The 55,284-nt window shown below is 61.6% G+C and carries 62 protein-coding genes and 1 pseudogene (1 of these 63 only partly in view); 34 read left to right on the top strand and 29 right to left on the bottom strand.

Going from position 1 to position 55,284, the window contains the following annotated elements:
• The 6 genes in view from EWH10_RS17510 to bphC are tightly spaced (at most 50 nt apart) and all read right to left on the bottom strand, a layout consistent with a single transcriptional unit that may run on beyond the window.
• On the bottom strand, positions 1–1,756 hold the 5' portion of the coding sequence (locus tag EWH10_RS17510; protein ID WP_130030107.1) for a TonB-dependent receptor. 416 nt of this gene lie to the left of the window's left edge; 1,756 of the gene's 2,172 nt are visible here — the first part of the coding sequence; the start codon lies at positions 1,754–1,756; its stop codon lies beyond the left edge, outside the window.
• Positions 1,757–1,793: 37 nt separating this feature from the next.
• Entirely contained in the window at positions 1,794–2,387 is a 594-nt protein-coding gene (locus EWH10_RS17505; RefSeq protein WP_025548163.1) for a 2-hydroxychromene-2-carboxylate isomerase, read from the bottom strand.
• Positions 2,384–3,646, bottom strand: a complete 1,263-nt coding sequence (locus tag EWH10_RS17500; RefSeq protein WP_025548165.1) for an aromatic ring-hydroxylating dioxygenase subunit alpha — start codon at positions 3,644–3,646, stop codon at positions 2,384–2,386. The genes EWH10_RS17505 and EWH10_RS17500 overlap by 4 nt, the downstream gene beginning before the upstream one ends.
• A 21-nt stretch (positions 3,647–3,667) precedes the next feature.
• A complete protein-coding gene (locus tag EWH10_RS17495; RefSeq protein ID WP_025548168.1) occupies positions 3,668–4,156 on the bottom strand; it encodes an aromatic-ring-hydroxylating dioxygenase subunit beta in 489 nt (162 codons plus the stop codon).
• Positions 4,157–4,483, bottom strand: a complete 327-nt coding sequence (locus EWH10_RS17490) for a non-heme iron oxygenase ferredoxin subunit (protein ID WP_025548169.1) — start codon at positions 4,481–4,483, stop codon at positions 4,157–4,159. It abuts the gene before it with no gap.
• Positions 4,484–4,533: 50 nt separating this feature from the next.
• A complete protein-coding gene (bphC, locus tag EWH10_RS17485) occupies positions 4,534–5,433 on the bottom strand; it encodes a biphenyl-2,3-diol 1,2-dioxygenase (RefSeq protein WP_130030106.1) in 900 nt (299 codons plus the stop codon).
• Between the two features lie 289 nt (positions 5,434–5,722).
• Here bphC and EWH10_RS17480 point away from each other — a divergent pair, with 289 nt between their 5' ends.
• The 19 genes from EWH10_RS17480 (at position 5,723) to EWH10_RS17390 (ending at position 21,876) form a co-directional block, all read left to right on the top strand.
• Positions 5,723–7,135, top strand: a complete 1,413-nt coding sequence (locus EWH10_RS17480) for an SRPBCC family protein (protein ID WP_130030105.1) — start codon at positions 5,723–5,725, stop codon at positions 7,133–7,135.
• Positions 7,132–7,626: an aromatic-ring-hydroxylating dioxygenase subunit beta gene (locus EWH10_RS17475; protein WP_130030104.1), complete on the top strand. Its 495-nt coding sequence runs from the start codon at positions 7,132–7,134 to the stop codon at positions 7,624–7,626. The genes EWH10_RS17480 and EWH10_RS17475 overlap by 4 nt, the downstream gene beginning before the upstream one ends.
• A 7-nt stretch (positions 7,627–7,633) precedes the next feature.
• Positions 7,634–8,626, top strand: a complete 993-nt coding sequence (locus EWH10_RS17470; RefSeq protein WP_229742709.1) for a PdxA family dehydrogenase — start codon at positions 7,634–7,636, stop codon at positions 8,624–8,626.
• The gene (locus EWH10_RS17465) at positions 8,623–9,897 is read left to right on the top strand and encodes an aromatic ring-hydroxylating dioxygenase subunit alpha (protein ID WP_130030102.1); all 1,275 of its coding nucleotides are present in this window, start codon (positions 8,623–8,625) and stop codon (positions 9,895–9,897) included. The genes EWH10_RS17470 and EWH10_RS17465 overlap by 4 nt, the downstream gene beginning before the upstream one ends.
• Entirely contained in the window at positions 9,894–10,373 is a 480-nt protein-coding gene (locus EWH10_RS17460; protein WP_130030101.1) for an aromatic-ring-hydroxylating dioxygenase subunit beta, read from the top strand. The genes EWH10_RS17465 and EWH10_RS17460 overlap by 4 nt, the downstream gene beginning before the upstream one ends.
• 48 nt (positions 10,374–10,421) lie before the next feature.
• On the top strand, positions 10,422–11,027 hold the full coding sequence (gene gstA / locus EWH10_RS17455) for a glutathione transferase GstA (protein WP_130030100.1): 606 nt from the start codon (positions 10,422–10,424) through the stop codon (positions 11,025–11,027).
• 181 nt (positions 11,028–11,208) lie between these two features.
• The gene (locus tag EWH10_RS17450) at positions 11,209–12,060 is read left to right on the top strand and encodes an alpha/beta fold hydrolase (protein WP_130030099.1); all 852 of its coding nucleotides are present in this window, start codon (positions 11,209–11,211) and stop codon (positions 12,058–12,060) included.
• A gap of 19 nt (positions 12,061–12,079) precedes the next feature.
• Positions 12,080–13,003, top strand: a complete 924-nt coding sequence (locus EWH10_RS17445; RefSeq protein WP_025548184.1) for a catechol 2,3-dioxygenase — start codon at positions 12,080–12,082, stop codon at positions 13,001–13,003.
• A 2-nt stretch (positions 13,004–13,005) separates the two neighbouring features.
• The gene (locus EWH10_RS17440; protein WP_025548185.1) at positions 13,006–13,437 is read left to right on the top strand and encodes a GlcG/HbpS family heme-binding protein; all 432 of its coding nucleotides are present in this window, start codon (positions 13,006–13,008) and stop codon (positions 13,435–13,437) included.
• A gap of 53 nt (positions 13,438–13,490) precedes the next feature.
• Complete coding sequence (locus EWH10_RS17435; protein ID WP_025548187.1) at positions 13,491–14,975, top strand: 2-hydroxymuconic semialdehyde dehydrogenase; 1,485 nt, start codon at positions 13,491–13,493, stop codon at positions 14,973–14,975.
• A gap of 4 nt (positions 14,976–14,979) precedes the next feature.
• Positions 14,980–15,792 carry a 2-keto-4-pentenoate hydratase gene (locus tag EWH10_RS17430; protein ID WP_025548189.1) on the top strand — a complete coding sequence of 271 codons (813 nt, stop codon included), beginning with the start codon at positions 14,980–14,982 and terminating at the stop codon, positions 15,790–15,792.
• Between the two features lie 25 nt (positions 15,793–15,817).
• Positions 15,818–16,756, top strand: a complete 939-nt coding sequence (locus tag EWH10_RS17425) for an acetaldehyde dehydrogenase (acetylating) (RefSeq protein ID WP_040261278.1) — start codon at positions 15,818–15,820, stop codon at positions 16,754–16,756.
• A complete protein-coding gene (gene dmpG, locus EWH10_RS17420; protein WP_025548191.1) occupies positions 16,753–17,784 on the top strand; it encodes a 4-hydroxy-2-oxovalerate aldolase in 1,032 nt (343 codons plus the stop codon). Before EWH10_RS17425 ends, dmpG begins: the two co-directional genes overlap by 4 nt.
• A 9-nt stretch (positions 17,785–17,793) precedes the next feature.
• Positions 17,794–18,564 (top strand): 2-keto-4-pentenoate hydratase, encoded by a 771-nt coding sequence (locus EWH10_RS17415; protein WP_025548193.1) that lies wholly within the window; start codon positions 17,794–17,796, stop codon positions 18,562–18,564.
• The gene (locus EWH10_RS17410) at positions 18,565–18,777 is read left to right on the top strand and encodes a 2-hydroxymuconate tautomerase (RefSeq protein ID WP_025548194.1); all 213 of its coding nucleotides are present in this window, start codon (positions 18,565–18,567) and stop codon (positions 18,775–18,777) included.
• Between the two features lie 4 nt (positions 18,778–18,781).
• Entirely contained in the window at positions 18,782–19,060 is a 279-nt protein-coding gene (locus EWH10_RS17405; protein ID WP_025548196.1) for a 2Fe-2S iron-sulfur cluster-binding protein, read from the top strand.
• A gap of 19 nt (positions 19,061–19,079) precedes the next feature.
• A complete protein-coding gene (locus tag EWH10_RS17400) occupies positions 19,080–20,579 on the top strand; it encodes an aldehyde dehydrogenase family protein (RefSeq protein WP_025548198.1) in 1,500 nt (499 codons plus the stop codon).
• 43 nt (positions 20,580–20,622) lie between these two features.
• Positions 20,623–21,423, top strand: a complete 801-nt coding sequence (gene hcaB, locus EWH10_RS17395) for a 3-(cis-5,6-dihydroxycyclohexa-1,3-dien-1-yl)propanoate dehydrogenase (protein ID WP_025548200.1) — start codon at positions 20,623–20,625, stop codon at positions 21,421–21,423.
• A gap of 72 nt (positions 21,424–21,495) precedes the next feature.
• A complete protein-coding gene (locus tag EWH10_RS17390; protein ID WP_025548202.1) occupies positions 21,496–21,876 on the top strand; it encodes a hypothetical protein in 381 nt (126 codons plus the stop codon).
• Between the two features lie 100 nt (positions 21,877–21,976).
• On the opposite strand, the gene EWH10_RS17385 is transcribed toward EWH10_RS17390, so the two are convergent.
• From EWH10_RS17385 to EWH10_RS17360, 6 genes are all read right to left on the bottom strand, one after another.
• The gene (locus EWH10_RS17385; protein ID WP_025548204.1) at positions 21,977–23,017 is read right to left on the bottom strand and encodes a 2Fe-2S iron-sulfur cluster-binding protein; all 1,041 of its coding nucleotides are present in this window, start codon (positions 23,015–23,017) and stop codon (positions 21,977–21,979) included.
• 125 nt (positions 23,018–23,142) lie between these two features.
• Positions 23,143–24,246: an alkane 1-monooxygenase gene (locus tag EWH10_RS17380; protein WP_025548206.1), complete on the bottom strand. Its 1,104-nt coding sequence runs from the start codon at positions 24,244–24,246 to the stop codon at positions 23,143–23,145.
• 108 nt (positions 24,247–24,354) lie between these two features.
• The gene (locus EWH10_RS17375; RefSeq protein WP_025548207.1) at positions 24,355–24,906 is read right to left on the bottom strand and encodes a 3-phenylpropionate/cinnamic acid dioxygenase subunit beta; all 552 of its coding nucleotides are present in this window, start codon (positions 24,904–24,906) and stop codon (positions 24,355–24,357) included.
• Positions 24,907–24,920: 14 nt separating this feature from the next.
• Positions 24,921–26,294 (bottom strand): aromatic ring-hydroxylating oxygenase subunit alpha, encoded by a 1,374-nt coding sequence (locus EWH10_RS17370; protein ID WP_229742714.1) that lies wholly within the window; start codon positions 26,292–26,294, stop codon positions 24,921–24,923.
• Positions 26,295–26,313: 19 nt separating this feature from the next.
• Positions 26,314–26,841: an aromatic-ring-hydroxylating dioxygenase subunit beta gene (locus EWH10_RS17365; RefSeq protein WP_025548211.1), complete on the bottom strand. Its 528-nt coding sequence runs from the start codon at positions 26,839–26,841 to the stop codon at positions 26,314–26,316.
• Positions 26,834–28,180, bottom strand: coding sequence for an aromatic ring-hydroxylating dioxygenase subunit alpha (locus tag EWH10_RS17360; protein ID WP_025548213.1), 1,347 nt, complete (start codon positions 28,178–28,180; stop codon positions 26,834–26,836). The genes EWH10_RS17365 and EWH10_RS17360 overlap by 8 nt, the downstream gene beginning before the upstream one ends.
• Before the next feature lie 217 nt (positions 28,181–28,397).
• Here EWH10_RS17360 and EWH10_RS17355 point away from each other — a divergent pair, with 217 nt between their 5' ends.
• Both EWH10_RS17355 and EWH10_RS17350 read left to right on the top strand, forming a co-directional pair.
• Positions 28,398–30,032: a sigma-54-dependent Fis family transcriptional regulator gene (locus EWH10_RS17355; protein WP_025548215.1), complete on the top strand. Its 1,635-nt coding sequence runs from the start codon at positions 28,398–28,400 to the stop codon at positions 30,030–30,032.
• A 111-nt stretch (positions 30,033–30,143) separates the two neighbouring features.
• The gene (locus EWH10_RS17350; protein ID WP_025548216.1) at positions 30,144–31,370 is read left to right on the top strand and encodes an NAD(P)/FAD-dependent oxidoreductase; all 1,227 of its coding nucleotides are present in this window, start codon (positions 30,144–30,146) and stop codon (positions 31,368–31,370) included.
• Positions 31,371–31,386: 16 nt separating this feature from the next.
• Here EWH10_RS17350 and EWH10_RS17345 read toward each other — a convergent pair whose 3' ends face one another.
• Positions 31,387–32,172: a 1,6-dihydroxycyclohexa-2,4-diene-1-carboxylate dehydrogenase gene (locus tag EWH10_RS17345; protein WP_188453295.1), complete on the bottom strand. Its 786-nt coding sequence runs from the start codon at positions 32,170–32,172 to the stop codon at positions 31,387–31,389.
• A 175-nt stretch (positions 32,173–32,347) separates the two neighbouring features.
• On the opposite strand from EWH10_RS17345, the gene EWH10_RS17340 reads away from it, so the two are divergent.
• From EWH10_RS17340 to EWH10_RS17300, 9 genes are all read left to right on the top strand, one after another.
• Positions 32,348–33,349: a dihydrodipicolinate synthase family protein gene (locus EWH10_RS17340; protein ID WP_025548219.1), complete on the top strand. Its 1,002-nt coding sequence runs from the start codon at positions 32,348–32,350 to the stop codon at positions 33,347–33,349.
• A 10-nt stretch (positions 33,350–33,359) separates the two neighbouring features.
• Positions 33,360–34,535, top strand: coding sequence for an aromatic ring-hydroxylating oxygenase subunit alpha (locus EWH10_RS17335; RefSeq protein ID WP_025548221.1), 1,176 nt, complete (start codon positions 33,360–33,362; stop codon positions 34,533–34,535).
• Positions 34,532–35,029 (top strand): aromatic-ring-hydroxylating dioxygenase subunit beta, encoded by a 498-nt coding sequence (locus EWH10_RS17330; RefSeq protein WP_025548222.1) that lies wholly within the window; start codon positions 34,532–34,534, stop codon positions 35,027–35,029. The genes EWH10_RS17335 and EWH10_RS17330 overlap by 4 nt, the downstream gene beginning before the upstream one ends.
• A gap of 66 nt (positions 35,030–35,095) precedes the next feature.
• On the top strand, positions 35,096–36,106 hold the full coding sequence (locus tag EWH10_RS17325) for an amidohydrolase family protein (protein ID WP_130030098.1): 1,011 nt from the start codon (positions 35,096–35,098) through the stop codon (positions 36,104–36,106).
• Between the two features lie 75 nt (positions 36,107–36,181).
• Entirely contained in the window at positions 36,182–36,577 is a 396-nt protein-coding gene (locus EWH10_RS17320) for a RidA family protein (protein WP_130030097.1), read from the top strand.
• Complete coding sequence (locus tag EWH10_RS17315; RefSeq protein WP_130030096.1) at positions 36,570–37,247, top strand: RraA family protein; 678 nt, start codon at positions 36,570–36,572, stop codon at positions 37,245–37,247. The genes EWH10_RS17320 and EWH10_RS17315 overlap by 8 nt, the downstream gene beginning before the upstream one ends.
• A gap of 12 nt (positions 37,248–37,259) precedes the next feature.
• Positions 37,260–37,916 carry an RraA family protein gene (locus tag EWH10_RS17310; RefSeq protein WP_130030095.1) on the top strand — a complete coding sequence of 219 codons (657 nt, stop codon included), beginning with the start codon at positions 37,260–37,262 and terminating at the stop codon, positions 37,914–37,916.
• Between the two features lie 205 nt (positions 37,917–38,121).
• Positions 38,122–39,045, top strand: coding sequence for a fatty acid desaturase (locus EWH10_RS17305; RefSeq protein WP_025550823.1), 924 nt, complete (start codon positions 38,122–38,124; stop codon positions 39,043–39,045).
• Between the two features lie 244 nt (positions 39,046–39,289).
• Positions 39,290–39,595 (top strand): transposase, encoded by a 306-nt coding sequence (locus tag EWH10_RS17300; RefSeq protein WP_306303105.1) that lies wholly within the window; start codon positions 39,290–39,292, stop codon positions 39,593–39,595.
• Here the strand turns inward: EWH10_RS17300 and EWH10_RS17295 are convergent.
• Positions 39,550–39,927, bottom strand: a pseudogene (locus EWH10_RS17295) (replication initiator protein A); the annotation flags it as partial. The gene EWH10_RS17300 and the pseudogene EWH10_RS17295 overlap by 46 nt on opposite strands.
• A 317-nt stretch (positions 39,928–40,244) precedes the next feature.
• On the opposite strand from EWH10_RS17295, the gene EWH10_RS17290 reads away from it, so the two are divergent.
• Positions 40,245–40,835 carry a recombinase family protein gene (locus EWH10_RS17290; protein WP_025550819.1) on the top strand — a complete coding sequence of 197 codons (591 nt, stop codon included), beginning with the start codon at positions 40,245–40,247 and terminating at the stop codon, positions 40,833–40,835.
• Between the two features lie 63 nt (positions 40,836–40,898).
• Here the strand turns inward: EWH10_RS17290 and EWH10_RS17285 are convergent, their stop codons facing one another.
• From EWH10_RS17285 to EWH10_RS17235, 12 genes are all read right to left on the bottom strand, one after another.
• Positions 40,899–41,177, bottom strand: coding sequence for a hypothetical protein (locus EWH10_RS17285; RefSeq protein ID WP_128830838.1), 279 nt, complete (start codon positions 41,175–41,177; stop codon positions 40,899–40,901).
• 90 nt (positions 41,178–41,267) lie between these two features.
• A complete protein-coding gene (gene tnpC / locus EWH10_RS17280; protein WP_130030155.1) occupies positions 41,268–42,782 on the bottom strand; it encodes an IS66 family transposase in 1,515 nt (504 codons plus the stop codon).
• 154 nt (positions 42,783–42,936) lie between these two features.
• A complete protein-coding gene (gene tnpB, locus EWH10_RS17275; RefSeq protein WP_130030094.1) occupies positions 42,937–43,290 on the bottom strand; it encodes an IS66 family insertion sequence element accessory protein TnpB in 354 nt (117 codons plus the stop codon).
• Complete coding sequence (gene tnpA, locus EWH10_RS17270) at positions 43,287–43,706, bottom strand: IS66-like element accessory protein TnpA (RefSeq protein WP_025550813.1); 420 nt, start codon at positions 43,704–43,706, stop codon at positions 43,287–43,289. Before tnpA ends, tnpB begins: the two co-directional genes overlap by 4 nt.
• Before the next feature lie 73 nt (positions 43,707–43,779).
• Positions 43,780–43,956, bottom strand: a complete 177-nt coding sequence (locus tag EWH10_RS21810) for a hypothetical protein (protein WP_037483596.1) — start codon at positions 43,954–43,956, stop codon at positions 43,780–43,782.
• A 34-nt stretch (positions 43,957–43,990) separates the two neighbouring features.
• Positions 43,991–44,476: a MarR family winged helix-turn-helix transcriptional regulator gene (locus tag EWH10_RS17265; protein ID WP_037483575.1), complete on the bottom strand. Its 486-nt coding sequence runs from the start codon at positions 44,474–44,476 to the stop codon at positions 43,991–43,993.
• Entirely contained in the window at positions 44,473–44,898 is a 426-nt protein-coding gene (locus EWH10_RS17260) for an organic hydroperoxide resistance protein (RefSeq protein ID WP_025550809.1), read from the bottom strand. The genes EWH10_RS17265 and EWH10_RS17260 overlap by 4 nt, the downstream gene beginning before the upstream one ends.
• Positions 44,899–45,026: 128 nt before the next feature.
• On the bottom strand, positions 45,027–46,460 hold the full coding sequence (locus EWH10_RS17255; RefSeq protein WP_025550808.1) for an efflux transporter outer membrane subunit: 1,434 nt from the start codon (positions 46,458–46,460) through the stop codon (positions 45,027–45,029).
• Positions 46,460–47,986, bottom strand: a complete 1,527-nt coding sequence (locus tag EWH10_RS17250; RefSeq protein WP_025550807.1) for an MDR family MFS transporter — start codon at positions 47,984–47,986, stop codon at positions 46,460–46,462. The genes EWH10_RS17255 and EWH10_RS17250 overlap by 1 nt, the downstream gene beginning before the upstream one ends.
• Positions 47,983–49,209 (bottom strand): HlyD family secretion protein, encoded by a 1,227-nt coding sequence (locus EWH10_RS17245; RefSeq protein WP_130030093.1) that lies wholly within the window; start codon positions 49,207–49,209, stop codon positions 47,983–47,985. The genes EWH10_RS17250 and EWH10_RS17245 overlap by 4 nt, the downstream gene beginning before the upstream one ends.
• A gap of 386 nt (positions 49,210–49,595) precedes the next feature.
• Positions 49,596–50,006, bottom strand: coding sequence for a PaaI family thioesterase (locus tag EWH10_RS17240; protein ID WP_025550803.1), 411 nt, complete (start codon positions 50,004–50,006; stop codon positions 49,596–49,598).
• A complete protein-coding gene (locus EWH10_RS17235; protein WP_025550801.1) occupies positions 50,003–50,413 on the bottom strand; it encodes a PaaI family thioesterase in 411 nt (136 codons plus the stop codon). Before EWH10_RS17235 ends, EWH10_RS17240 begins: the two co-directional genes overlap by 4 nt.
• Before the next feature lie 117 nt (positions 50,414–50,530).
• On the opposite strand from EWH10_RS17235, the gene EWH10_RS17230 reads away from it, so the two are divergent.
• The 3 genes from EWH10_RS17230 (at position 50,531) to EWH10_RS17220 (ending at position 53,933) form a co-directional block, all read left to right on the top strand.
• Entirely contained in the window at positions 50,531–51,490 is a 960-nt protein-coding gene (locus EWH10_RS17230) for an MlaD family protein (protein WP_025550799.1), read from the top strand.
• 110 nt (positions 51,491–51,600) lie between these two features.
• Positions 51,601–52,356, top strand: a complete 756-nt coding sequence (locus EWH10_RS17225; protein WP_229742716.1) for a TetR/AcrR family transcriptional regulator — start codon at positions 51,601–51,603, stop codon at positions 52,354–52,356.
• On the top strand, positions 52,353–53,933 hold the full coding sequence (locus EWH10_RS17220) for an ABC1 kinase family protein (RefSeq protein WP_025550796.1): 1,581 nt from the start codon (positions 52,353–52,355) through the stop codon (positions 53,931–53,933). Before EWH10_RS17225 ends, EWH10_RS17220 begins: the two co-directional genes overlap by 4 nt.
• Before the next feature lie 100 nt (positions 53,934–54,033).
• Here the strand turns inward: EWH10_RS17220 and EWH10_RS22155 are convergent, their stop codons facing one another.
• The 3 genes from EWH10_RS22155 to EWH10_RS17210 all read right to left on the bottom strand — a co-directional run.
• Positions 54,034–54,186, bottom strand: coding sequence for a DUF305 domain-containing protein (locus EWH10_RS22155; protein ID WP_229742718.1), 153 nt, complete (start codon positions 54,184–54,186; stop codon positions 54,034–54,036).
• 25 nt (positions 54,187–54,211) lie between these two features.
• Positions 54,212–54,607 carry a DUF4142 domain-containing protein gene (locus EWH10_RS22150; protein ID WP_254657271.1) on the bottom strand — a complete coding sequence of 132 codons (396 nt, stop codon included), beginning with the start codon at positions 54,605–54,607 and terminating at the stop codon, positions 54,212–54,214.
• Between the two features lie 107 nt (positions 54,608–54,714).
• A partial coding sequence (locus EWH10_RS17210; protein WP_130030092.1) for an IS5 family transposase occupies positions 54,715–55,284 on the bottom strand: 570 nt, incomplete at its 5' end.

Below are 55,284 nucleotides of genomic sequence, written 5' to 3'. Positions count from 1 at the left end.
GTGCGTGAGTATAGGCGAGCGCCGCCCGCAGTTTCAGGCCAGCGGTTGGGACGATCGTCGTCTCGAGTTCGCCGCCATAGATTTCGGCATTTGCTGCGTTCTGCAGAATATAGCCAGACCCGGCCGAATCCTTAGACTGCAGTTGCAGGTTGGTGTAGTCATAATAATATATCGCGAGATTGGCTCGGAACCAGTCGAAAGGATCTGATTTTAACCCAAATTCAGCAGCCTTGATTTCTTCGGGTTCGACAGGGATGTTACGTGTGCTAGCCATATTGAAGACGCCGCTTTTGAAAGCGGTGCTCCAGCTAGCGTAGACATTTGTTTTGTCGTCGATTTCGTAACGTACGCCGATCTTGTAGTTGAACTTATTGAAGGACCTGTGAACGTTGTTAACCACCAGACTGCCGTTTAGTGTCTGTGAAAATTCCCGTTTTTCGGTCGTGTAACGCCCGCCGAGGTTGACGAACAGGCCCGGTACCGCCTCGTACGTGATATCCGCGAAGCCGGCAAAGGACCGGCCGCCCAGATCAGGTTCGAGCGTCGGTCCGGACAAACCTGCCGTGGGACTAGGGGCTGTCCAGGGCTGAAGAAAAGCACTTCCACCAAATTGGTAGAAATATCCACCCACCAGCCACTGGAGCGGGCCGGGGTTGGCGGAACTGAGCTTGATTTCCTGACTGCCCGACTCGGAACGGAAGATCGCCGGAAAATTCCCTAGCCGCAGGTTAGAAGCGTCTGAATCGGTGATCTGATTCCAGCGGAGGTTCATGAAGCCGCTGGTGGTCTCGATGTTGAAATCATCGAGTTCGAGCTTGGTGTGCAAGGCGAAAGTCCAGCGCCGCAAGTCGAGGCGAGGAACATCGGTGAGCGACGCTTGCCAGGCTCCGGTAGGCAAGATGGCTCCGGGGAAGCGCCGCGCGACAGTGTTGCCATCGACCGGTTGCGGCGAATTGCTAGTGCTTTTTTGGTCGAAGAATTCGCCGGTCAGGACAACCTTGAAATTGTCCGCCGGCTTGAACAGAAACTTGCTGCGCAAATCGATGACCCGCTGGTCGCCCAGCGTTCCACCACGCACCAGATCATCGATATAGCCATCGTTCTTGCGGAAAAGGCCGGAAAGATCGATCGCGGCCTTTTCGCTGATAGGGCCGGTCACATAGAGCCGCGCGTCATAGTCGCCCGCTTCGCGCCGCATCCGGCCGACCCGTAAGGAAGCCTTGCCCCGGAAATCGAAGCTGGGGTCCGGCGTGATCACATTGATCAGCCCGCCCGTCGCATTGCGACCAAAAGTGGTGCCTTGCGGACCGCGCAGCACCTCAACCCGCTCGACCTCGACGAGATCGATCCAGTTTGCGGCAGATTCGGGCTGATAGACACCGTCGATGTAGGTGGCGATATTGGGTTCGTCGCCAATCGAGATGCCGGTTGAGCCGACACCGCGAACCACGGGCTGGAAGACACCCATGTTGCGGCTGCCTACAAAGCCAGGCACCAGCTGGGTCAGCGTCCTTACTGTTGAGACGTCGGCCGATTGCAGGGCATCTGCGCCCAGCGCTGTGACGGCCACGGGCACCTGCTGCAATCTTGCTTCGCGGCGGGTCGCAGTGACAACGATATCTTCGATACCGGTCGACGCCTGCTCATCTTTGGGCTGCTCGGCTGTTGTATCCTGAGCGAGCGCGACACTAGGAACAAGCGATTGCGCAAGGACGGCAGCCGCAGTTACAAACAAGTTAATCTGAAGTTCTTTCATTTCCTCTCCCCTCGCCGCATATTTTTAATTCTAAGAATTACTTCTGTTGAGATAGATACTCCTGCAGAAAGTCGAGACGATCATTGCCCCAGAATATTTGATCGTCGACAAACATTAACGGCGCGCCGAAGACTCCCCGCTGATAGGCTAGGCTGCGAGCCTTGCGATATTCATTCTGGCCAAGTGAAGAGTCCACGAAGGCTGTCAACGCCTCTGGATCGAGTCCAGCTTCTGTTGCACAGGCGCGCAGTTCTCCGCGGTCGCTTGGGTCGATTCCCTGTCCCCAGATCAGATTGTAAGCGGCAGCGACGTATGCTTCCGCTTTGCCCTGCTCGCGCGCGTAGAGCGTGGCGCAGTTCCAGTCCTTGCAGGCAAAGCTGGCCGGAAAACGCAAGGGAGCGTCATATTTGTGGGCCCACCGGTTGAGGTCCGCCATCATCACCTTGATTTTCGGAACCACCTCGCGATTGGACGGGCCGTAGTTCCCCGCCGCGATCTTCGCCTCGGGGATATCGATCGGCCAATATTCGAGTTCGCAACCGGCCTTGCGGGCTATTTCCGGGAGCTTCAGCTGCGCGAGGTAACTGAAGGGACTGATGAAGTCGAAATAGAAGTCGATCTTGCGGCTCATCGTGCGGTCCCGAAGCCGACGAGCTTCTCGTAACTGTCCCAGAAGCCGACAATGGCGCCTTCGGTGACAAGGTGGTCGGCATCCTCGGCGCGGCCACCGCCCATCGCGATGAACGAGGTTGCCTGCTGTTCGCCGACAATGGCGTTCTGGACGATTTCCACCGCTTCGCCGTCTTCCATCGAGATCAGGCCGGCCGGACCGATCAGGTTGGTCTGCTTGCGCCGGATTGCCTGCATTTCTGCATCGTCGTCGGCGTAACCGAAGTGGGTCCAGACCAGCTCGAACGCTTCCTGTCCCTTTGGCACGATTTGCCGCACGGCGAGCGTGTTCTGAATCTGCTGGAGGACCAGGTTCGGGAAAACCGCGAGGATAACCAGGGTGATGCCGTCATCGAATTCCTGGCGGCCCTTGAGCAGCGACATGTCCTGAAGCTTGAACTCGGTATCGAACGTCCTGGAATCGCCATAGGCCTGTTTGTCGGCGGCATCGTCGTTGCTGGCGGCGATGGAATAAAGCAGCGAATGCCGCTTCTCGCTGTCCATCAGTGCCTTGCCGGTCTGGGTCGACCGGTAGAGCCCGAATGTGTTGTGGAACAGGTGCAGAAGGCTGGCGTGATAGGGATCGCGGGTATTCTCCGCATAAAGCTTCCAGTTGCCGTGAACATATTGCCGCTGATCGCCCAGCACCTTGATCGGTTTGTGCATGATCCGTTCGATATGCTCGACAACCAACGGGCCGAGGAAATCGTTCAGTGGCACCACGCTTTGAGAAAAGCTGGCGAAGACAAGCCCGCCGACGATCCCGACGCGCAACTGCTTGAGGCCATGCTGTTTCATGTCGAAATCGCCGGGCATTCCGCCCTGGCCCTTGAGACCGCGGCGGAACGGCACCCCGATCAGATTGCCGGCGAGGTCATAGGCCCATTGGTGGTAAACACATTCGAGATTGGGGCGATTGCCGCGCAGTTCGCGGCATACCAGTGCCCCGCGATGAGCGCAGCGATTGACCACGACATGAACGGCGCCATCAGCGGCCCTGGTGACGATGACCGGGGTTTCTCCGATGAAGGTTGATTTGAAATCGCCAGCCTCGGGCACTTCTGCCTCGAGCGCGACGAAGGACCAGGCCTCGCCCTGGAAGATCTTTTCCTGCTCGCGCGCGTGATACTCCGGATCGGTGAAAACCCGGTAGGGAATCCGGCGACCAGTTCCGTTTGCGGTTCTCGAGGTATTTTCGTCTGGCAGAGCTGTGTCGGTCATGATCAAAATCCTGGTCGCGAACTAAATCGGGCGAACCATCATCGTGTCGATGAGGTTGGTATCGAAAACGGCGATCTTCGAACGAAACAAGGGGCGCTCGCCCGACAAGTCGATCTCGTCTATATACTTGCCCGAATTGTAGATTGTTGTGTGTCCGTCGGTACGGGTCATAAGGACCGCATAATTGGTTTGCGTCTTTGCAAGTGCTCCCGTTGTGGAAACCATCCGGGTCGGACCGAGAATATGACGGTAGGCATGCACCGGGAAGATATTGGCTTTGCGCAGTGAAACAATGCGATCCACAAGCATTCCGCGGCTGTCGCAATAGATCGCCGCTGAATCCATGTTTCGCTCGAAGTTCTCGCGCGAGATCACGGTATAAACGCAGTCCGAAACAAAGAGTTCGGGCCACTCTTCCAAGCGATCATCGTCAATGAGTTCGGCGTAGAGCGCGTTGAGCTCGGAAGTGAGCTGCTGCAGCTCATAGCGGGAAGGGGTGTCGAGGAGCATTCAGGCGCTCTCTTTCGGTTGATCGATGCACACCCAGCCGTCTTCGATCGTGACGGGGTATGTCTTGATGGGGATCTGGCAGGGAAAGGCCTTGGCAGCTCCGGTGGCGATGTCGAACGAACCACCGTGAAACGGGCACTCGATAATTGTGCCGTCCTGGTAGCCATCGGTCAGCATGGCATTGCCATGGGTGCAAAGATTGTCGGTGACGAACACTTCGCCATCGACGTTGTAGACTGCAAGCGCAGGCATTTTTTCCTGGTAGACCGCGACCGGTTCACCGTCCTTGACGGACGCTACTTGGCAAAGGCGCAATTTGTTCGACATGGCGTCTGGCAATTCCAATCTAGGTTATGGACCGGCGATCAAATGGATGATCAGCCGAGGGGAATATCCATTCCGTAGCCCGCGGCTTCGTTGCCGTGACCGAATATATCGCGGGTGTAGTATTCCTGCTGGCTTGGGGCCTTGCGGGCACCCCAGCCGAACTCCCACAGCCAGCCCGACGGGTTGGCGCAGTAGAAGGTCAGCGCCTGGTCGTTTGCATGCTTGCCGAGCTGGAGCGCGACGTCGATCTTGCGCGCCCGCACAATGTCGTGCGCGAGGCCGAGATCGTCGAGGTCGGTATATTCGAACATCAGGTGGTTGATGCGCTTTTCCATCGGGCCAAGCCCGAAAGCGACCGAATGCTGCCGCTCGTTGCAGTGCATGAAGTACGGCTGCGCCACCATCCCGTTGGGCAGCTGCAGGTGATACTCGACCGACCCGCGCAGCCCCAGCAGTCCGTAGAACGCCGCCGCCGCGGGAACATCGTCCTGACGCAGGATGCAATGCCCGATTCCTTCCGATCCGGTCACGAATTTTCCGTACATGGGGCGCCCAGGATGGAAAGGCTTGTGGGTGTCGACTTGCGGCCCGTAAAAAATTTCGGTGGGGTTCCCACCCGGATCAGCCAGCTTGGCAAGACCGAGCACGCGCCGCTCCCGAGCTTCGGCCTCGCTTGCCACCGTCAAGGAGATTCCGGCGGCGGTCAGCTTTGCCACCATGGCGTCGAATTCCACCGGATCGGCAACGCGCCAGCCCAGATAGGCAAGATCGTCGGAGTCGGAGGCGTGCAACACGATGCGATGATGCCACTGGTCCATGCGCAGGTAGAGGCGGTCGCCTTCGCCCTCGTCGACAATCTCCATGCCGGCCACTTCGGCAGCATAACTGCGCCATGCATCGAGATTTGTTACGGTCAACCCGAGGTAACCGAGTTCCGTGACTGCTGCCATTTGCTTTCTCTCCCAGAGGACGCGGCTCGCATCTCGCGGGACCGTCATCGCCGATTGTCTTGCCGCCGGTCTTGCCGGCCGAGTCGAGGCGATAGCCGATAGTTCTCCATAGTGCAATACGTTGCACCGGGTAATTTGTTGGTGTAGGAATAGCGCAACAGAACGTCGATCCAGCGATTCGCCCGTGATGGGCGGGCGGCGCGGGACCGGATTCGGGAACACCGCCAAGGTGTCCAGTCATTCAGCGGAAGCCGTCCGACCGGCTGCCGCAAAGTGGGAGTGGAGCGTTATGGAAGCCGCAGAAAAGCGTGTCGGACGGATTGCCGATTTGCAAGCGATCAAACAGCGCCTGAAATCGTGGCTCGTGAAAGATCAGGCGAGGGGTATCTACCAGATCGACCGCGCCGCTTTCACTGATGCCGAGCTGTTCGATATCGAGATGAAGTATATTTTCGAGCGCAACTGGATATTCCTCGCTCACGAAAGCCAGGTCGCCAAACCCCACGATTTCCTTACCGCCAAGATGGGGCGAATCCCCGTGATCATCACCCGGGACCGGTCTGGGACTGTCCGCGGGCTGGTCAACGCCTGCGCCCACCGCGGCGCCAAGGTCTGCCGCGAAAAGGCCGGCAACAGGAAGAATTTCATGTGCCCCTTCCACGGCTGGACCTACTCGTCTGCAGGGGACCTTCTCGACGTCACCGAAGAAGGGGCGGGGGGTTATGCGCCTGGCTTCGACCGCGCCGATTTCGGACTTCCCAGGATCGCCCGTCTGGAAATTTACCGCGGCTTCATCTTCGGCAGCCTGTCTCCCGATGTCTTGCCACTCGAGGAATATCTGGCCGGCTCGAAGGCGTTCATCGATCTGTTGGTCGACCAGTCTCAGCAAGGCGAAATGGAGGTGCTGCCGGGCGCTACGCGGTACCGCTATCGCGGCAACTGGAAGATGCAGGTGGAAAACGGTCTGGACGGGTATCACGTCGGAACGGTCCACGCCAATTACTTCATGACGGTGATGCGTCGAGTCGAGGGGGCCTCCAAGAACGACACCAAGGCGATCGACTTTTCAAATTTCAACCGGCAGGACGGCGGATCTTTTTCCTTCCATAACGGGCATTCAGTGCTCTGGGCCGACTACGCCAATTTCCGGGATCGGCCGAATTTCGAGGCCCTCGACTGGATCGAGGAAACCCATGGCGAGGAGAAGGCGCTGTGGATGAACAAACGCATCCGGAATCTTCAGCTGTTCCCCAACGTCTTCCTGATGGATCAGACCAGCACCCAGATCAGGATCATCCAGCCGATCTCCGTCGACGAGACCGAAGTCACGACCTATTGCATCGCTCCGGTGGGTGAAAGCGCCTCGGCACGGGCCCTGAGGATCCGGCAATACGAGGACTTCTTCAATGCCAGCGGCATGGCGACGCCGGACGATCTGACCGAATTCAACAACTGCCAGGCCGGGTATGGCGCAGGCGAAGGTCGGATGAACGACATGTCGCGCGGCTCGACGCGCTGGGAACAAAACGCCGGGCGTTTCGGCGCCGGCCTTTCGGTGGATGCGGTGATGAGCAGTCCGTCAGTGGCCGACGAGGGACTCTATGTAGCTATCCACGACGAGTGGATCAGCCGGATGAACTCCGCTATCGACCAGGAGACCGCAGAATTTCTTGCCAAGGGCGACTTGGAGCTGGCGCAATGACGGCAACCGATGCGCATTGGCTTGCCGTTTACCGCTTTCTCGGACGCGAGGCGGTAGCGCTCGACGACAAGGACTGGGACGCCTGGCTGTCGCTCTATGCCGAAGACGCGGAATACTGGGCTCCGGCCTGGGATGACCGCGAGCGCCTTACCGTTGATCCGCAGCGCGAAATCTCGCTGATCTATTATCACAATCGCGGCGGCCTGGAGGATCGGGTTTTCCGTATTCGCACCGGGCGGTCCTCGGCAAGCACGCCCGGGCCGCGCACTTCGCACGTGTTCACGTTGCTTTCGACGGAAGAAGGCGATGGCCTGGTACGGGCGCGCACATCGTGGACGGTAACATCCGTGCTCGATGGGGCGGTAACCGTCTACAGCGGATCGGCCTTCTATGATCTCGAGCCTGCCGGCGGGAGTTTTGTGATCAAGCGCAAGAAGACCGTGATCATCAACGACCTCGCGCAGACCATGCTCGATGTCTACAGCATCTGACCGACCCATGGCAGCACCAGCAGCGCGTCCCGTCGTCGGGACCATGATCGGCGATCCTGCGGGGATCGGACCCGAAGTGACGGTCAAGGCCTTGGCGGACGGTTCGGTACACGAGGTATCGATACCGGTGCTACTTGGCTCGGCAGCGGCGGTGGAGCGTGCGCTCGACATGACCGGGGTCAGGGCCCGGGTGCGCCGGATGCGTTCGTTCGAACAGCCCAGTGACGATGTCGGGGTGATCGACGTGATCGACACTGGAGCCTTGCCGGACGGCGTTTTGCCACTGGGTGTGGATACCGAAGTGGCCGGCCATGCCACCGCGCAATGGCTGGACGAGCTCGACGCGCTGGCCCGGGATGGCTCCTTCGCCGCGACGGTCATGGGACCGATCAGCAGCGGTTCGCTCAAGATGGCCGGAAAACTCGACAAGGTGATCAGCCCCACGCCGGGCGAAAGCTATCTGGTGTTGCTGACCGGTCCTTTGCGGGTGGCGCATCTCACCGATCACATGTCGCTGCGCCAGGTGATCGACGTGATAACCGCCGATCTCGTCGCCAAGGCAATCAGGCAAGTTAATGATGCCATGCGGTCGTGGGGAATCGCTCGTCCGCGGATCGCCGTGGCGGGGCTCAACCCGCACGCCATGGGTGACGAGGATCGGCTCGCGATTGCCCCCGGGGTCGAACGGGCCCGGGCAGCCGGCGTTGCCGTGGAAGGCCCGATTGCGCCCGATTCGGTCTTCCGCCAGTGCATCGAGGGGCGCTTCGACATGGTGCTCGCGATGTTCCACGATCAGGGGCACATTGCCGTAAAGACCTGGGGCTTTTCGGGCAATTGCGTGATCATAATGGGTCCGCCCTATCTGCACATGTCGGTCGCCCACGGCACCGCCTACGATATTGTCGGCACGGGCAAGGCGGACGCCGCGATGATGCTCAGCGCGATGCGCATTTGCGGTCAGCTCGCATCTGGACAGGGATTTACAGGAGAAGCACAATGAATGCCATGGCCCCAGTGGGAGCGCCCTCGCTCCCGACAGCGGTGGACTATAGAGTCTACCACGATACGCAGATTTTCGCCGCCGAGCAGCGCAATATCTTCAAGGGGCGCACCTGGTGCTACCTTGGGCTTGAGGCCGAGATTCCCAACGCGGGCGACTTTCGCGCAACCCATCTCGGCGAAACGCCGGTGGTGCTCGTGCGCGGACAGGAAGGCAAGCTTCATGCCTGGGTAAACCGGTGCGCGCACAAGGGCGCGACGGTGTGCCGTTCGTTGCGCGGCAACCAGGCCGACGGCGCGTTCGTCTGCGTCTACCATCAGTGGGCTTACGATTCGGAAGGCACGCTGGTCGGCGTACCCTTCCGGCGCGGGATGAAGGGCGTTGGAGGGTACGAAAAGGATTTCGATCTGGCCAGTCACTCGCTCGAGAAGCTCCGGGTAGAAAGCTACAAGGGCATGGTGTTCGGCACTTTTTCAGCCGACATCGAGTCGCTTGACGATTTTCTCGGCCCGGTGATGCGCAAGTATATCGACCGCGTTTTCCAGCGCCCGATCAAGGTCCTGGGTTACTCCCGGCAATATATGGCGGGCAATTGGAAGCTCTATTCCGAAAACAGCCGCGACAGCTACCACGGCGGCTTGCTGCACCTGTTCTACCCGACTTTCGGAATCTACCGACAAAGTCAGGACAGCGCGGGTGAGCTGGCCGAGCAGGGCTTTCACAATGTCTTTACCGTCTCCAAGCCCAAGGGTGACATCGATTACGGATCGTTCGGCGATGAGGCCAATCGCGAAATGCAAGGGTCCGCCAAACTGCAGGACGAACGCCTGTTGCAATTCCGGCCCGAGATCGAGGACGATGTGGGCTTGCACATCCAGTCGCTGTTTCCGTCGGTCGTGCTGCAGCAGATCCAGAACACGCTGGCGACACGCCAGATTGTGACTCACGGTGTCGACAAGACCGAGCTGGTATGGACTTATTTCGGCTATGCCGACGATGATGAGGAAACGACCCGTCACCGGCTGCGCAACCTGAACCTCGTCGGTCCTTCCGGACTGATTTCGATGGAGGACGGTGAAGCGGTCGAGCTTTGCCAGCAGGGCACGGTCGGGGCCGAAGGCAAGCACAGTTTCATCGAAATGGGCGGCGACGACGTGCGGGGCTATTACGCGCCGATGGGCATGGACGAGAACGCTGTGCGCGGCTTCTGGAAAGGCTATCTGAGCCTGATGGGCGATGCTCTTGCCGTCAGCGCCGAGGCATCGGCATGAGCTTGGTCGAGCCTGTTTTGCAGGGTCTCGTCGATTCCCTGAACGCCGCTTACGGACTGTGTCTGGATGACGACCGGCTTGAGGAGTGGCCCGAGTTTTTCGTCGACGATTGCCTTTATCAGGTGATCGCCCGCGAAAATGTCGACAACGGGCTGCCGGCCGCGGTGATGTATTGCGACAGCAAGGGCATGCTCGTCGATCGGGTGGTGGCGCTGCGCCGCGCCAACGTTTTCCCGGAGCATTTCAGTCGTCACCTGATTTCGCGAGCGGTCTTGACCGGGATCGACGGGGATACCGTGTCGGCCGAAGCAAGCTATGCCTTGCTGCAGACGCGCAACGACGGTGAGACCCGCATCTACAACGCCGGGAAATATGTCGACCGTCTGCTAATCAAGGACGGCGTAGCCAAGCTGGTGAGCCGAATGTGCGTCTATGACACCCACAGAATCGCGACGCTGCTGGCGACCCCAATCTGACTGCCGAACATCGTCTGGCGTCGAAAAGAAATCTAGAGGAGAAATACCATGAAACTGTTCATCAGCCCCGGCGCATGTTCCCTCGCCCCGCACATTGCCCTGCGCGAAACCGGTGCCGATTTCGAAGCCGTCAAGGTCGATCTGGCCGTGCGCAAGACCGAGGCGGGCGAGGATTTCCTCACCGTCAACCCGTCCGGCAAGGTCCCGGCCCTCACCCTGGACAGCGGCGAGACCCTGACCGAGAACCCCGCCATCCTGCTGTACATAGCCGACCAGAACCCCGCGTCTGGCCTGGCGCCGGCCGAAGGCAGCCTCGATCGTTACCGACTGCTGAGCCGTCTCAGCTTCCTCGGTTCCGAATTCCACAAGGCATTCGTGCCGTTGTTCGCCCCCGGCACTTCCGACGAAGCGAAGGCGGCGGCCGCGGAATCGGTCAAGAACCACCTCGCCGCGCTCGATAAGGAATTGGCCGGGCGGGACCACTATGCTGGCAATGCTTTCAGTGTTGCCGACATCTACCTGTTCGTGATGCTGGGTTGGCCAGCCTACGTCGGTATCGACATGGCCGCCTACCCCTCGCTCGGCGCCTATGTCGGCAAGATCGCGCAGCGTCCCGCCGTGGGTGCCGCGCTCAAGGCCGAAGGCTTGGCGTGAGCCGGACAGTCCGACTTCCCGCATTATGCGATGGAGTTCAACCATTCTCCATTTGCAAATGCGTTCTATTTAGTGCAATAGTAACGAGAAATCGGATGGACGCGAAAGCTGTGTGCATGACCTCGCGCGAACACAGGCAATGCTAGCGTCAAAAAACAGTTGAATATCGATTGGGAGAGCCATGACTGCCGTAGCCAACGACATCGCACGCCCGGAGATTGGCAAGTCCATCACGGTTGATGGCAGCGTCACGAATTATCACGATTTGGGCGATGGCGCACCGGTCCTGCTGATCCACGGATCGGGACCCGGGGTGACTGCCTGGGCCAATTGGCGGCTCAACATGCCCGAGCTAGCGAAGCGCTTCAGGGTCATCGCGCCCGACATGTTCGGGTTTGGCTATTCGGCTTCGAAGGGCCGGATCGAAGATAAGCGGGTGTGGGTCGATCAGGTCGCATCGCTGCTCGATAGCCTCGGGATCGACAAGGTCTCGATGGTCGGCAATTCCTTCGGCGGCGGCATAACCCTGGCGTTCATGATCGCGCATCCCGATCGGGTCGAAAGGGCGGTGCTGATGGGGCCGGCAGGGCTCGATTTCCCGATCACGCCTGCGCTCGACCTGGTCTGGGGCTACCAGCCTTCGCTGGAGGAAATGCGCACCTCGCTCAAGTACCTCGCCTGGGATCACAGCCGGCTGACCGAAGACCTGGTCCAGTCGCGCTATGAAGCGAGTGCGCGTCCCGAAGCGCATGAGCCGTATCACGCGACGTTCGGCGGGGCTGACCGGCAGCGCAACATCGCGATGCTGGCAAGCCGCGAGGAAGACGTGGCGGCGCTAAAGCACGAAACGCTCATCCTGCATGGCCTGTTCGACCAGGTGATTCCGCTGGAATCGACCGTTCGCCTGGCCAGCCTGTTGCCGCGCGCCGACCTGCACGTGTTCGCGGAATGCGGCCACTGGGTTCAGATCGAACGGATGACGAGCTTCAACCGCATGGTGGCCGAATTTTTCGAGAACGGCCTCAAGGCCTGAAGGGACAAGGAGAACTGAAATGGCGCTGACCGGTGTACTTCGCCCTGGCTATGTCCAGTTGCGCGTCCTCGATCTGGATGAGGCAATCCAGCACTATCGTGACCGTATCGGCCTCAACCTGGTGAGCGTCGAGGGAGGCAGGGCTTTCTTCCAGGCCTTCGACGAGTTCGATCGCCACAGCATCATTCTGCGCGAAGCCGATTCTGCCGGGCTCGACCGGATGGCCTTCAAGGTCGCCAGGGATGCCGATCTCGACCACTTTGCCGAACGCCTGCTCGACATCGGGGTTCATGTCGACGTGATTGCGGCCGGAGAGGATCCTGGTGTTGGCCGCAAGATCCGCTTCAATACGCCAACCTCCCACGTGTTCGATCTCTATGCCGAGATGGAGCTGTCCGAGACCGGTCCGGCCGTGCGCAATCCGGACGTCTGGATCGCCGAACCGCGCGGTATGCGCGCGACCAGGTTCGATCACTGCGCCCTCAATGGTGTCGATATTTCGGCGAGCGCGAAGATTTTTGTCGAGGCTCTCGATTTTTCGGTGGCCGAGGAATTGGTGGACGAAGGGTCCGGCACTCGGCTGGGCATCTTCCTGTCATGCAGCAACAAGGCGCATGACGTGGCGTTTCTGGGCTATCCCGAGGACGGACGGATCCATCACACATCGTTCAACCTCGAATCCTGGCACGATGTCGGTCATGCGGCGGACATCATCAGCCGCTACGACATTTCGCTCGATATCGGCCCGACCCGCCATGGGATCACACGCGGGCAGACGATCTACTTCTTCGACCCCTCGGGCAACCGCAACGAGACGTTCAGCGGCGGCTACACCTATTATCCCGATAATCCGCGCCGGATGTGGCAGGCCGAGAATGCCGGCAAGGCGATCTTCTATTACGAGAAGGCGCTCAACGACCGCTTCATGACGGTGAACACCTGAGCATGAATGGAGTGGCGACAATCCGGTCGGTGGGACACGATCTTGCCGCCAAGGCGGTGCAGGTCGCGGTGGCGAAAGGCGGCGAGGCGGGCTGTCCCCTCGTCGCCGCAGTGGTTGGCGCCACCGGGGAACTGGTCGCCCTGTTGCGCGCCACCGGGGCCCCGTTTCCCTCCTCTCAGATCGCGCAGGACAAGGCCTATACCGCTGCCAGCTTCAAGGTTCCGTCGCCGGACGTCTACAAGATGGTCGCAGGCAATCCCGCGCTAAGCGGAGGTATCGCCGCGAAGCCCGGAATCGCCATGTTCGGCGGCGGGCTGCCGATCGCGATCGCCGGCGAAATCGTCGGCGCGATCGGAGTGTCGGGCGGAACCGAAGAACTGGATACGCAGTGCGCAAACGCAGCCCTCATCTCGATCGGGGCGACGGAATATTGAGCGTCCGGCCATCGCCGCACTGAAACAAGACGCTACGGAGAATTGAAGAGCCCATGGCAAATGAGATTACCCCGGCCGTTACCGACACCATCCTGAATTTCATCGGGGGCGCATATCGCCGTGGAAGCACCGGCAAGACCTTCGACAATTTCGCTCCTGCGACCGGCCTTCGGATCGGTACTGTCCACGAGGCGAGCGAGGCCGACGTGGCCGATGCGGTTGCCGCGGCCAAGGCGGCGCTCAACGGCCCCTGGGGCAAGATGACCACGGCGGAACGGGTCAAGCTCATCTCCGCGGTCGCCACCGAGATCGAGCGCCGCGCGGACGATTTCCTCGCAGCCGAAGTGGCGGATACCGGCAAGCCGCGCCATGTCGCCTCGCATATCGACATTCCGCGCGGTGCTGCGAACTTCCGGATGTTTGCCGACGTCATTTCGACGACCCCGACCGAATCCTTTGCAACGGCAACGCCCGATGGCGGGCAGGCGCTCAACTACGCGGTGCGCAAGCCCAAGGGTGTGATCGCGGTGATCTGCCCGTGGAACTTTCCCCTGCTGCTGATGACCTGGAAGGTTGGACCTGCCCTGGCTTGCGGCAACACGGTTGTGGTCAAGCCATCCGAAGAGACGCCGCGGACCGCGGCGCTGCTCGGTGAGGTCATGAACGCGGTCGGGATGCCCGAAGGGGTCTACAACGTGGTGCACGGTTTCGGGGCGGGTTCGGCCGGTGAATTCCTGACCTCGAACCCCGACATCGATGCAATCACATTCACCGGCGAAACCGGCACCGGCCAGGCGATCATGCAGAAGGCCGCGGTCGGGGTGCGCGACATTTCGTTCGAGCTGGGCGGTAAGAATCCGGCCGTCGTGTTTGCCGACGCCGATCTCGACAAGGTGGTCGAAGGATTGTCGCGTTCGGTATTTCTGAACACCGGGCAGGTCTGCCTCGGGACCGAGCGGGTCTATGTCGAACGGCCGGTTTTCGACGAATTCGTGAAGCGGATGACGGTGGCGGCCAAGGCGTTCAAACCAGGAGCGACCGGCGATCCAGCCTATCTTGGTCCGCTGATCAGTGCCGAGCATCAGGAAAAGGTGCTGGGATACTATGCGCGCGCGGTGGCCGAAGGCGCCACTGTCGTCACCGGGGGCGGGGTTCCCGCGATTTCTGGGGATGAAGCGGGCGGCTTTTATGTCGAGCCAACGTTGTGGACAGGCCTGGCGCACGACAGTTCGGTGATGCGCGAAGAAATCTTCGGCCCGTGCTGCGGGGTCATTCCCTTCGATGCCGAAGACGAGGTGATCGGCCTGGCCAACGACACCGACTACGGATTGTGCGCGACGATCTGGACCGAAAACCTCTCGCGGGCGCACCGGGTCGCCGCCTCGATGCAGGTTGGCGTCTGCTGGGTCAATTGCTGGTTCCTGCGGGATCTGCGCACCGCATTCGGCGGTTCGGGACATTCCGGGATCGGCCGCGAAGGCGGCGTGCACAGCCTCGAATTCTACACGGAAACCGAAAACATCTGCGTGAAGCTTTGAGACCATGACGACTGAAACCACTATCGATCCCACTGCCATCCAACAGGCGGCCGAGCAATTGCGGGGCGCGGCTGCCAGCGGCAAGCCGGTGGCGCCGATTCGCGATCTCATTTCGGCCGGCGGCGTGGATGCCGCCTACGCCGTGCAGGAAATCAACACTCGGCACGCCCTTGACAGCGGACGGCGCCTGGTCGGCCGCAAGATCGGCCTGACCTCGCTGGCGGTCCAGCGCCAGCTTGGCGTCGACCAGCCCGATTACGGCATGCTGTTTTCGGACATGGACGTGCCCGAGGGGATTCCGATCTCGCTCGATCAGGTCATCCAGCCCAAGGTCGAGGCCGAAATCGCGATCGTGGTCGGCCGGGATCTGCCCTATCCCGATCTCACCACCGCCGAGATGATCCGCGCGGTCGAATATGTCGTACCCGCGATCGAGATCGTCGATAGCCGCGTTGCCAACTGGGACATCCGCATCTGGGACACCGTCGCCGACAACGCCTCGAGCGGGCTGTTCGTGCTGGGTGCGGTGCCGCGCAAGCTCGAAGCGCTCGACCTGCGCGAATGCGGCATGGTGATGGAGGTAAAGGGCGAGCCGATCTCGGTGGGGGCGGGGATTGCCTGCCTCGGCAGCCCGATCACCGCATCGCTGTGGCTGGCGCGGGTGATGGCCCGGGTCGGACGCCCGCTGCTTGAAGGCGACGTGATCCTGTCCGGCGCGCTCGGGCCCATGGCCGGGATCGCGCGCGGCGATGTCGTGGAAGCGAGAATCAATGGCGTCGGAACGGTGCGGGCGGCTTTCGCTGCCGAGGCCGGCTGACGCAGATGAACGGAGAGATCGAAGAATGACCAAGATGAAATGCGCCATCATCGGCTCCGGAAATATTGGTACCGATTTGATGATCAAGCTGCTCAAGGGGTCCGATACCCTTGAACTGGCGGCGGTGGTCGGGATCGACCCGGCCTCGGAAGGCCTCGCCATGGCCCGCGAACGCGGCGTGGCGACAACCCATGAGGGTATTGAAGGGCTGCGTAAGCTGCCGGCCTATCCCGAGATTGGCATCGCATTCGATGCGACTTCGGCCTACGCCCACAAGGAACACGATGCGGCCCTGCAAGCCGACGGCAAGCTGGTTGTCGATCTGACCCCTGCCGCGATCGGGCCGTTTTTTGTCCCGCCGGTCGGCGGAGTGCTCGACAGCGAAATCCGCAATGTCAACATGGTCACCTGCGGCGGTCAGGCGACCATTCCCATTGTCGCCGCGGTTTCTCGGGTGACCCCGGTTCATTACGCTGAAATCGTCGCGTCGGTGTCCTCGCGTTCTGCCGGGCCCGGCACCCGCGCGAACATCGACGAATTCACCCGGACCACCGCGAAGGCGATCGAGATAGTGGGCGGTGCCGGCCGCGGCCGGGCGATCATCATCCTCAATCCCGCCGAACCGCCGATGATCATGCGTGACACGATCTTCACGCTGACCGATCAGGTGGACGAGGACGCCATCCGCGCCTCGGTCAAGGAAATGGTCGAAACCGTGCAAGCCTATGTGCCCGGCTATCGCCTCAAGCAGGAAGTGCAGTTCGAACGGTTCGGCTCGAACCGGCCGCTGAAGATCCCCGGATACGGCGAATTCGTCGGCCTGAAGACCAGCGTGTTCCTCGAGGTCGAGGGCGCTGGCGACTATCTTCCGAAGTATTCCGGCAACCTCGACATCATGACCGCCGCCGCCAAGGCAGCGGGTGAGCGTCTGGCCCAACAACGCCTTGAAAAGGTGGCAGCATGACCTTCAATCCCGAAACCGGAAAGCTCTACATCCAGGACGTCACCCTGCGTGACGGCATGCATGCCATTCTTCACATGTACGGCACCGAAAGTGTCCGCACCATTGCCAAGGCGCTGGACGATGCCGGCGTCGATGCGATCGAGGTGTCGCACGGCGATGGCCTCAACGGCACGTCGTTCAACTACGGGTTCGGTGCGCATACCGACTGGGAGTGGATCGAGGCCGCCGCCGACGTGATCAAGAACGCCGTGCTGACCACATTGCTGGTGCCGGGTATCGGCACGGTCGAGGAACTCCGCCGCGCCTATGCGCTCGGCGTGCGCTCGGTGCGGGTGGCGACCCATTGCACCGAGGCCGACGTCGCCAAGCAGCACATCGGCATTGCCCGCGACCTCGGCATGGATGTCTCGGGCTTCCTGATGATGAGCCACATGATCGATGCCGAGGCGCTGGCGCAGCAGGCCCTGCTGATGGAAAGCTATGGGGCGCATTGCGTCTATGTGACCGACAGCGGCGGCGCGCTCGACATGGACGGGGTGCGCGATCGCCTGCGGGCCTATGACCGCGTCCTCAAGCCGGAAACCCAGCGCGGCATCCACGCCCACCATAACCTTTCGCTCGGTGTGGCCAATTCTATCGTCGCGGCTCAGGAAGGCGCGGTGCGGATCGATGCGAGCCTTGCCGGAATGGGGGCAGGGGCCGGCAATGCGCCGCTCGAGGTGTTCGTCGCCGCCGCTGATCGCAAGGGCTGGAACCATGGCTGCGATGTCATGTCGCTGATGGACGCGGCGGAGGACATCATCCGTCCGTTGCAGGATCGCCCGGTGCGGGTGGATCGCGAAACGCTGAGCCTGGGCTATGCCGGGGTCTATTCGAGCTTCCTGCGTCACGCGGAAAAGGCCGCCGAACAGTATGGGCTGGATACGCGCGAAATCCTGATCGAACTGGGCAAGCGCCGGATGGTCGGGGGGCAGGAAGACATGATCGTCGATGTCGCGCTCGATCTTGTTTCCGCACGTGCAGCATAGGCCAAGGCAATGGACAAACTTGAGCGATACGCCGAAATCCTCGACAGCGCCGCTTTGCACGCGCGTGCCACACCGCAGCTCACCCATACCGATCCCGACCTGAGCGTCGCGGATGCCTACCGGGTCCAGCAGCTGTCGGTCGATCGGCGGCTGGCGCGGGGCGAACGCCGCATCGGGGTCAAGATGGGGCTGACGAGCCGCGCCAAGATGCTGCAGGTCGGGGTCGACGAGGTCGCCTGGGGGCGATTGACCGATGCCATGCTGATCGAGGAGGGCACGGCCATGTCGCGGGCGCGTTTTGTCCATCCGCGGGTCGAGCCTGAAGTCGCCTTCCTGATGAAGGCGACGCTGGCCGGCAAAGTGACGGCGGCGGCCGCGCTGGCGGCGGTCGAGGCGATTGCCCCAGCCATGGAAATCATCGACAGCCGCTATGAGAACTTCAAGTTCGCGTTGTCCGATGTCATCGCCGACAATACCTCGTCGTCCGGGCTGGTGATCGGTTCCTGGAACGATCCCGCGATGGATTTCTCGAACCTCGGCGTTTACCTCGAAATCGACGGGGAAGTGAAGCAAATCGGCTCGACCGCCGCGATTCTCGGCCACCCCCTGCGCTCGCTGGTCGCGGCAGCCAGGCTTGTTTCCGAAGCTGGTGAGGAGATTTCGGCCGGAGACATCGTGATGGCGGGCGGGATTACCGCCGCGCCCAATCTGGCACCTGGTCAAACGGTGCGCACGACCGTCCAGGGGCTGGGTTCGGTCATGTTCCAGGTGGAGGCCTGAATGCCGATCATCGAGGTCAACTTGCTCGAAGGGAGGACTTCCGACGACAAGGAGCGGTTGATCCAGGCTTTGACCGCTGCCGCCATCGAAGCGATCGGTGCGCCGCGCGAATCGGTTCGCATCATCCTGCGCGAGATGCCGCCGGGCCATTTCGCGGTGGGTGGAGAGACCTTCGCTGCCAAAGCGGCCGCGAAGGCGGCTCGACAAGGCTAGGACCGTGACCGGCCTCTATCAAATCCGCGTGGTCGGCGGCGGCGAGTTCACCTGCGGCGGGGACGAGCGGGTCCTCCTCGCAATGGAACGTTGTGGTGCCGGCGATATCGGGGTTGGTTGCCGGGGCGGCGGATGCGGAATTTGCCGGGTGAGGGTAGTCGAAGGCGATTACCGGACCGGCAAGATGAGTGCGGCGAAGGTGTCGGATAGCGATCGCCAGGCAGGTTATGCCTTGGCTTGCCGTCTGTTCCCGGCCGAAGATCTGGTCATTGCAGTGGAATAAGATTGGAAGGAGTTTTAAGATGGCTACTCAACTGAAAAGCGCGGAAAACGAATACGGCATCAAGCCGGAATACGGCCACTTCATTGGCGGTGAATGGGTTTCGGGTGACAGCGGCAAGACGATCGACCTGATCAATCCGGCGACCGGGGCGGTGCTCACCAAGATCCAGGCGGGCAACGCCAAGGACATTCAGCGCGCGGTCGCGGCGGCCAAGGCCGCCTTCCCGAAGTGGTCGGAAAGCTCGCCCGCCGAGCGCCAGGAAATCCTGATCGAGGTCGCCCGTCGGCTCAAGGCGCGCCACCAACATTACGCAACGCTCGAAACTCTGAACAACGGCAAGCCGATCCGCGAATCGATGTACTTTGACATGCCGCAGGCTATAAGCCAATTCGAAGTGTTCGCCGGCGCAGCCTATGGCCTACACGGCCAGACGCTGGACTATCCCGATGCGATCGGCATCGTCCACCGCGAGCCGCTGGGCGTTTGCGCGCAGATCATTCCATGGAACGTCCCGATCCTGATGATGGCCTGCAAGATCGCGCCAGCCCTGGCTTCAGGCAACACGGTGGTGCTCAAGCCCGCGGAAACCGTCTGCCTTTCGGTTATCGAATTCTTCGTCGAAATGGCCGACCTTCTGCCCCCGGGCGTAATCAACGTCGTGACCGGTTACGGCGCCGACGTCGGTGAAGCGCTGGTGACCCACGAGGATGTCCGCAAGGTCGCGTTCACCGGTTCGGTGGCGACGGCTCGCCGGATCATCCAGTATGCTTCCTCGAACATCATTCCCCAGACTCTGGAATTGGGCGGCAAGTCGGCGCACATCGTTTGCGCGGATGCCGATATCGATGCGGCAGTGGAGAGCGCCACGATGTCGACGGTGCTGAACAAGGGTGAGGTCTGCCTGGCCGGTTCGCGGCTGTTCCTGCACCAATCGATCCAGGACGAGTTCCTCGCCAAGTTCAAGGTGGCCCTCGAAGGCATCCGCCAGGGCGATCCTCTGGACTTTGCCACCCAGCTTGGTGCGCAGGCTTCGCAGATGCAGATGGACAAGGTCCAGAGCTATCTTCAGCTGGCTACCGAGGAAGGTGCCACGGTCCTCACCGGAGGCAGTCGCAACGAAAGCCTCGCCGACGGGCATTTCATCAAGCCAACGGTCTTCACCAACGTCAGCAACTCGATGCGTATCGCCCGCGAGGAAATCTTCGGCCCGGTCACCAGCGTGCTGACCTGGAACGACGAAGACGATATGATGGCGCTGGCGAATGATACGACCTATGGCCTGGCCGGTGGCGTCTGGACCAGGGACATCTCCCGCGCGCACCGGATTGCCCGCAAGCTCGAAACCGGAACCGTGTGGGTCAACCGTTACTACAACCTCAAGCCCAACATGCCGCTGGGCGGATACAAGCAGAGCGGTTTCGGCCGTGAATTCAGCCATGAGGTGCTGCACCACTATACGCAGACGAAGTCGGTGGTCATCAATCTGCAGGAAGGTCGCGTGGGGATGTTCGACCAGTAAGGCCGAGCAACCCCGCACAACCGGCTTGAAGAGGAGAGTGGCATTGTCTGCAAGGCTTGAAGGACAGGTTGCGCTGCTGACTGGCGGCGCAACCGGAATTGGTGCGGCGGTGGTCGCCCGCTATATTGAAGAAGGGGCCAGGGTTGGTGTGCTCGTCCGAGACGACGAGCAGGCCCAGCTGGTGCGTTCGCGCCACGGTGACAAGGTCGCCGTGGTCGCGGGCGACGTCCGTTCCTTTGCAGACAATGCCCGGGCCGTCGCCGAGACAGTCGGGGCATTCGGCAAGCTGGATGTCTTTGTCGGCAATGTCGGGATCTGGGATTTCATGGTGCCCCTTGAGCAGCAGGATCCCGAGCTTCTGGAAAAGACATTCGACGAAATCTTTGACGTCAACCTGAAGGGGTATTTCTTCGGTGCGCGCGCCGCGATTCCCGAACTGAGGAAAACCAAAGGCAGCATCGTCTTTACCGCCTCGACGTCGAGCTACTACACTGGCGGCGGCGGGACACTGTATGTCGCATCGAAGCACGCGGTGCTTGGCCTGATCCGGCAGCTGGCCTGGGAACTGACACCCGATATCAGGGTCAATGGCGTCGCGCCGGGCGGCACCCGAACTCCGCTCAGCGGCACCAAGACTGGCGGGTTTTCCGAAACCAAGATGGAGGAGATGCCTGGCCTGGACGGAATGATCGCGGGCATGACGCCACTGGCGCGGATCGCCGAGCCGGACGATCATGCAGGTCTCTACGCGCTTTTGGCTTCGCGTCGCGATTCCGCATACATGACCGGAACGGTTCTGCTCAGCGACGGCGGCGTCGGCATCGGCAAGCGTCCCGACGCCTGATCCGCTGGTTCGGCCAGACGGCAAACACCGCAGGAACGACACCCTGTATCCGAATGTGGAGGATCGAGAACCATGGCCGAGAAATTCGAGTTCAAGGAACTGCTGAACGTGGCGGGTGTGATCGGCGCCGCGCGGTGGAAGCCAACCCATGTGGGACCAACGATTGCTCCGCCGGAACTGGTCGAATTCGGCGGCGATATCACTCGGGATCGGGCCGAACGCATGATGGGGCATGCCGAAGCAGGCGGGCTTGCGATCTATGGCATCGGCCAGCTCAGCTACCAGCGGGCGCCGGTCGACAAGACAGTCGTCTACCCGATCGATGCCTATTACGCGCATGGCCAGTACACCTCGGTGATCGCGACCCTCAACCGGGTTGCTGTGCTGCTGGACAACAAGGCAAAAGTGGATGTTCAGGACATGGTGCGAAAGATGGTTCTGGTCGACAACTGAGCACTGCGCGCCCGGGCCGGCCTCGGTCCGGTTCCGGCGTATCGGACCGAGGCCAGGAACGGATCCGTTCAATCTTCGAACCGCATCCGAAGTCCGGGGTTCAGCGCATCGTGCTCTTGTCGAGAAAGCGATCCGCGGCGATCATTTCCGGCAACACGCCGTGTTGTATAAGCTGGGCTTCGGCGGCGTCGATCATGGCTGGAGGTCCGCACAAATAAGCCTCGGTGCGGGTCAGGCCGGGAAGCCGTGCGATCGGCTCGGTGACCAACCCTCGGCCCCCGGTCCAGTCGCTGCCCGCATCCTCTTCCGAAAGTACCGGAACAAATTCGAAGGGCGCATCCCAGGCCGCGCTAAGCGCTTCGATCTCGTCCAGACAATAGAGGTGTTGGCGGGTCCGGGCCCCGTAGAGCAGGGTTACCGGACGGTTCGCACCCATGGACTGGGCTTGCTGCAAGATCGCCATGATCGGGGCAAGGCCGCTGCCGCCTGCCAGGCACAGCATCGGCGCTGAGCTGTCATTGAGGCGAAATTGACCAAAGGGACCTGAGAGATCAAGCGTCTGGCCAATGCGATCTTCACCGAACAGCCAATCGGTGAAGAGGCCGCCGGGGACGTGCCGGACATGGAATTCGAGCCGCTGTGCCTCTCCTCGTTCGGGGGCGAATGCGAAGGAATAGCTGCGCGGTTCGGCCATGCCCGGTCCCGTGAGGTCGGCATATTGGCCCGGCGAGAACTGCATCGGGCGATCGATTTCGACGACAAGATTGATGATGTCCGGGCAAAGCCGGGACGTGGCAACGATGGTTGCAGTGAAACTTTCCACAGCCTGCTGGCGGGATAAAGGGGCATCAAGTGCGATGACCAGGTCCGAGCGCGGCATCGCCTGGCATGCCAGGCGGTACCCTTGTGAAAGCGCATCGCGTTCGAGAACCAGGGCCGAAGGACTCAGTTCCCCGATCTTGCCGTCCATCAGTTTGAACCGGCAAGTGCCGCATGAACCGACCTTGCAGTCGTGCGGCATGGCCAGCCCCTCTGCCAGCATCGCTTCAAGCAGCGTTTTGCCTCGTGGGATCTCCAGGATTGCCGGTTCTCCGGCAATACTGACCTTGCTTGATCGCTGCTTCTTGAGAATTGAGAACATTGCATGGGTCGCCTTGCATGGACATGAAGAAATTGTGAAAAAGAAGCGGGATCCCCGTTAAAGGGATCCCGCCAAAGGTTACATGGGGGCAATCGGAGAGGAAAACCCCTATGCGGGTGGAACCGTCAGTCGGTGGTGGCCCAGGCGGGCCAACCAGCCTGGGCGTTGGCCGCCATCGCTAGTTTGCGCTCGCTTGGCGAAGCGAAATGCAGATCCCAGTCTTTCAACCGCGGCTGTGCGATGAACCGGTGCCAGACGGGCGGGACAAGGCCGCACAGGAAGCAAAGGAACAGCGAAGGCATCTGCGGCGCCTTCGGCTCGGGCTGAAGTTCGTAGAAGGGAATGTGGCCGTCGAGATGGTGGTTGATGTGGTTGGTAATTTCCACGCCGATCGGACGCACGATCATGCCAAGATGGTTCCAGGCGTGGTGTTTCGCGATGGGAACGCCTTCCACGCGCAGCAGGCCATAGTGCTGGAAATAATTGAAGCCTTCGACGAACATCTTGGCAAAGAACATTGCGCAAACCGTGGCGAATCCGGCGATCGGCCCTGCCGCCGCCGCAACTCCCAGGATGATCGCGCCGACTAGCACCAGCTGGAGCCACATGGCATTGCGCCAGCTCCACGGCGAATGTCCGAGACGCGACAGGATTTCGCCCTGCTTTTCCCAGGTGTCCTTGTAAGAACCCCAGGTCGCCTGGAACACGAAGCTGTAGATCGTCTGGCCGCGTCGCGGGGTGTCGCTGTCCTTTCCGGTGTCGAGATGGACATGGTGGGTGACAATATGAGCAACATCGCGGTTGGGATCGCCGTAAAAGGCGCTCAGGCCCTTGGCCACGGCCCGCGGAAACCAGTGGCGGCGGTGCATCAGCTCATGCGCCACCGGCAGGGTCGGGACAGCCGAAAGCCAGGCCAGGCTGGCGATCGAACCGATCAGTTGCCATGCCGAACCATCGGTTCCCCAGATCGGGTTGGTTCCGCTCGTCACCGAATTGGCGAAAGCTAGATAAAGCGCCACGATCAACGGCAACTGCAGGAAGATCGCGATATCCGCAACCGGCGCAATCCCGCGCGAGCGCGCCTTGTGATCGCTCGGCAGGACGATATCCAGCAGCATCAGCACCACGAAGGTGGCGATGCCAAGCCAGACGAACGGGCCGCCGAGGATGAAACCCGCAACGCCGGTGAGGGTCATGGCGGGGACCAGAAAATAGCGCAGAGCATCCATGGCTTCTCTCCGATTTTAGGCACCTGCCCGCGAATGCGGGAAGCGTCCGATTGTCTTTTGATTGAACGGCGCGACAGATGGGTTCACCCGATGTCGCGCCGGGAATTACTAGAGGTAAATGTTCAGGTTCTTGCTGAGCATCACGTTGTGCTTGAGGATGATCCGGCGCCTGACCAGCTGATAGGCACCGCCAGTCTCGCGCCAGATGTCGATCCGGCTGCCGATCAGCGAATCCTCGTCGCGCTCGTTGCGGTTGCGATAGGCGTAGAAGTTTGAGAACACCCGGAATTCATCCGCCTTGTCGGTGTGTTCCACTTCGACATTGGTGATGATGTGGGTGTAGCGCGTGGCCGGATCTTCCGACCAGGCCGTGCCCGTTTCCAGGCGCAGGAGGCGCTTTTTGATCTCGTCGAGACTGTCGTTGTAATAAGCCATCCGCGTCAGGTCGGTGACTTGATCTGTCTTGTCGCGGCGATAGCGGGTTTCGATTCCCGGCATGTGATAATGCAGGTCGTCGGCCAGCATCGCCACCCAGCCAGCATAGTCCTCATCGTCCAGGCAGCGCGCTTCGCGATAGAGGGTCTGGGTCAAGGCATGGGTCACTTCCAGCGAAGCGGTTGCGCCAGTGCGGGGGCGCTCGAGAGTGGTGGTCTGGTTCATGGTCTAATATCCTCTCAAAGCGCGAACAGGCCGGGAAGGTCGCGCGTTTCGGCCACCCCGGTCAGGCGGGGTTCGGGCCGCGGCGGCATCGCGCCGAGATCGGTGGCCTCCATCATGTCCAGCCACCGCTGGTAAAAGCCGCGCTGGTTCGCGTCGTTGTACTGGCCGCGATAGACGATCCCCGGCAGGGTATCGTGATCGATCTGGCGTCCGATTCCGCAGCGGTAGTGCAACCTTTCGTGGCGGGTGACGACGCCGCGGTTGACCGTGGTGCAGTTTTCCCAGTTTTCGCCATCGTCCATCTCGAATGTACCGCCGGGGCCGAAGGTCTGCATCACGCCCTTGGTCACTTCGTCCTTGATGTCGTCGGGCATCGCCTTGTTGACGATCACCCAGGTTTTGAGCTCGAACTGCATCGGACCCTTGGGCTGCCACTGCCGGAAGGTTGAAATGCCCGGCAGGAACGAGACGTTCGGGAAGATCGAGGCGGAGGCCACCGATCCGAAGATCTGCGAGCGCATGGTGCCCAGCCGATCGGCCATCTTCGGGCGGATCTTCTCGTAATATTCCATCACCTTGGGGCGGCCGAGCAGGAACAGGTCGCCCACGCCCTCGGTGCCGAATTCCCAGCCGTGCCCATTGACGCTGGCATGGTAGGAATTTTCCATGTCGATCGGCGGGAAGGGCTGGCCGTCGTTCATCGACCGGCAGCCCGAATCGTGGGTCCAGCCCGCGTGGTAGGCATCGCCGATGAAGTTCTCGACCCCGAACTTCCAGTTTGCGCTGATCACCGACTTGATGCAGCCGCCGACCAGTTCGGTTCCGCCTTCCTCGTTGTCGAGCAGCATGTCGAGATACCAGCGGAAATCGCCGAGCCAGGCGTCGAGGCTGGGTCCGTCCTGGGCAAAGGTGGCGAACACCAGCCCCTTGTAGCTGCCGACACGGGCGACCTGCCGCAGTCCGTTCTTCTTGCGGTCGATGTCGCCTTCGTCGTAGCAGTATTCCTCGTGCATGCCCTGCAGTTCTCCGGCGGTGTTGAAGGCCCAGCCGTGATAATTGCAGACGAACCGGCGGGTGTTGCCGGCATCCGCGAAGCAGACCTTGTTGCCGCGATGCGGGCAGGAATTGAGGTAGACTTTGATCGAGCCGTCAGGCTGGCGGGTGACGATCACCGCGTCCTCGCCCATATGTGTGGTCAGGAAATCGCCGGCCTTGGGCAGCTGGCTTTCATGGGCGACGAACAGCCAGGATCGCGCAAAGATGCGGTACAGCTCTTCCTCGTAGATTTCCGCGTCGCTGAAGATGCGGCGGTCGAGCCAGCCTTCTTTGAGGTCCATGTAACGCGAAAATTCCGGCTCGCGGCCGATCCGTTCCAAACGCATGGTCATCGTCTCCCGTTGTGTTGATTTAGAAAAATACGTTGACGTTGCTGTCTGGCAGCACCGAATGGTCGAGCGCGATTTCGCGCGCAGCGAGAAGCCAGCTTTCGCCCCCCTTGCGCCAGCGATCCGTGCGTCCGGCGGTGAGCAACCGGGTCTGCCCGTCGATCCGGTTCCGGTGGATCACCACCACCGAATGAACCACCGCTTCGTTCGGCTCGTCCGCGTCCAAAACCTCGACGTTCGAGACCACCCGGCGCACGAAGTTCGGCGGATCCTCAGCCCAGACAAAGCCGGAGCGCAGGCGATCGATCCGCAACTTCAGCCGGGCGAGATTGTCGTTGAAGACATTCCCCGCGCCGACCGCGATCGGGGCGGAACGATCGGCCCGGAAGCGACGGCTCTTGAGCGCCATATGGTAGGACACGTCCTCGCACAGCAACTCCAGCCACTCCTCGAAGCGCTCGTCGTCGAGCAGCCGCGCCTCATGGAAGAGGCGCTGGGTAAGGGCGGTTACCGTGTCATGCAGGGCGGGTTGGGGGCGTACGTCAAGCATCGACAGCCTCCCGCGATGCCAGCGAATTGAGATTGTAGGCGGGAACGTCGCTCCAGCTCGAGGCCTGCATGTGTTCTTGCCAGCGGCGGTAGAAGTAGCGCTGGTTGTGTTCGCTGACCAGGCCGGCGGCAATGTCGCCCGGAAAGCCTTCGCGCGCGCCGGAGCGGCCCAGCGCCATGTTGGTGTAGACATCCATCTGCGAAGTGCGCCAGCCGCGCGACTGTTCGGTGCAGGCGGCCAGATTGTCGCCATCGTCGTTGTCGAACAGCCCAGCCAGCCCGAAGGTCAGGCACTGGTTGTCGAGGATGGTGGTCTTGATTTCCTCGGGCATGTCGTTTTCGACCATGGCCCAGGTCCATTGCTCTATCTGTCCCGGCCCCTTGGGGTGATAGACCCGGAACCAGTTGAGACCGGGCAGGAACTGGAGGTTGGGAAAGATCGTGATGTTGATCTGCGAACCCCACAGTTGCTCGCCTCGCAGCTTGCCGAGGCGTTCGATCGCGGTTGGCCGGTTGGCCTCCAGATAGTCGAGCATAGGTTTGGGCTCGGGATAGAAGGCATAGCCCGAGACCCCGTCGAGCGAGGTCAGCGCCATGTGGCCGTTGAGCCCCGCCACCGACAGGCCGCCTTCAAGATTGGCGCTGGCATTGCCGACGCTGAGGCCGGACAGGTCCATCGATTGAACCGCCATCATTGCCCCGGCATGGGCCCAGCCCAGATGATAGCCATCCCCGCAGACATTCTCGACCGGCAGCTTCCAGTTGGTGTTCAATACCATCTTCTGGGTTTCGCCGACCAGCGAGGTGCCGCCGGGCAGAGCATCGAGCCAGACGTCGAGATAGAATTTGGCATCTCCGAGATAGTCTTCGAGCGACGGCGCGGCGGGATCGAAATTGCCGAAGATCAGCCCTTTGTATTCGGCGACCTGCGCCACCGGCACTAGCCCGAACTTGCTGCGGTCGAGTTCGCCGAAATAGGCTTCGTTTTCGAGCGGGACGCCTGCCAGCGCGCCATCGGGAGCAAATGACCAGCCGTGGTAGTTGCAGGTGAAGGACCGGGCATTGCCGCGATCGGCGCGGCAGATGCGGTTGCCGCGGTGAGTGCAGGTGTTGAGGAAGGCCTTTACCGAGCCGTCCTTCTGCCGGATGACGATGACGTCGTCTTCGCCCATGTAGGTGCGGAAGAAGTCATTGGGTTGCGGAATCTGGCTGATGTGGGCAAGGAACAGCCAGCATCGGCCAAAGACGCGCTCAAGCTCCTGGCGGTAGACGGGCTCGCTGGAATAGATCGAGCGTGATTGGCGGCCTGTGCTCGTATCGACCAGATCTGCAACATCCATATTGCCCTTCTCCTCTCCTCCGTTGGACCTCCCGGCTTGGAGCGGGCGGTTCCACGTAGTCATGAATAAAGCAAAGATCATGCCAAGATGAAAAATGGCGCAAACATGCTCGAAAAGGGGGATCGGCTCACGCTCGATTGCTTGCAGGGATTGTCATTTTCGTCAATTGTTCAGAAAATCGTGGTGCAGGATTGACATATTGGTAAAAGGGATGGCGATGAAACAGCTTCCCGGCTACGCCGACCTTACCAAACGCTTGCGCTTTTCGCCCGAGCAGGGCCGCATCTGGCGCGACAGCGAACGATGCGTGCTTTTGAGCCAATCGGCGCTGACCACGCTGCGCAGCCAGCTGGTGGCGCAACTCGGACTGGCGCGGGCGCGACGCCTGTTCTGGGACATGGGCTTTGCGGAAGGCGCGAGGTGCGCGGTCGAGGCGAAGGAACTGCGCCCCGATCGCGGGTTTCTCGAAGCCTTTGCGGTTGGGCCCCAAGCCCATGCGCTGACCGGGTTTGGCTGGACCGAGATCGAGACCTTGGACAGCGATTCGGCGAGCGGCCATTTCCACGGCAGCTTTGTCGTCCACGATTCGATCGAGGCCGCGGTCCATCTGGCAACGGATGGCGTCAGCGCCGATCCGGTCTGCTGGTTGCAAACCGGCTTTGCGAGCGGCTTTGCCAGTTCCTTCGCGGGCCAGCCGATCGTCATGCGGGAGATCGAATGCCAGGGGATGGGAGACGGTGCCTGTCTGCTGCACGCCAGACCAGAAGCGGAATGGCCCGAACTCGACGACGTCGAGAAATCGGTGCCGCCGCTGATGTTGGCTAACTCGCAGGCCGATCGGCACGAATTCGTCCCCGGCGTTTCAGCCGGGTATCACGCCGTCCGGAACATGATTGAACGCGCCGCCGGGACCGATGCCAGCCTACTGTTCCTGGGCGAGACCGGCGTCGGCAAGGAAGTGTTCGCCAAGATGGCGCATCGCGCCAGTCTCCGGAAGGGTGCGCCGTTCGTGGCGCTCAATTGTGCCGCCATACCCGAAGGACTGATCGAGGCGGAACTGTTTGGCGTGGCGAAGGGTGCCTACACGGGCGCGGTGGCAAGCCGACCGGGACGGTTCGAGCTGGCGCATGGCGGCACACTGTTCCTTGACGAAATCTCGATGCTGTCCCCGCTGGCCCAGAGCAAGGTTCTGCGGGTCATTCAGGAGGGCGAATTCGAGAGAGTCGGCGATACCAGGACCACGAGGGTCGATGTGAGGTTGCTCGCGGCGTCCAACATCGACCTGGAAACGGCAATGGAAGCAGGCCATTTCCGCGCCGATCTGTTCTTCCGGCTCGCAACCTTGCCGATCCAGGTTCCTCCCTTGCGCCAGCGCCGCGAGGACATTCCCGGCTTGATGGAACACTTCCGCGCGAAGTACGCACAGCGTCATCGGCGCAAGGTCGCCGGATTCACGACGAGATCGATCAATGCCCTGCTGATGCATGAATACCCCGGCAATGTCAGGGAACTCGAACGAATGGTGGAACGCGCGGTGTTGCTGGTGAACGATGGCGAGGCGATCGACCTTCGGCACCTGTTCCTCGGCTCGGATCGCGCGTGTATCAGGGTCGGTCTGGCCTTGACCAACGATGGACGGGTGTCTGGTGCCGAGGTTGGTGGAGAAAAGGCTCAGTCGATAGGTCACTTGCTCGGACTGCTGCGACAGAACGGGGAAGGGCTGAAAGCCGTTGAGAGCATGATCATAAAAGCCGCGCTGGAAGCTGCGCGGGGTAATGTCGCTCAGGCAGCTCGAGACCTGGGCCTGACCCGGCGGCAGCTTGCATCGCGCCTGGAAAAGATTGGACGGTAGCGAGAGCCTTGGTATCCATCACTTGAAACGAATTGTATAATGTGCAACAGAAACCAGTGAATTGGGGCTGCCGTGAGCAGCCCGGCAAACAGAAGGTGGGGAGAGAACCAAGTGCGCTCGATTGCGATTGTTGGTGCGAATCTGGCGGGGGGGCGCGCAGTCGAAGCCCTGCGGCAGGCAGGGTTCGACGGGCGGATCACCTTGATCGGCGAAGAACCCTGGCGTCCCTATGAACGTCCGCCGCTGTCCAAGGAAGTGCTGTGGGACCCGGCCAACGTCCCGGACAATTTCTTCCTCCAGGACGATGCCTGGTACGATGACAACCGTATCGACATGCGGCTGGGCACCCGCGCCGAAGCGATCGACCTTGCGGGCGGCGGGGTGCGTCTGTCGGGCGGCGAATTGGTTCAGGCGGACCGGATCCTGCTCGCCACGGGCGGCCACGCCCGCAAGCTCAACCTTGCCGGGGCCGATTGCGCCAACGTCCACTATCTGCGCACCCGCGACGATGCGACCCGCATGGCCCTCGACCTGCGCGAAGGGGCCGGCATCGTGATCGTCGGGATGGGCGTGATCGGCGCCGAAGTCGCCGCCAGTGCGGTAAAACTCGGCTGCAAGGTCACCGTCGTCGAGCCGATGCCAGTGCCGATGGAAAGAGCGCTCGGCCGGCGCTTTGGGCAATGGCTGGGCGAGGAGCATCGCAGGCGGGGAGTAGCGACCCATTTCAACTGCGGCGTGACCGGCTTCAGGTTTGCCGGCAACCGTGTCAGCGCGGTCGAGGCAGACGATGGCACCGTGATTCCGTGCGATGCCGTGATCGTGGGGGTGGGGATCGTGCCGGCCACCTCGCTGGCCCGCGATGCCGGGATCGAGGTCAACAACGGGATCATCGTCGACCGGCGCTGCCAGACCAGCAACCCGGCGGTATTCGCGGCGGGCGACGTGGCCGAGCAGGACGGGTTTTTCGGCGGACGGTTCAGGCAGGAAACCTACCAGAATGCGGCGGACCAGGCGCAGGCGGCTGCTCTGGCGATGCTGGGGCAGGAGGTCTCCTACTGCAAGCCGATGTGGTACTGGAGCGACCAGTTCGATCTCAACATCCAGTTCTGCGGGCAGATTCCGCTGGAAGCCGAGGTGGCGATCCGCGGCGAGATGGACAGCAACGCCTTCGTCGCCTTCTTCCTGGCCGGCGAGGCGATCGAAGGTGTGCTGACAGTCAACCGCGCGCCCGACATGGGGGTGGGAAAACGGCTCGTTGAACGCCGGGCCCGCGCCAGCGCTGCGAGCCTGGCCGACGCCGGTGTGTCCTTGCGGGATCTGCTCAAGCAGGCGGGCTGATTAGCCCGCGGTGCGGTCAGCCGATGCCGCCCCCGGCGACGAAAAGTGTCTGGCCTGTGACGTAGGACGCATCGTCGGAGGCGAAAAAGCAGATCGCCGCGGCCAGTTCCTCGGGCTCGCCAAAGCGGGCCATCGGCGTATCGCGCAGCGTCTGTTCGATCACCTGGCTGAAGCCCAGGCGATCCGCTTCGGTGGGCGCAGCCGGATTGCGGGGGGTGACCCTGGTCACGTTTACTCCGCCTGGCGCGACACAGTTGACCCGGATGCCACTAGCTTCGAGTTCAAGCGAAAGGGCAGTAGTCAACGCGGCGACCCCGCCCTTTGCGGCGGCATAGGGGACCCGGTTGACGCCGCGTGTCGCAACCGAGCCGATGTTGACGATCGCACCCCGCCCTGCAGTCCGCATGTGGGGCAAAACCGCGTGGCAGCACCACAGTGTCGGCCACAGCGACCGGTTGATTTCCGCGGTGATTTCCTGCGGGGTGTAGTCCCAGTAGGGCTTGGCCCAGATTGTGCCGCCGACGTTGTGAACGGCGACGTCGATTCGCCCGAATCGGTCAATGACCGTCTGATACAGTTCAACAGCGCCTTCGCAGTGTTCCAGGTCCACCGCGACTGCCAGGGCATTGCTGCCTTCCGCCTGGAGCTGTGCGGCCGAAGCCTCGGCCGCCTCCGCTGCGCGGTCGGCGATGACCACGCTGGCGCCTTCCTCGGCCAGGCGCCTTGCGGTCGCCAAGCCAATACCTTGCGCTCCACCCGTGACCACGGCCACCTTGTCATGGAATCGATTCAGCAAAGTCACGTCCACATTCTCCCCGTCGTCCGCCCCAGCGAACGAGACCTATTCGATCTTCGGCAAATCTTGCCATTAGCGGCAAGAGCCCGATATTAGGACTTGAAGTGACATAAGGAAAAGCATTACACAATAGCGAACGTCCCGCTCGAGGCGGGCAATTTCCATTGGGAGAGTATGAGTCATGGCCAAGCCGTTGTTGAGCGCCGCCGATGTCAAGGGCGCTTGGGCAATCATTCCGACCCCGTCCAAGGATAACGCGTCGGACTGGCGTGCGACCAAGACCGTCGATCTCGATGAAACTGCTCGCGTGGTCAACGGGCTGATCGATGCCGGGATCGACGGCATCTTGAGCATGGGAACGCTGGGCGAAGCCGCGACCATGACCCATGACGAAAAGCTGGATTTCATGCGTGCGCTGATCGACGCGGCGGCCGGCCGAGTCCCGGTTTTCGTCGGCACGACCTGCATCAACACCCGCGATACGGTGGCGCTGACGCGGGAAGCGCTCGCGCTCGGTGCCGACGGCACGATGCTTGGCGTGCCGATGTGGTGCGCGCCTAGCCTCGACGTCGCTGTCCAGTTTTACAAGGACGTTGCCGAAGCCGTGCCGGAAATGAACATCGCGATCTACGCGAACCCGGAAGCCTTCAAATTCGATTTCCCGCGTCCGTTCTGGGCTCAAGTGGCTGAAATTCCGCAGGTCGTGACCGCCAAATATATCGGCGTCGCCAACCTCTTGCCCGATCTGGCCGCGATCCGGGGCCGGATCAAGCTGCTGCCGATCGACTTCGACTATTATGGCGCGGCGCGGATGGATGATTCGGTCGACGCTTTCTGGTCGAGCGGAGCGGTCTGCCACCCGCTGGTGACGACCACCCTGCGCGACCTGGTCGCCCAGGCGCGCGCAAGCGGCGACTGGAGCGCGGCCAAGGCGTTCATGGGCCGCCTCGGCCCGACCGCGGCACCCTTGTTCCCGAACGGCAGCTTCAAGGAATTCTCGACCTACAATATTGCGCTTGAAAAGGCGCGGATGGACGCCGGTGGCTGGATGAAGGCCGGGCCTGTGCGTCCGCCCTACCATCTCTGTCCGGAGCCCTATCTGGCGGGCGCGCGCAAGTCCGGTCAGATGTGGGCCGAACTGGGCAAGGCGCTCGAAGCCGAAGCATTGGGGGCTGCTGCCTAGGAGGATTGCGATGACCGAAATTGGCTTGACCTGGCCCAAGAATTTCAACGAGGTTCCAAAGGCGGCGTTCACCCGCAAGGATATTTACGCCGAAGAGATGAAGCGCATCTTTTTCGGGCAGGAATGGCACCCGGTCGCGCATGAAAGCGAGTTGCCCAATCCAGGCGATTTCAAGACCTTCCGCTTGGCCGGCGTTCCGCTGCTCATCGCCCGCGACAGGGAAGGCGTGGTGCGGGTGTTTTACAACGCCTGTTCGCATCGCGGCAACCAGCTCGAAACCGCGGTGATGGGGAACAAGACCGAATTCGAATGCCCCTATCACCGCTGGCTGTTCGATGCGAAGGGCGATCTGGTCGGTTGCCCCAACCATCGCGATTTCCTGCCCGGCTTCGACAAGTCCGACTATCCCTTGGCGCAGCCCCGGTTCGACAGTTTCTACGGCCTGATTTTCGTGACCCTTTCGGCTGAAACCGAAACGTTGACGGAATTCCTCGGCGATTCGCAGAACACCTTGCGCGAACTGCTGGGAGGGGACGGCAGGCTCAAGCTGCTGGGCTATCAGAAGGTGCGCTACGACAGCAACTGGAAGTCCTATACCGACAATGATGGCTACCATGCGCCATTGCTCCACCAGGCATTCAAGCTGCTCAATTGGCAAGGCGGTAAGGGACGCCAGTTCGCCGCGACGAAACATGGCCACATCTGTTTCGAATCGGCGCTGTCGGTGGTCAGTGGCCCCACAGTGCTCAAGGACGCTTCGCTGATCGCATTCAAGGGGCAGGACCCCTCGGTCGGGTCGCGCATCGTTTCGCTCTTCCCGACCTTCGTTTCGACCAAGCATCTCGATGTCATCAATTTGCGCTTCGCAACCCCGGTCGATGAAGAGACGGTTGAGGTCCACTACGCCTATTTCGCGCACCAGGACGACGATGAGGACATGGTCCTCCATCGTCTGCGGCAAAGCTCCAACCTCCTGGGACCCTGCGGCCTGATCAGCATGGAGGACGCATCGATCTTCCATCGCATCCATATTGGCAACCACACGCCCGGCAATGCGATTTTCCAGAAGGGCGTGCACGACCAGTCGAAGCTGGAGTCGGAGTTCCTCCAGAACGACGAGAGCGGCAATCTTCCCCGCTGGGAGTATTACCGGTCGGTGATGGGTTTCGAGAGGGCCGAGGCATGACGCAGACCGACACTGCGCTTGAGGCCGCGCTCGACGCCCTTCTGCTGGCTGACTCCAGCGCGCTTGATGGCAAGGACATGGAGGGCTGGCTCGCCAACTATGCCGAGGAAGACGAGGCTTCCTACATCTGCCGTTCCGCCGAAAATTCGGAAAATGGTCTCGCCCTGGGGTTCATGTACGACGATTGCCGATCCAGGCTTGAGGATCGCGTCACTTTCGTGAACGATATCTGGGTCGGTACGTTCCAGGACTATCGCACCCGTCACTTCGTCCAGCGCGTCGCGTATCAACGCGTCGATGCATCTACTATCTCGATGCGATCGAATTTCTCGGTCTTCATGACGCCCACCGATAGCGGCATCACCCAGGTTCTGGCTGCGGGTCAATATCTTGATACCATCCGTTTGGAAAAAGCCGGTGCGTTGAAGCTGCTGTCCAGACGGGCCGAGCTCGATACGTCCGTTCTGCCCCGGTATCTGGTATATCCGATTTGATATCCGCTGCTGAACATTGCTGAAATTTCCAGCCGGGGCAGGACCTCTCTGAAAGATCGCAAAGCGATGATAATCGACGCCCATGCTCACCTTGTCGCGCCTGCAGCGCTGTACGCGCACAGGAGCAATCTTGTGGTTTCAGGGGGGCAATATGGCAGCAGCTATCGTGCGCAGGTGTCCGATCGTCTGCTGGAAGAAAGCGCGGACCAGAACGTCAGGATCATGGATGCGGTGGGGACTGACCTGCAGTTGCTTTCCCCTCGACCTTTCCTGACCTTGAATGGAACTGCCCGGTGGAATGACATCGTCGACTGGACAAGTGACACAAACGACATGATTGCCCGGACAGTTCGGATGCATCCGAATCGCTTCCGGGGAGTGGGAGCCTTGCCGCAGCAAGTCGATCGGCCGATCACCTCGTTGTTCGATGAAATCGAGCGAGTGGTGGATGAGCTCGGTTTCGTGGGAATCTTGCTGAACCCTGACCCCAGTGAGGGGATGAACGGATCGCCTCCGCTCGGCGATCCCTATTGGTACCCGCTGTACGAGAAATTGTGTGAGTTGGATCTTCCTGCCCATATCCATTCGGGACAATGCTGCAATGGGCGCGAGACCTATGATGAGCATTTCATCGCTGAAGAGGGACTAGCGATTACCTCGATCTACCGGGCCGACGTGTTCGACCGGTTCCCCGACCTCAAGTTGATGATTAGCCATGGCGGCGGTCCCATCCCCTACCAGATCGGACGGTGGCGCTCGCATCGGGAAATGGCCCGGGCCCAGGGGCGTATCGCTGCCGATGCACCCCAATTCGATGAAATTCTACGAAAATTCTGGTTTGACACGGTACTTCATAACCCGGATTCGCTCGCGCTTCTGTTCAAGACCGTGGGACATGACCGATGCTGTTTCGGAACGGAAAGGCCCGGATCGGGAGACGGCATCGATCCTGTTTCAGGGCGCCACTACGACGATCTCAAGCCCGTGATCGAGGCGCTTCCTTCACTTGACCAGGCTGCTCTAAACTGTGTTTTCGAAGGCAATGCCCGTCGATTGTTTTCCCGTCTCGACGTTTGATTACGTGCTTGGCGACGATGCAGATTTTCCGCGACTTCCGATAATTCAACAGGTCGCTCTCAAGGATTGGGGATCGTGACACGACGCAGCATCGAAGTTGAAGGCCTTCACCATTCCGGCAATCCGATCCCTGCCGCGAGCCGGGTGGACCGTCTTGTCGTGACAGGTGGGGTTTACGGTTTGGATCCGGCAACCGGCGAAGTGGCGGAAGACGCTGTCGATCAAGTCCGCCTGACATTCTGGCACCTGGACCGGATCTTGGCAGCAGCCGGCGCGCGTTTCGACGATGTTGCCAAACTGACCTTCTATGTGAAGACGAAAGAGCTTAGACCGGCAATCAACGAATTGTGGCTCAGGCACTTTCCAGATCCTTCGTCGCGGCCGGCTCGGCATATGCTGGTTTACGATGACCTCCCGGGCAACATCCTGGTGCAGTGCGAAGCGATAGCGATGGTGCCGGACAATGCCTGAAGACATCTCACCTACGTCTTATTTGGCAGCTACTCAGCGTGTCGCCGCCTTTGACACTTGCACCATTTCAGACGCGCTCGACAAACTCGGTCTCCGCGGAGTCGTCCCGGGTCTCGTCCGGTTGACCGCAAAGGGGCAGCGCATTTCCGGCAGGGTTGTGACCGTGAAACTTGGACCGCCTATCGAAGGACTGCCCAAACGGCACCTGGGTGCCTCTGCCATCATGGCGGCACAACCGGGTGAGATCGTGATCGTCGAGCATCGCGGAAGGACCGATGCCTCTGGCTGGGGCGGCTTGCTGAGCCGGGGAGCGGCTCGGAACGGCGTTGCCGGCGTGATCGTCGACGGTGCCTGTCGCGATCTGGATGAGAGCAGCGAACTTGGTTTCCCAGTCTTCGGCCGCGCCGTTGTTCCACTTACAGCGCGCGGTCGGGTCGCCGAGCATGACTGGAACTGCCCCGTTACAATCGGCAGCATTGTAGTCAACCCCGGGGACTGGGTTGTGGCGGATGGAAGCGGCGTCGTGTTCTTCGAACAGCAACACCTGGACGATGTGCTGGCGGAGGCGGAGCGCATCCTTTGCCGTGAAACAGCCATGATCGCTGCCCTTGAGCAAGGCGCTCCAATTGATCAGGTGATGGGCGCGAACTACGAAGACATGTTGAAATAGGCAGGGAAAGCGATGAGCAAGGAAACACTCGTTAGGCGGTTGAATGCAGTGGGTGTAACCGCCTTGTCCGATGCACTGGATCGCCTGGCGATCAGCGGCCAGGCGATTGGAATCCTGCCGGTAGCACGGGGGATGAAGTTTGCGGGACCAGCCTTCACGGTTCAGATGCTTCCGGTCGGACTGACTCAGGGAATAGTCGGAGACTATATCGACGACGTGCCTGAAGGGGCAGTGGTCGCAATCGACAACGGCGGTAAATTGGATCAGACCGTCTGGGGCGATATCTTGACCCGAGTGGCGCACAAGAAGGGCGTCGCAGGCACGGTGATCGATGGTGTCTGCCGAGACAGCGATTGCTGTGTTTCGCTGAAATACCCTGTATTCTCCCGCAGCGTCACAATGCGGACTGCCAAAGACAGATCCACCGCGCATGCTTATGATGTGCCGATTCAACTTGTAGAGGTGCGGATCGATCCCGGCGATTGGCTGGTGGGGGATTCCGATGGGGTCGTCGCGATTCCGGCGGGTCGGGTTGAGGAAGTCGTCGCGATCGCCGAAGAAGTGGAAGCCGCCGAAAGGGCAATTCTCGCTGCCGTTGATGCGGGAATGCGCCTGGACGAAGCCCGGCGCGCCGGTGGATATCACGCGCTTCAGTCGCGTGCGGTTTGATGCCTCCGAACAGGCCTCTTTCCAGACCGAGTGGCGACCGCCGTTCCGGTCGCGGCAAATGGCCTAACGGGATAATATTTGCACATTATGCAATGATGGGATATGAGTCGACGAGTTACAAACCGGCCTGATTCGTCAAGGCCGTGTGCGGGGAGCCAGAGGTCGGCTGATAAGGCGGCAACCTTGGCGTGGAGAGGGATTGCCAGTGGCTACGAGCGTTTTTCCGTCGAGCAAAGACGAATATTTCGAGCTATTGCGGCAGCCGCCGTTGCTCGCATGGCCAACGGCGATCCTGTTTGTCGTGTCGATGCTGGGGATCGGCACCGTCTGGTACCTGGCGCTGACAGAGCAAATTGCGCTTTGGCAAGGCGCAATCGCCAACGGACTGCTCACTTACCTGCTGTTCAGCGTCATTCACGATGCGTCGCATTGTTCGCTGTCGCGCGTCGGCTGGCTGAACGAATCGATTGGGGCGATCGGCCTGTTCTTTCTCTTTCCCTATGCGCCGATGGTGCTTTTGCGGTGGGTTCACAACAAGCATCACAGTTTTGCCAATGGCCCGATGGACCCGGATTTGTTCGAACACGAATCGCCGTGGTGGCAGGTGCCATTCCGCTGGACGTTCTTCGATGGCGCCTACATCTATTACTTCATCAAATACGGCCAGTCTGTGCGCAAGCGGCACGGAATGCAGCTTGTCGTCTTTTACTCCTTCCTGGTGGCGCTGTTCGCGGGAGCGCTCTATTTCGGCTACGGGCTGGAGCTGTTCATGCTGTGGTTTGTCCCATCGCGAATCTCCTTGTTCATGATCGCGATCGTGTTCGTCATTCTGCCGCATTATCCCGCCGTGGTAGCCCAGGATGAAGATCCTTACATGGCGACGACGATGCGATTCGGGTTCGAATGGCTGCTGACCCCCCTGCTGGTCTATCAGAACTATCACCTGATCCATCACCTCTATCCGGAGATACCCTTCTACCGGATGCACAAGGCCTATTACCTGCGCTACGATGAGATCAACGCGCAGGACATTCCGCGGCAGACTGCTTTTGGGCTGGCACCGGAAAATATCGAATCGCACCGGGCTTTCCGGCGGATGAAGGATGCGATAGCGGTTCCTGCCGAGTAGGAACGATTCTAGACAGCGTAGTTTTAAGGCGGCGCTATATCAACTTTGCCGGCCGCATGGTGTTCATAGTCAACAGGCTTCCGATCATGCTGGTAAATCTCGGTGGCGCACCCAGCTCGTCACCGTGGCAATTGTGGCCCGCTCGAGTTTGGCTTGTCCGTAAGCGGAGCCCTGACCCCACCTTGCGGTCGTAGGAAGCAGCGCCGAGTCTCCGCGCCCTGACGGACTGGGGTGCGCTGCTACTATGATGATCACGAGTGATGATCCTGTGAGCAAGGGCGCGCAGCGGTTTGAGGTATTCACGGGCGCGGGCAAGCGACGGGACTGGCCGCCTGAGGTAAAGGCCTCGATTGTCGCCGAGTGTTACGTAGGTGAAGGTGTCAGCGCCGTCGCGCGCCGTCACGGGTTGGATCCGTCGCAAGTCTATGCCTGGCGACGGGATTTGCGGAAGCAGTTCGAGGCTGACGGTCGTCTTCCGGCAACACCTCGTTCGGAAGCGCCGGTCTTCGTGCCCTGTAGCCGTTCCAGCGCGTCCGACAGGCGCGTATAGGAGCGGGCCGAGCCGTTGACGCCGGTGACGCGGAATAGGTCGTGAGCGGTAAAATAGAAGTCCTGGGAGACGTCCACGCCGGCCTCCAGCTTCGCCACCATGAGGCTCGCGATGTAAAGCAACACCTCTTTGTCGTAGATCGTCGCAACGCCCTTCGCGGTGGCGACGATCTCGATCGAAACCGCGTCGGTCTTGTAGGCGAGCGGCTTGGTCCACTTACCCTTGCTCAACGCAAAGAACGGGAACGCCATCAGCGACCGTTCGCCGCGAACCTCCTTCAACAGCGGGCTATCGAGCGAAAACAGGTCGCCCTGTTGGATAGGCAAGCTCATGTGGTCCGCAGCCCCATCGGGTTCCGGCCGGTTGTCGAAAGCACGAAGATTAGGGCTGCTGCCCGGTGGCGCTCCCCTGTGATGGCCGATTTTACGGTCAAAGTTCGTGCTTTCGATAACCGGACGACGGCGTTGGCATCGCCATTCGTGCTTTCGGAAACCGACGGACGGGACAGCCCCCGCGGCCTTCTCACAAACGATCGATTATGAAGCGGGACCATGTGAGAACGTGTAGCAGGCAGGCAGCGCGTATCAAAACACTTTCTCGATTGGGGTGCCTCGTGATAGGCGCGGAAGGTGAGTTTTGAGAACGGTTCATGCTGATCGGTTATGCGCGGGTGTCGACGCCCGAACAGGATTTGACGCCCCAGCTCGACGCGCTCCGCGAGGCGGGGTGCGAGCGGTCCTTCACCGATAAGGCGAGCGGCGCCAAGGCCAACCGCGCCGGCCTGGCTGAAGCTCTGTCGCATGCGCGCGCAGGCGACGTGCTGGTGATCTGGAAGCTGGATCGGCTCGGCCGAACCTCCAAGGGCTTGATCGATCTCGGGGCGGAGCTGGAAGCCCGCAATATCGGCCTCCGCTCGATAACCGATGGGATCGACACATCGGGGACCGCGGGCAAGTTCGTCTTCCGCATCCTCGCCGCGCTGGCGGAAATGGAACGCGATCTCATCCGCGAGCGCACGACCGCCGCCTTGATGGTGGCGAAGCGCGATGGCAGGGTAGGCGGCCGAAAGACGGTGATGACGCCCAAGCGGATCGAGGCGGCCCGCAAGCTGCTCGCGGGGGGAATGACGGTCCGCGAAGTGGCGCCAGCGATCGGCGTCTCGGTGCCCACGCTCTACCGACATTTTCCGGCGTCTGTGCAGGACGCAATGGGAGCAGAGAGGGAAGGCGACCAACCCTAGAAAATGAAATATTTGCCGAGGTTCCGGGTCTTTTCGATCTGGCGCCAGGTACACTCGGAATGATCAGGCCTCATGCGAACCCAGTGAAGGACTGACAGCGGCCAAGCCGCTGCCGAAGACGATTGCATCCTCGACAAAGCCAGTCGGAACCTGCCCATAGCGCCGCATCGACCACTTGCGCGCTGCAAGGCCGGCATGGGAGGAAGTCAGCGCTGCGCCAACTGCAATGACAGCACCCAACACGCGCTTGTCGCGCGGGGCCAGTGCGGCACCCGCGTAGGCTGCGTTAACACTGCGCACGGCCAGACCGATGGACACCGTGCGATCGGGCGCGGTCTTCATCTTGTCGCCCGCCATCTCGGCGTAAGCGGTAAAAATCCCCCACTGGCTGGCTGAGCGACTACGGCGAGGTCGGCGGAGTAATTTCGGCGATCAGGCGGCGCTGGCGAGATTGCTCATTTCGAACGCGGTTTGTCCGGCGTTTGTATCGACCCAGTTGTACGGCAGCAAATCGTCGATCGCATCGGTGTCGGAGCGCGTGATGATCCGGGCAAGCACATCGGAGAGGTAGGCGTAGGGCTCGATGTCCAGCATCTTGCAGGTTTCGACCAGCGAGGCGATCGCCGCCCAGTTTTCGGCGCCAAGTTGGTGGCCGGCGAAGAGCGCATTTTTTCTCTGGAGAGTCACCGGCCTGATGGCGCGTTCGGCGGTGTTGTTGTCGATCTCGATGCGGCCGTCGTCGAGGAAGCGGGTGAAGCCCGCCCAGCGCTTCAGCGCGTATTTCATCGCGTCGCTCGTCGCCGAGCCGGCCATGATGCGTGGGCTGGTGGCGGCGAACCACTCGTGGAGCTTATCGATCAGCGGACGGCTTCGCTTCTGCCGGATAGCGAGGCGCTCCTCGGCATGGCGACCGCGGATTTCCTTTTCGATGCGATAGATTTCGGCGATGCGCTGCAAGGCATCCTGCGCGACCGGAGCATCGCCGCCCGCGTCGATAAACTTGCGGCGCAGATGGGCCCAGCAGTAGGACTTCCGGACGCCGACGTTGGCGCCTTCTTCCTGCCCGAACTGGTCGTAGGCTTGCCAGGCATCGACCTGCAGGATGCCCTGGTAGGCCCCCAGCAACTGTTTCGCCCACATCTTTCCGCGGCCCGGCAGGTAGGTGTAGAGCGCCAGAGGCGGGTCGGCACCGCCATGGGCCCTCTCGTCACAGACGATGACCCACATGTAGCCAGTTTTGGTCTTACCGGTTCCCGGTGCCAGCACCTTGACCGTGGTTTCGTCTACGAACAGCCGTGATCGGGCAAGGGCATCCACGCGCATCCGGGTGACGATCGGCATCAGCGCCGCAATGCCCCGGCCGACCCAGTTGGCGAGCGTGGCGCGGCTGATCTCGATGCCCTGCCGCGCGAAGATCTTCGACTGGCGGTAAAGCGGAAGGTGGTCGCAGTATTTGTTGATGAGCACATCTGCGATCAGTGCCTCGGTCGGCAAGCCGCCGGGCACCACGTGCGCCGGTGCCGATGCCTGGTGCACGCCATCGGTGCAGCAGCGGCAGGCATAGCGCGGCCGGATCGTCACCATGACGCGGTGCTGCGCCGGGATGATGTCGAGCCGTTCCGAACGGTCCTCACCGATCTTGTGCAGCGCGCCGCCGCAGGCGCATTCCAGGCTGTCGGGCTCGATCACCACCTCGAAGCGCGGTAGATGCGCCGGCAGCGATGCGCGCTGTGCATCGGCAGGCCGGTGCTTGCGAGGCACGAGGCCATAACGCTCGGTTTCCTCGTCCGTCTTGTCCTGCAGGCCCTGGGCTTCGCCAAGGGCAACAGCCTGGTCTTCCAGCGCCAGTGCGAGCTGATCGGCGGGAAGCTTCTCCGAACGCTTGCCGAAGGTCGTGCGGTTGATCAGCTTGAGGATATGCTCGCGGGCGCGCTCGGCCAGCAGCATCGCCTTGAGCTGCTCGACGTCGTCGGGGAGCTCGTCGTATCCGGCCTCCGGGCCAGTCGCTGCGGGGAGTTCGGGATGCGCCGCCACGCCTGCATCCTAGCCGGATTTACCTCGATAGGAACGGCCTTGCGCCAGGCAGAATCAGGCATGCGACCTACTGCGCATGAAGCGGTTTGGGCACTCGCGGCACGTGCACGCGCGACCAGTCCAACCCCTCGATCAGGGCCGAAGCTTGCGCCGCCGACAGCTTCATCACGCCGTCTCCCGGACGCGGCCACCGGAACTTTCCATCGTGCAGACGCTTCGTCACAAGCACGAGCCCGGTGCCGTCCCAGACCAGGAGTTTTATCCGATCTGCCCGACGCGCCCGGAAGATGAACAGCACGCCAGAGAAGGGATTGAGCCGGAGTTCGCGCTCGACCAGAGAGGCGAGCCCTATCATTCCCTTCCTGAAGTCCACGGGCCGCGTCGCCACCAGCACCTTGAGCGGTCCAGGCGGGATGATCATGAGTTCACCTGCACCGCCAGCAGCACCCGCTCGATGTGATCCGCGCTCACGTCGGACGGGATACGGATCGACAACGCGCCGGTCTCGATGACGATCTGCCCGCCCACCGATTGCGACGGCACGCCGGGCAACAGGCCTGCATTCTCCCGGTCGACCATCGCCGGCACGAAGCTCATGGCCTCGGCCCGCTCCCGCAATCCACGCCGCCATGTGTACAGCTGCTGCGGATACATCCCATGTCGGCGCGCCACCTCCGACACATTCACTCCCGGCTCCAGGCTTTCAGCGATGATCCGCGTCCGGGCCTCGGGTGTCCACCGGCGCTTGCCACCGGGAGTTTCGATCACATCAAGCCGTTCCGCCCGGCCCGTCACGCTCGTTTCGAAACTTGTTTCGAAATCAGTTTCATCGCTCATCGGTCACCTCGCCATCCAACACGGCGAAACTACCAACTCCTGTCAGCTTGAAAATGTGGGGGATTTTTACCGCTTACATCTCGGCTGCCGCCATGACAGCATTACCGGCGGCGATGATCGGGTTCAGCATCAACTGCTGGAGCGGGAGTTGGGGCGCGATCTCCTGCCGGCGGGTGGCCGTGGCAATCACGGTCAGCGGGGTCATGCCGCGCTGGCCCGCCACCAGACCGATAAGGAAGGAGCGTAGCATATGAATTCTCCGATCAAGGAACGAGGGGTTTTTTTCAAGCGGTCTTTGACCCTCGGGAACGCGTGCTGTGCTGCGCCAGAATGGAAACCAGATCGCGCACGCTCTCGCGCAGCGCATCGACGCCTTCAGCATTGTAGCCGTTCGCCATAGTCTCAGGAACGTGCAAGGCCTGGTTCCGAAGCGTCTTGCCCCGTTTGGTCAGCGTGACCACAACGCGCCGCTCATCATTCTGGTCGCGGGCGCGGGAAAGCAAACCCGCACCCTCCATCCGCTTAAGCAGCGGCGTCAGCGTGCCGCTGTCGAGATAGAGTCGCGCACCCAGAGCCCCGATCGTCTGCGGCTGCTGTTCCCACAAAACCAGCATGACGAGATATTGTGGATAGGTGAGGTTCAACTTCCCCAACACCGGGCCATAGAGGCGGCCCAACAGATTGGTCGCTGCATAGAGCGGGAAGCAGATCTGGCGGTCGAGCAGGAGCGGGTCTTCCTCCAACCCCAAGGTCAGCCCCGCGTCGCTCACCGCGTGGTCACGTCGAGTTGAACGTCGACATTGCCTTTCACCGCGTTCGAATAGGGACAGACGGCATGAGCAGCCTGAACGATTTTCTCGGCTGCCGCCTGATCCACGCCCCTGATCGTAATGCCAAGCGTTACGGCGAGCCTGAAGCCACCCCGGTCGTCGGGGAGCAGCCCCACTTCGCCGGTCACCTCGACATCCTCGTCGCGAACCCTGTCGGCCTGCGCACGGGTCACATGAATGACCGCATTCTCGAAGCACGCGGCATAGCCGGCCGCGAAGAGCTGTTCGGGGTTGGTGGCACCGCCCTTGCCGCCAAGTTCCTTTGGCATCGCCAGTTGCAGATCGAGGATCCCGTCTTCGCTGCGAACGGTCCCGCTGCGACCTCCAATAGCCGTGACCTTGGTAGTATAGAGATGGCCCATAGGTTCTCCTGCCAGACTTGCGATTCCTATACGCAGTCCTATCGCTGGCAATTAGATTGCACGCAAGACATTATCGTTAGCAGCGACGCTAGTCGTCTCCTTCAGCAGACACTGACGGATGACATGGACTAGCGTTCTTTGGACCCCTCCCAGCCGAGCCCGAGCGCCTTGTGGAGGCCCACAAACGCACGAACGAACTGCCCCTGTGCTTCCACCGCGGAGATGTCCGCCGTCAGCGCCGCGCGTTCTGCGTCTATGGATGATGTCAGCGGTGCAGCTCCGCGCTCGAACCGCTGGGCTGCGAAGCGAGAAGACTGCCGGGCGCCCTCGGCGCTCCGGTAGCTCGACAGGAGGGTCGCGCGCAGATTGCCGAAGCGCGACAGGCTCGTCTCGGCATCGGACAGGGCGGCAAGGACGGACTTGCGATACTGCGCCTCCGCCTCGTCCCGTCCGGCGCGGGACTGCTCCACCCGGGCGCGATTGCGGCCGAAGTCGAGAAAGCTCCAGTTTATCCGCGGCAACAACAGGCTCGACACATTGTCGGTATCCACGACGTCGCCGATACTCGGGCCGCCAAGGCCGATGATTCCCATGATGCTGACCGAGGGAAATTGGCGCGCGACGTCGACGCCGATCTGCGCGGTGCCAGCGGCCAGTTGCCGTTCGGCGGCCCGGACGTCGGGCCGGCGCCGCAGCATCGTCTCAGGATCGCCGATCGCGACGCTCGCGGGGACGGAGGGGATGGCCCCGGGGGAGGAGAGGGTAGCATCATGCGCACCCGGCTCGTCGCCCGTGAGCAGCGCAAGCTGGTCGAGCGTCACCGCGATTTGGCCTTCGAGCGGTAACAGGCCGCCTTGCGTCCGGTTGAGTTCGGTGCGCAGGCGGACGACGTCGTCGCGCGACGACGCGCCGCGCCGCTCGCGCTGTTCGAGAAGCGCAAGCGACTGCGCCAGCAGCGCGGCGGATCGGCGCACCAGCACCAGGCGCTGCTGGAGTTCTCGCAACGTCACGTAATTATCGGCGATCTCGGCGGAGAGGCGGACCTGCGCGTCCGCCACGTTTGCACGCGCCGCGTCGGCCTGCGCGGAGGCGGCTTCCGCGGCGCGGCGGCGCCCGCCGAACAGGTCGATCTCCCAGGAGGCGTCGAGGCCCGCGTTGTAGAACTCGGCCTTGATCCGGTCGTCCTGCTCTCCCTGCGATGGGAGGGCGAGAGATCCGGCGGGGAGGTCCGCAATGATGGCGGTCCCAGTGGCTGATATCGAGGGCAAGCGGTTGGCCCGTTGCTCACGCGCGGCGGCGCGGGCCTTGCGCACTCTCGCCTCCGCGATCGCGACATCGGGACTGGCGGCGAGCCCACGCTCGACGAGCGCGTTGAGGCGCGGGTCGGCCATCGCCTCCCACCACCGCGCCAGCGGGGGATCGGCGACGGTTTGGGCAGGGTCGGCGCGGCGGAACGTCGCACCAGTTCTTTCGGCACTCGCGACGGGGCGTGGCCCCTCATAGTCGGGTCCGACCGTGCAGCCGGCAAGCAGAAGCGGTACAGGGATCAGGAAGCGGATCATCAATGCATGGCCATCTGGGTGCCGGAGGGGATGGGGCGAAGGAACAGCGCCAGCGGGGTCGTGACGGCGATCGCAATCGCGAGGACGACATAGAGGTCGTTATAGGCCATCACGGTCGCCTGCTGGAGCATCTGGCCCGCCAGTTGACGATACGCCCCGGCTTCGCCGGCCGCCCCCGCCATCGCGCGACCGAACCATTCCTGCGTCGCCGCCGCGTTCGCCGACGCTGATTCGGCGATCCGATTGAAATGCAGGAAGGTTTGACGATCCTGAAGGGTTGCCATCATCGCGAGACCGATGGACCCGCCCAGGTTGCGGCCAGCATTGAAGAGGGCGGACGCATCGCCCGCGTCCTCGGGCGCGACGGCGCTGATCGCCGCCTGGTTGAGGAACATCATCGCGAAGATCTGGCCGAAACCCCTTACCAGTTGCGATCCGACGAGGTCGCCGCCAGCGGTATCCGCCGTCATGCTCCAATCCATCGCGCAACTGATCCCGATGGCGACCATGCCGATGATGACGGCCACGCGGACATCGAGATATTTGAAGGCGAGCGGGAGGAACGGCATCAGCAGCAGCGCGGGGACGCCCGACACGAACACGACCTGCCCCGACTGCAGCGCGCTGTAGCCGGCCATTACCGCCAGAAACTGAGGAATCAGGAAGGTCACCCCGTAGAGAACGACGCCGATTACGAGGCTCAGCACGAACACGCTGCCGAAGGTGCGGCTGAAGATCAACGACAGTTTCAGGACCGGCTGCGGCGACCTCACCTGGCCGATGGCGATGAGTGTGAACCCAAAGACCGTGGCGATGGCGAGCTTGATAATCATCGCCGATTCAAACCACATCTCCCGCTGCCCCTCCTCCAGCATGACGGTAAGCGAGCCGAGCCCGATCGCCAGCCCAGCGATGCCCAGCCAATCGGCGTTCCGCAGTTGATTGAGGCGCAGGCGCTCGTGATCGAGGCCGACGAGCAGCAGCACAGCCAGGCCGGCGCACACGGGCACGTTCAGGAAGAACGCATAGTGCCAGCTGTAATTGTCGGTCAGCCATCCGCCGATGATCGGGCCGAGCACGGGTCCTAGGATGGCTGTCCCGCCGAAGGCCGCGGTCCCGATCGGCTGCTGTGAGGGTGGCAGCCGCGTGGCGATGATCGTCATGGCGGTCGGAATGAGCGCGCCGCCGGTGAATCCCTGACCGACGCGACCGGCGATCATCATGGGCAGCGTCGTCGAGAGGCCGCAGATCACCGAGAAGCCGGTGAACGAAACGGCGGCGGCGAGCAGGAAATTTCGGAGGCCCAGTAGCCGTACAAGGAAGGGGCTGAGCGGGATCATGACGATCTCGGCGACCAGGTATGACGTTGCCACCCAGGTCCCCTCGGTCCCGCTGGCGCCGATTTCCCCCTGAATTGTCGGCAGCGCCGCGTTGACGATCGAGATGTCGAGCAGCGCCATGAAGGACCCGATCGTGCCCGCGGCGACCGCAAGCCAGTCCCGCGCGCTTGCGCGTTCACGGGTCATCGTCGCTGGACCTGCGCCTCGTCGCGCCCAAGCCGCTCGCTCTCCTCCTCGATCCGCTTGCGGCTGCCCTTCGCACCGATGGTGTCGATCGTGACCTCCACCGATAGTCCGGGCCGCAGGACCTTGCGCGCTTCGGGTCCGGCCTCGATGCTGATCCTCACCGGCACACGCTGGACGATCTTGGTGAAGTTGCCGGTCGCGTTCTCGGGCGGCAGCACCGAGAATTGCGCACCGGTGCCGGGTGCGAAGCTGTCGATCCGGCCGCGCAGTTCGGCCCCGTCCAGCGCATCGACCTTGATGGTCGCCGGCTGGCCGACGCGCATGAGGGCGACCTGGGTCTCCTTGAAGTTCGCCTCGATATAGAGCTGGTTCGCCGGCACGATCGACATGAGCCGGGTCGCGGGCTGGACGAACTGCCCCACCCGCACCGCCTTGTCGGCAACCACGCCGTCAATGCTACTGCGAAGCTCGACAGCGCCAAGGTCGGTCGAGGCGCGGTCGAGTTGCGCTTGCGCGGTTTCCCGTTGAGCCAGAGCCTGGCCGATGCGGGCACTCTGCGTTTCCAGCCCGCGCCTTGCCGCAAGATATGCAGCCCGCTGGGCGCGCAGGTTGGCGACCGCGCGATCGCGCTCGAGCACCAAGGCCGCCAGCCGCTCGCGCGACTCCGCCCCGGACTGCGCGAGCGGCTCGTAGCGCCGGACCTCCGCGGCTGCGGCCTCGGCGGCGACTTCGGCTGCGGACACTTGCGCCGCCGACTGCGCGATGGCCGCGCGCTGCTCGTCGAGCGTGCTGCGTGCTGTCCGGATGCCGGCAACGGCCGAGGCGACCTGCGCCTGCGCCTGTGCGACGCTTGCACGATAGTCCCGCGGATCAAGCACTGCCAGAAGCTGCCCGCGTCTCACGGGCTGGTTGTCACGCACGAGAACCCGTTCGACATAACCGCCCAGTTTGGGAGAAACGGTCACGAAGTCGGCCCGCACATACGCATTGTTCGTCGATTGACGATACTGCCCGCGTTCCCGATAATTGACATACCACATGGCGGCCGCGACGATCCCGGCCACCAGCGCCGCGATCAGCGCGTAGCGGATAACGGGATATCGCGTCAGGAGACCCGGTTTATCTGGCGCATCCCCATCAGTGCCAGTCGGTCGGTCGCCGCGCTCTTCCCCTTCGTCGTCATGCCCGCTCGCATCTGTCTCGGGTTCGTTGCGATCTGCCACTCTTCAACCTTGTAATATGTAAACCGTATCGTATCATAGTAATTGATGCGGCTGTTTTCTACCTTCGATTTTGATCGGAAAAAAGCGATTGGCCGGCTGACGCACCCATCCAACATGACGCCTGCGGTCGCGGCTGCAAGCGTGTGGGCGTATTCCACCATAATCCCGGCTGGAAGCGCTTCAACTTGACAGCATTCGCTTTCCAGAACCTGAGCAGGGATCTCCGCCGTGGGTTCGGGATAGGGACTGGAGTGCCTACGGCCGAATGCTCGCAAGACATAAGCAGAGCCCCGCCGTCGTCGACGTTGGCGAAGCCGATCAGTTTTCGGTCGCCGCCGGGCTAACCTATACCCCCCGATATCGACGCGCGGCGAGACCAATCAGCGTCAGGCGAATTCACACAGAAATTCGCACTGTGCCGCACATACAATCGTGTCCGGGCTATCCTGCCATGCATCAACGTGGGCGACCGCGACGCGCCGCCCGATCCTGCGCAGATTTGGCCGCGCCGTGACCGGGGCGAGCCGCATCGGGGCAAGAAACTGCACATTGATGCTAATGAGTTGGGGCAGACAGTTTCGGTCGAGCCGGTGTGACAGGACAGCGCTGCATGCCAGTTCGAGAAACGCCGTGATGGCGCCGCCGTGAAGCGCCTGAGCCAACGGATTGCCGACGAGTTCCGCGGTCGGAGACAGCTTCCAGAGCGCGCCAGCCTCCTCGACCGAAATCATCTTGGCGAGCTTCGAGCTGAACCCCGACGAGGCAAGGATCGCTTGTATCTTCGCGTCGGCGCTCATGCCGCTGCCCGGTGTTTCACCGAAAAGACGGCTTGTGCCGTGGCGAATACATCTGAAGGGTCTTGGTCCCAGACCTCTACGCGCACGAAGGCGAATGCGTCGGTCATCCGGTAGCAATGTCCCCAGGCCGTCACATCGGACCCAGGCGTCGCCGGTCGAATATGGTCGATCTTCAGGTTCAGCGTCGAGATCGAGATCGGCATCTGCCGCGACATGATGGCGGCTCCGCACACATGGTCGATGAGGCTTGCCACCGCACCGGGCGCGATCCCGTCGGCATGGTCCGCCAAGGCGGCCCGACTGGGCAATCTCATCGAACACAACCCATCGTCCGCCGAGATCGTCACAAGATCCAGTTCGGCACTCCATGGAATGATTATGCCTGCGAAACCCGGAACGTCGGCCAAATCGCTCTCCTCACGGTGGCGCAATCTTTCCCAGCACCAATGAGGCGTCAACAGCAAATATGGAAATACACCGGACGGTTTACATCTGATGGCTGCTTGGCTAAGTTGCGTGGAGGTATGGAGACGCGCTCAAACCGCTTGTTGGTTTTCTTGGTCGTCGGCACGCTGCTTGCGACCCTCGCGGTTTTCGCCTTCTGGCTGATGACGGCCAAAAGTCCCGATGGCCAAGACTTCGTGATCCGGTTCAGCGACGACGTCCGGGGGCTGAAGGGCGGCGCTTCCGTGACATATGCCGGGGTTCGGGCGGGCGTTGTGACCGATGTCCGTCTCGACCTTCAAGATCCGTCAGTAGCCCTCGTCACGGTGCGGCTAGATCCAGACATCCCGATCTTGGATGGAGCTAAGGCCGAAATAGTGCGGTCGCTTCTCGGGGATGACGCCACGATCACGATCGACGGCAGTGTGAAGGGCGCCGCGGCGATCACGGCTTCCACCGATGGCGGCTTGCCCGTCATCCCCGCGAAGGAGGGAGGGCTCCTGGGTTCCGGCGGAGACCCGATGGCACTCATCGAAAAGATCAGCCGTTCCGTCGACAATGTTTCCAGCAATCTGGATGCCCGGGGACAGCAGCATACGCGCGAGCGACTGGCAGCGCTCAGCGCCGCCTCCTCGGCGTGGCCGGACAGGGCGACGCGGTTATCTGAAACGCTAACCGGGTCGCGCGGACGGATCCTCAGCACTGGCGCTTCAATCGCTCGCGCTGGCGAGCGAGCGGGCCGCATCCGTGCCAAGCTGGAAGCGCGTCGCGATGCCAGCCTTGGAATCGATGACAAGCTGAGCAGCGCTCAGCGCGCGGCGGAAGAGTTTCGTGGCGATGTGGAGGCGCTGCGCCCGGCCGTTCGCGCCCTCGAAGGCCGAAGCCGTGAGGTCACAGAGTCCGTTCGCTCGGCGCGATCCACGACACAGCGCCTCGGCGACCAGGTCGAGCGCGTTGATCGCGAAGGACTCCAGCTGTTCGGGGCGCCAAAGTTGCCCGATTACAATTCAGCAAAACAGTCGCCACCACCATCGCGCTAGCGCCAGCGTTTCGTGGTACGAGTGACGTTCATCCTCGGGACCGCCCCCGATTGTATTCAGGGACCTCCCCATATTGAACAAGGCGGTGGCCGTGAGCGCGTGAGCAGGACATGGTGGCGCATCTTGGCAACCGGTCGCCGATTTCAGCTTCAGCGACTATCAGGCATGGCGGAGGCGAGATTGAAATGAAGGTGCGATCGGGGAGCGGCAAGCGGGGCGGTCGGACTGGCAGGCCAACGGCAGAGGCAGCGATCCGCCTCACCTCCCATATTCTGCAAAGCGCTCGTGAAATGTTCTTCGAACATGGCTTTGACGGCGCGAGCGCTGATATGATCGCCGAGCGTGCAAAGATCTCGAAGCGGACCCTTTACGCCAGGTTCGGCAGCAAAGCGCGTGTGTTCGAAGCTGTGATCCTCGACGAGATTGACACGCAACTTCGGGCGCTGGAGCCGGCCGTCGATGCGGATCTTGCTGTCGTGGACAGGCTGCAGTCGATAGCCGATGTGCTTCTCGAGTGGCTGCTTACGCCACGTATCGCTTCAATGGAACGTGTCGTGATCGCGCAGGCCGTGCGCTTTCCTGCGCTTGCCGCCAACATTCACGAGTTCGGCTTTCAGCGCGCCGCTCAGTGGGTGGCGAGCATTCTCGGGGCTGCTGCCGCCAAGGGTGAACTCGATCTACCGGATCCCGTTTTCGCCGCTGAACAGTTCGTGACCCTCGTGGTCGTAGCACCGATGCGCCGCGCGGCACTCGGCCTCGCCCCCCCGGCCTATGATGAAAACGCCCGCGCCCGAGTCAGACGGGGCATCGAGCTTTTTATTATTGGCTGTCTACCTCCCGCACTCGGAACCGAGAATATGCAATGACCGAGGTCGCAGATGATATTCCGTTGAGTGAGCGGGAAAGATTTGGAGAGCTCGCGCGAATCTTCGCACGTCACGGACTCGGCGGCCTCGCCTCACGCGTTGGGTTGGCGAGCGGTCCGCTGACATGGTCCGTCGAGCCGGACGCATCAACTCGGGTAGTCGCGCTTCTTCGCGACCTAGGCCCGGTCGCAATAAAGCTGGGCCAGCTTCTCGCCACACGTGGCGATCTTCTGGGGCCGGAGTGGGTGAATGCGCTATCGACATTACAGGATCAAGTTCCTGCGGTACCATTCCACGAGATCGAACCCGAACTCGTCTCGTCTCTCGGTGCGCCCGTTGCTGATGTTTTCGCGCGCTTCGATCGGATACCAATCGCCGCGGCGTCGATTGCCCAGGTGCACGGTGCAGCCCTTTCCGATGGAACCGAAGTTGTCGTCAAGGTGCGCCGCCCGGGAATAGCGACCCGCGTCGACGCCGACCTGAGATTGCTACGACGACTTGCGCGTCTGGCCGAACGGCGCTCGCCGGAACTGCGGCGGCTCAAGATTGACGAACTGCTTCGCTTCTTCGCCGAGAGCCTGTCTCAAGAAATGGATCTGAGCGCCGAAGCGGCAGCATGTGAGGGGATTGGGTCATTTCTCGACACGCTAGGCGTGAGGACACCGAAATTCTTTTGGGACTATGTCGGCCGCCGCGTCAACGTCCAGGAGCGGCTTGAAGGAGTCTCGGTGCGCGGCGTCCTTATAGCAGCAGACGAGGTAACAGACGCGGCCGCAATTGCAGGCGCCTACGCGGACGCCATATTGCGCATGATCATCTTTTACGGCCGGTTTCACGCAGATCCCCATCCGGGGAACGTATTCGTGCTTCCAAGCCGAAAGATCGCTTTCATCGACTTCGGTGCCACCGGAACGCTGACTCCAAACCGTCGCTCGGAGCTGGTTACCTTGGTCCTAGCTATCGCGGGAGAAAATCCGCGCGCGGTCGCGGATGTGCTGATAAACTGGTCAGGCGACCGGACCGTTGAGGTGGATGGGTTGCAAAGGGATCTTGAGTCTTTGATCGGTCAATTTCGTGGCGCTGTCTTGAAACAGGTTGATCTGTCCGAGATATTCTCGCGCGTGTTCACGTTACTGCGCCAATACCGTCTGGCATTGCCGCCCGACCTTGCTTTGCTCCTGCGCACATTACTGACCGCCGAGGGATTGGTACGGACTCTAGACCCAGAGTTCGATATCGCGGCTAGGGCGATGCCGATCGCCCGCGAGCTTGCGCGCGAGCGAATTAGTCCTGCCGAACTGAGAAAAGGTGGGCGCCGCCTGGCAACAGGGATCGGCCGCTTGGCCGCAGCCTCTCCCGACCTGATTGGACTGGTGGAGAAAGTAGCAAAGTCAGGTACAATCCCGGTTCACGTGTCATTACCATCACCGAACAAGGAGAGGCCGTCGCCCCAAAGAGATATACTCGCTGCCGGTCTGATCGTAGGCGGAGCGGTTCTCTTTAGTCAACAAATATACATATCGCTAGCTTCATGGGGAATTGCTGTGGTCATATTGGCACTTACTAGAAATCGATAGATTTTACTGGTTGTATCCTCATCGACTTATGCCATCATAAAAAGGTGTTCAAAACGCTGGGCCAGGCCGCCGGGAGCTATGCGGCCCGGCCCAGCTAGGTTCACCTTCCCGCAAGCCCGGAGGGTGTGAGTGACTTGCCGGTGGTGAGTTCGTTTTCCAGCACGGGAACAGCCGTGCCGGCGATCTGCTGCAGCGCTGGGTCGGTGCCGTCTTGGGCGTATCCCTTGTGGATTGCCCACGCCGCTTGTTGCACCTTCGCCGACTGGGTGAGATAAAGGTTATCGAAAGCGCTCTTCGGTGCCTTTTTGCAGCAACTTGACAAGAGCAGCGCGGTCGGCCGACAACGCTGACGATGGTGCCTTGATCGTGCGCTGATCGTTTTTGAGCGCTGCCATCAGTGCTTTCTGGCTGCTTTGTGCCTCGGCTAGGACGCGCTTGGCGTAGGATTTGACGTCGTCCCGCTGCGCGCGCGTTGCGGCAAGCTGGGCAGCCTTTATCTGATAGACGTTCGCGTCCGACGCGGCGAGAACGTAGTTTGGGCCGCTTTGGCTGGCAATCGGCTCTACCCCGACATCCGCGCTGGTCATCGTTCCTGACGTGGATGGGGCAACTGCTTGGGCGAAAGCCGGCACCGACACCAAAGAAAGCAGCGCGGCGGAGATCACGATCTTCATCATTTTCCTTTCTGGTGGCTTATCTTGATAATTTGAATTCAAGTCCGCAAACGAAAAGGAAACCGGTTGGTTCCTTTTGTGGATCGGCTTAGAGTCTGTTTGGAAAATCAGGGGTGAGCGTTTCGGCGTAGGAGATTGCCGCCCATGGCGACGAGGATCATGGCCTGCGAGACGTCAATGCGCTTCTCGTAATCGCGGACCAATCGGCGCCATCGGATCATCCAGCCAAAGGTCCGCTCAACGACCCAACGCCGGGGCAGAACCTTGAAGCCCTGCTGCTGATCGCTGCGTCGAATGACCTCGACGACGAAATCCAGATAGCTTGCTTTGTCCATGAGTTTGAGGCGGTCATAGGCGCCATCGGCGAAGAGATGTTTGATCCAGGGCCAGCGTTTGCGGATGCCATCGAGGATGGTCTGGGCGCCCGCGCTGTCCGAAATGTCCGCAGTGGTCAGGTTGACCATCAGCAGCCGTCCATCGGTATCGACGGCGATATGCCGCTTGCGCCCGACAACCCTCTTGCCTGCGTCGAACCCACGCTTTTCTGCCGATGGCGCCTTAATCGACTGGCTGTCGATCACTGCTGCGCTCGGACTGGCCTCCCGCCCTTGGCGCTCGCGATCTAGCATCAGTTCGATGTCGTGGATTGTGGATCGGCGTGCAAAAAGGACCCCGTT

Source organism: Sphingobium fuliginis, from assembly GCF_004152845.1.
Classification (GTDB): domain Bacteria; phylum Pseudomonadota; class Alphaproteobacteria; order Sphingomonadales; family Sphingomonadaceae; genus Sphingobium; species Sphingobium fuliginis.
This window is presented reverse-complemented; position numbering and strand designations above follow the sequence as displayed.

Excerpts from the sequence above, each read along its gene's own strand:
- EWH10_RS17470 (WP_229742709.1), top strand. The coding sequence starts at position 7,634 with ATGGCAGCACCAGCAGCGCGTCCCGTCGTCGGGACCATGATCGGCGAT.
- EWH10_RS17440 (WP_025548185.1), top strand. The coding sequence starts at position 13,006 with ATGAATGGAGTGGCGACAATCCGGTCGGTGGGACACGATCTTGCCGCC.
- EWH10_RS17335 (WP_025548221.1), top strand. The coding sequence starts at position 33,360 with ATGACCGAAATTGGCTTGACCTGGCCCAAGAATTTCAACGAGGTTCCA.
- EWH10_RS17500 (WP_025548165.1), bottom strand. The coding sequence starts at position 3,646 with ATGACCGACACAGCTCTGCCAGACGAAAATACCTCGAGAACCGCAAAC.
- EWH10_RS17410 (WP_025548194.1), top strand. The coding sequence starts at position 18,565 with ATGCCGATCATCGAGGTCAACTTGCTCGAAGGGAGGACTTCCGACGAC.
- tnpC (WP_130030155.1), bottom strand. The coding sequence starts at position 42,782 with ATGCTGCTGGCCGAGCGCGCCCGCGAGCATATCCTCAAGCTGATCAAC.
- EWH10_RS17425 (WP_040261278.1), top strand. The coding sequence starts at position 15,818 with ATGACCAAGATGAAATGCGCCATCATCGGCTCCGGAAATATTGGTACC.
- EWH10_RS17505 (WP_025548163.1), bottom strand. The coding sequence starts at position 2,387 with ATGAGCCGCAAGATCGACTTCTATTTCGACTTCATCAGTCCCTTCAGT.
- EWH10_RS17495 (WP_025548168.1), bottom strand. The coding sequence starts at position 4,156 with ATGCTCCTCGACACCCCTTCCCGCTATGAGCTGCAGCAGCTCACTTCC.
- EWH10_RS17370 (WP_229742714.1), bottom strand. The coding sequence starts at position 26,294 with ATGACCATGCGTTTGGAACGGATCGGCCGCGAGCCGGAATTTTCGCGT.
- EWH10_RS17475 (WP_130030104.1), top strand. The coding sequence starts at position 7,132 with ATGACGGCAACCGATGCGCATTGGCTTGCCGTTTACCGCTTTCTCGGA.
- EWH10_RS17300 (WP_306303105.1), top strand. The coding sequence starts at position 39,290 with ATGATGATCACGAGTGATGATCCTGTGAGCAAGGGCGCGCAGCGGTTT.
- EWH10_RS17365 (WP_025548211.1), bottom strand. The coding sequence starts at position 26,841 with ATGCTTGACGTACGCCCCCAACCCGCCCTGCATGACACGGTAACCGCC.
- EWH10_RS17315 (WP_130030096.1), top strand. The coding sequence starts at position 36,570 with ATGCCTGAAGACATCTCACCTACGTCTTATTTGGCAGCTACTCAGCGT.
- EWH10_RS17460 (WP_130030101.1), top strand. The coding sequence starts at position 9,894 with ATGAGCTTGGTCGAGCCTGTTTTGCAGGGTCTCGTCGATTCCCTGAAC.
- EWH10_RS17490 (WP_025548169.1), bottom strand. The coding sequence starts at position 4,483 with ATGTCGAACAAATTGCGCCTTTGCCAAGTAGCGTCCGTCAAGGACGGT.
- EWH10_RS17285 (WP_128830838.1), bottom strand. The coding sequence starts at position 41,177 with ATGAAGACCGCGCCCGATCGCACGGTGTCCATCGGTCTGGCCGTGCGC.
- EWH10_RS17355 (WP_025548215.1), top strand. The coding sequence starts at position 28,398 with ATGAAACAGCTTCCCGGCTACGCCGACCTTACCAAACGCTTGCGCTTT.
- EWH10_RS17225 (WP_229742716.1), top strand. The coding sequence starts at position 51,601 with ATGGTGGCGCATCTTGGCAACCGGTCGCCGATTTCAGCTTCAGCGACT.
- EWH10_RS17260 (WP_025550809.1), bottom strand. The coding sequence starts at position 44,898 with ATGGGCCATCTCTATACTACCAAGGTCACGGCTATTGGAGGTCGCAGC.
- EWH10_RS17445 (WP_025548184.1), top strand. The coding sequence starts at position 12,080 with ATGGCGCTGACCGGTGTACTTCGCCCTGGCTATGTCCAGTTGCGCGTC.
- dmpG (WP_025548191.1), top strand. The coding sequence starts at position 16,753 with ATGACCTTCAATCCCGAAACCGGAAAGCTCTACATCCAGGACGTCACC.
- EWH10_RS21810 (WP_037483596.1), bottom strand. The coding sequence starts at position 43,956 with ATGCTACGCTCCTTCCTTATCGGTCTGGTGGCGGGCCAGCGCGGCATG.
- EWH10_RS17400 (WP_025548198.1), top strand. The coding sequence starts at position 19,080 with ATGGCTACTCAACTGAAAAGCGCGGAAAACGAATACGGCATCAAGCCG.
- gstA (WP_130030100.1), top strand. The coding sequence starts at position 10,422 with ATGAAACTGTTCATCAGCCCCGGCGCATGTTCCCTCGCCCCGCACATT.
- EWH10_RS17465 (WP_130030102.1), top strand. The coding sequence starts at position 8,623 with ATGAATGCCATGGCCCCAGTGGGAGCGCCCTCGCTCCCGACAGCGGTG.
- EWH10_RS17480 (WP_130030105.1), top strand. The coding sequence starts at position 5,723 with ATGGAAGCCGCAGAAAAGCGTGTCGGACGGATTGCCGATTTGCAAGCG.
- EWH10_RS17435 (WP_025548187.1), top strand. The coding sequence starts at position 13,491 with ATGGCAAATGAGATTACCCCGGCCGTTACCGACACCATCCTGAATTTC.
- EWH10_RS17450 (WP_130030099.1), top strand. The coding sequence starts at position 11,209 with ATGACTGCCGTAGCCAACGACATCGCACGCCCGGAGATTGGCAAGTCC.
- EWH10_RS17375 (WP_025548207.1), bottom strand. The coding sequence starts at position 24,906 with ATGAACCAGACCACCACTCTCGAGCGCCCCCGCACTGGCGCAACCGCT.
- EWH10_RS17230 (WP_025550799.1), top strand. The coding sequence starts at position 50,531 with ATGGAGACGCGCTCAAACCGCTTGTTGGTTTTCTTGGTCGTCGGCACG.
- EWH10_RS17240 (WP_025550803.1), bottom strand. The coding sequence starts at position 50,006 with ATGAGCGCCGACGCGAAGATACAAGCGATCCTTGCCTCGTCGGGGTTC.
- EWH10_RS17250 (WP_025550807.1), bottom strand. The coding sequence starts at position 47,986 with ATGACCCGTGAACGCGCAAGCGCGCGGGACTGGCTTGCGGTCGCCGCG.
- bphC (WP_130030106.1), bottom strand. The coding sequence starts at position 5,433 with ATGGCAGCAGTCACGGAACTCGGTTACCTCGGGTTGACCGTAACAAAT.
- EWH10_RS17220 (WP_025550796.1), top strand. The coding sequence starts at position 52,353 with ATGACCGAGGTCGCAGATGATATTCCGTTGAGTGAGCGGGAAAGATTT.
- tnpB (WP_130030094.1), bottom strand. The coding sequence starts at position 43,290 with ATGATCATCCCGCCTGGACCGCTCAAGGTGCTGGTGGCGACGCGGCCC.
- EWH10_RS17325 (WP_130030098.1), top strand. The coding sequence starts at position 35,096 with ATGATAATCGACGCCCATGCTCACCTTGTCGCGCCTGCAGCGCTGTAC.
- EWH10_RS17415 (WP_025548193.1), top strand. The coding sequence starts at position 17,794 with ATGGACAAACTTGAGCGATACGCCGAAATCCTCGACAGCGCCGCTTTG.
- tnpA (WP_025550813.1), bottom strand. The coding sequence starts at position 43,706 with ATGAGCGATGAAACTGATTTCGAAACAAGTTTCGAAACGAGCGTGACG.
- EWH10_RS17330 (WP_025548222.1), top strand. The coding sequence starts at position 34,532 with ATGACGCAGACCGACACTGCGCTTGAGGCCGCGCTCGACGCCCTTCTG.
- EWH10_RS17255 (WP_025550808.1), bottom strand. The coding sequence starts at position 46,460 with ATGATCCGCTTCCTGATCCCTGTACCGCTTCTGCTTGCCGGCTGCACG.
- EWH10_RS17390 (WP_025548202.1), top strand. The coding sequence starts at position 21,496 with ATGGCCGAGAAATTCGAGTTCAAGGAACTGCTGAACGTGGCGGGTGTG.
- EWH10_RS22150 (WP_254657271.1), bottom strand. The coding sequence starts at position 54,607 with ATGAAGATCGTGATCTCCGCCGCGCTGCTTTCTTTGGTGTCGGTGCCG.
- EWH10_RS17430 (WP_025548189.1), top strand. The coding sequence starts at position 14,980 with ATGACGACTGAAACCACTATCGATCCCACTGCCATCCAACAGGCGGCC.
- EWH10_RS17310 (WP_130030095.1), top strand. The coding sequence starts at position 37,260 with ATGAGCAAGGAAACACTCGTTAGGCGGTTGAATGCAGTGGGTGTAACC.
- EWH10_RS17385 (WP_025548204.1), bottom strand. The coding sequence starts at position 23,017 with ATGTTCTCAATTCTCAAGAAGCAGCGATCAAGCAAGGTCAGTATTGCC.
- EWH10_RS17290 (WP_025550819.1), top strand. The coding sequence starts at position 40,245 with ATGCTGATCGGTTATGCGCGGGTGTCGACGCCCGAACAGGATTTGACG.
- EWH10_RS17360 (WP_025548213.1), bottom strand. The coding sequence starts at position 28,180 with ATGGATGTTGCAGATCTGGTCGATACGAGCACAGGCCGCCAATCACGC.
- EWH10_RS17340 (WP_025548219.1), top strand. The coding sequence starts at position 32,348 with ATGGCCAAGCCGTTGTTGAGCGCCGCCGATGTCAAGGGCGCTTGGGCA.
- EWH10_RS17380 (WP_025548206.1), bottom strand. The coding sequence starts at position 24,246 with ATGGATGCTCTGCGCTATTTTCTGGTCCCCGCCATGACCCTCACCGGC.